Genomic DNA, 56,300 nt, shown 5'->3' on the forward strand with positions numbered 1-56,300 from the left:
CCCCGCGTCCGGCTCCGGGCCCGGGGGGGGGGGGGGGGGGGGGGGCGGGGGGGCGCCCCCCCCCCGCCCCCCCCGCGCCCCCCCCCCCCCCCCCCCCCCCCCCCCCCCCCCGGGGGGGGGGGCCCCACGACCACGCCCCCTCGGCCCGCCCCGGTCAGGAGCCGTGCGGTGCCACCAGGCCCGACTCGTAAGCGAAGACCACGAGTTGGGCCCGGTCGCGGGCCCCGAGCTTGGTCATCGCCCGGTTGACATGGGTCTTCGCGGTCAGCGGGCTGATGACCATGCGGTCGGCGATCTCGTCGTTGGACAGGCCCTGGGCCACCAGGACGACGGCCTCGCGCTCCCGGCCCGTCAGGTCCCGCAGAACCGCGTCCGTACCCGCGGGGACGGGCCGGCTGACGTACCGGTCGATGAGCCTGCGCGTGATCGACGGCGCGAGGAGCGCCTCCCCGCGGGCCGCGACGCGCACGGCGTGCAGGAAGTCCTCCGGCATGACGTCCTTGACGAGGAACCCGGCGGCGCCGGCCCGCAACGAGTGGAACACGTACTCGTCGAAGCTGTAGTTCGTCAGGATGACCACGTGCACCCCGGCCAGCTCGGGGTCCGCGGCGATGCGCCGGGTCGCCTCGATGCCGTCCACCGTCGGCATCTGGATGTCGACGAGCGCGACGTCGGGCAGGTGCTTCCTGGCCAGCTCCACGCCCTCACCGCCGTCGGCGGCCTCGGCCACCACCTCGATGTCGTCCTCGAGGTCCAGGAGCGCGCGGAACCCGCTGCGGATGAGGGGCTGGTCGTCGACCAGCAGCACACGGATCACGACGACCGGTCCACGGGGAGCTCGGCCCGGACGGCGAAGCCGCCCCCGTCACGCGGTGCGGCCCGCAACCGGCCCCCCAGGGCGGTGACGCGCTCCCGCATCCCCAGCAACCCGAGGCCCGGCATCGGGGCGGCACCGGACGCGGCCCTGCCGTCGTCGTCCACGGCTATCACGAGGACGTCCGGACCGCAGTCGATCCGGACCGACGCCGTGGTGGCGTCCGCGTGGCGGGCGACGTTCGTCAGCGACTCCTGCACGATCCGGTACACCGTCCGGTCCACCGCGGCCGACACGTCGAGGGGCGCTCCCTCGACCGTCAGCGTCGCGTCCAGACCGAACGTACGGGCCCGCCGCACCAGCTCCGGGACGTCGTCGAGCCCGCGCGGCGGACTCGTGTCGTCGTCGCGCAGCGCCTCCAGCGTGGCCCGCAGCTCCCGGCTCGCCTCGCGGCCGGCCTCCTGGATCGCGAGGAGCGACGCCGGCACCTCCTCGCCCCGCTTCCGGGCCACGTGCACGGCCACCTCCGCCTGGACCTTCACGACCGAGATCTGATGGGTGAGCGAGTCGTGCAGCTCCCGCGCGATCCGCAGCCGCTCCTCGTCCGCACGGCGCCGCGCGGTCTCCTCCCGGGTCCGCTCGGCCTCGTCCGCCCGCTGCTCCGCCTGCCGCAGCGCCTCTCCCGCGGCTCCCGCCGCGACGAGCCAGGCGATCTCCAGGGCGCCGCGTGCCTGCGCGAACGCCTCGCCCGTGCCGTGCGATCCCGACGCGAGGGCCGCGAGCGGCAGCAGCGCGAGCACGACCACGCTCACCACCACCGCGACCGTACGGTGCCCGGCCCGCACCGCCGCGTACACGGCGAACAGGTACGCCACGGCCGCCACGTCGAAGCCCGCCGCCTGGTACCCGACGGCGCACGCGCCCGTGACCCCCAGCACGGCGACCGGAACCCGCTTGCGCGCGGCCAGCGCGAGCCCGCCGACCGCGAGCAGCGCGTACCCCAGGACGGCCCGCCCGTCCGAGGCGGAACCCTGCTGGGAGAACCCCGTGACGACGAGCGTCGCCGCCAGGCCCACCGCGACGACCCCGTCCCCGAACCGCGCCCGCAGCCGGGCCGCACCTGCACTCATGCGGGCACCCTAACCGGCCGCCGCCGCGGGCGAGTCCGCCTCGGAGACGAGCCGCCGACTACCACGTACGCAGTAGTTCCCGCCCGCCTGCCGCATCCGCGGTAGCCGCGTGCCGCGCCGGCGGCAGCGCGAAGTGTCCGCGTCCGGCGGACGACCGGGGACACCCCCGGCGGACATGCTCAGGGGACGACGAGCCGTCCGCGAAGGCGACGACGGCCCGTCCCGCGACCGCGACCGGAGCCCCGTCCCGCGACCGCGGCCGACGCCCGGTCCCCTCAACGCGACCGAGGCCCGGCCCGCGACCGAGACCGATACCCGTGCCGCGACCGCGACCGACGAACCGCCCCGAGAAAGAGGAGCTCTTCCATGTCCGCTCGACTCTCCGCCCGCCGCCTGCTCGCCGCCGTCACCACCGTGTGGCTCGCCGGCGTCGCGCTCGCCGCCCCCGCGGCCGCCCGGGCCTCGACCCAGCCGCTCGCCGCCGCCGTCTACGACTTCGGCCCCGGGCGCGCCGGAGCCTCCGCGGGCGCACTGCTGGGCCTGGCCGGCGCGGTGATCGGCTGGCTGGCCGTGTCCCGTCCCGCCGGCCGCCTCGGTGTCGCCCGCGGACCCCTCGGGGCCAGGACGGCCGTGGCGGCCGGGCTGGTCGCCCTGACCCTCGGCGTCCTGGTCGCGACCACGGCCGACGCGGGTATCGGCACCGGCAACGGGCGCGGCGGGGCCTACGTGGCCATCCTCGTGGGACTGGCGAGCACGATCCTCGGCGCACGGGCGGTGTCCCGGGTGCGGCGTACCTCCTGACGGCCCCGCCGGGCCGGCGGACCGTCCACCGGAGGTGCGTGCCGCGGGCGTGTATCGCGGGCGTATCGGAAACCGCATACGCCACCGCAACGGCCCGTCGGCTCCCCTGGGAGCATGAACCACAACCCACCCCCGTCGCCGCCACCCCGTCGCAGGCGCCGGACCGTGCTCCTCGGCGCGGCGGTCCTCGCCCTGGCGGGCGCCCTGTTCGCCGTGCGCGGGCCGCTGATGATGTCCGCCCCGCGCTGCATGGCCGGGCGGTGGCACGGGTGCTACGACACGTTCAACGGCGTGGTGCTCATGACACTGGTCACGCTGCCGCTGGCCGTACTCGTGGCATGGGCGCTCGCGCGCCGTCGGCGTGCCGAAGGGGCCGGGTCGGCGTGGCGGCTGTCGCTCGCCGAGGTGGGCACGGTCCACGGGACGGTGCCGTTCCTGTGGCTGACGATGATGCCGGGCGGCGCGGCGGGCACCGCGCCCGCCCGGGTGTCCCTGGTGCCGCTGAGGGACCTGGCCACGATGGGCCCGCTGGGGATCGCCGGCAACCTGCTGGTCTTCGCGGCGCTGGGGTTCTTCGCCCCGATGAGGTGCGCGGCGCTGGCGTCCCTGCCGAGGGTCCTGGCACTCGGGGCGGGCTGCTCGGCCCTGGTCGAGACCGCGCAGTACGTGCTGCGGCTCGACCGCGTGTCCTCCGTGGACGACGTCCTGGTCAACGCCGCCGGCGCCGTACTGGCCGCGCTGGCGTCGCGCCGCTGGTGGCGCACCACGCGGGACGCCCCGCGACCGGACCCGCGCCGCCCCGTGCCCGAACCGGCGCGCTGAGGCGTGCGCCCGCGGTCGACACGTCCTCGCGCACGCCACCGCATACGGTGGCGATATGCGGTGCTGCTTAGGCTTCGGACATGCGCGTACTGATCGTGGAGGACGAGCCGTACCTGGCCGAGGCCGTCCGTGACGGCCTGCGGCTGGAGGCGATCGCCGCCGACATCGCCGGCGACGGGGACTCCGCCCTGGAGCTGCTGAGCGTCAACTCGTACGACCTCGCGGTCCTCGACCGCGACATCCCCGGCCCCTCCGGCGACGAGGTCGCCCGGCGCATCGTCGCCTCCGGCAGCGGCATCCCGATCCTCATGCTCACCGCCGCCGACCGCATCGACGACAAGGCGTCCGGGTTCGAGCTCGGTGCCGACGACTACCTCACCAAGCCGTTCGACCTGCGCGAGCTCGTCCTGCGACTCAGGGCGCTCGACCGCAGGCGCGCGTACGCCCGGCCCCCGGTCCGCGAGATCGCCGGCCTGCGGCTCGACCCCTTCCGCCGCGAGGTCTTCCGCGACGGACGCTACGTCGCCCTCACCCGCAAGCAGTTCGCCGTCCTGGAGGTCCTCGTCGCCGCCGAGGGCGGGGTCGTCAGCGCCGAGGAACTCCTCGAACGCGCCTGGGACGAGAACGCCGACCCCCTCACCAACGCCGTCCGCATCACCGTCTCCGCCCTGCGCAAACGGCTCGGCGAACCCCGGATCATCGCCACCGTCCCCGGCGTCGGCTACCGGATCGACACCGGCCCCGGCACCACCACCCCCGACGGCGACACCCCGGACCCCGGTACGGCCGCCGGCAGCACGCGTGCGTAGACGCCCGGGGCCCAGCGCCCGCCTCCGACTCGCCCTCAGCTACGCCGGGTTCCTCGCCGTCGCCGGCGCGCTCCTGCTGGCCGTGGTGTGGGTCTTCATCCTGCGCTACGTGCCCGACAACTCCCAGGGGCTCCTCGGGGTCTCCCCCAACCGCTACCTCCTCGTGCGCACCTTCGCGCCCGCCGCCGCGGCGGCGATGGCGTTCCTGCTCGTGTTCGGCCTCGTCGGGGGCTGGATCCTCGCCGGGCGGATGCTGGCACCCCTCACGCGGATCACGGACGCGGCACGGCTGGCCGGGGAGGGATCGCTGTCCCACCGGATCCGCATGGAAGGCCGCCAGGACGAGTTCCGCGAACTCGCCGACGCGTTCGACACCATGCTCGGACGGCTCGAATCGCACGTCGCCGAGCAGCGGAGGTTCGCCGCGAACGCCTCGCACGAACTGCGCACCCCGCTGGCGATCTCGCGGACCCTCCTGGACGTCGCGCAGAAGGACCCCACGCGCGACCGGGGCGAACTCGTCGCCCGCCTGCAGGCCGCCAACACGCGGGCGATCGACCTCACCGAGGCCCTCCTCCTGCTCAGCCGCAGCGACCGCGGGACCTTCACCCGCGAGAGCGTCGACCTGTCCCTCGTCGCCGAGGAGGCCGCCGAGACGCTGCTCCCGCTCGCCGAGCGGCGCGGCGTCACGCTCGACGTCACCGGCGGGACGGCACGGACCAGCGGCTCCGCGGAACTCCTGCTGCGGATGGCGACGAACCTCGTGCAGAACGCCGTCGTCCACAACCTCCCCACCGGCGGCACCGTGTCGGTCCGCACCGAGGTGCACGGCGGCACCGGTGTGCTCCGGGTCGAGAACACGGGACGCCGGCTCCCGCCGGAACTGGTGCCGACCCTCACCGAACCCTTCCAGCGCGGAACGGAACGCGCCCGCACCGACGAACACCCCGGCGTCGGCCTCGGCCTGGCCCTCGTCCACAGCATCGTCCGCGCCCACGACGGAACCCTCGACCTCGCACCCCGCCCCGACGGCGGTCTCGTCGTCACGGTCCGCCTCCCCGCCGCTCCCTGAGGCCGAGGCGCGGTCAGGGAGCGAACGACAGCATGCGGGGCTCGTGCCGGGCGTCGTCGCCGGGTCAGGTCAGCGACCCCGGGGGTACGGGTGGTGCCCTGATGGATGCCAGAGCGGATCGTGTGCCATCGTGCCGAGGGTTGTCGGACATGGGTGCTGAGGTCTGGGGTGGCTGCACGTGGATTGGCTCGATGGGACGGACTACGGTCACTACGCGCTGTGTCCGGCGCCGTATCTGGCGTCGTGGAACGGTACCGAGGCGGATGCGGTGTCCTCGGAGCACGTCGGGAAAGTTGTCCTGCCGGGCCATGGGGACGTCCTCACGCTGGGAGGGCAGGGACTTCCGGTGGCCTATCTGGACAGGGTGACGACCTTCGTCCGGTGGGTCGCCTGCGATGACGACGCCGGGCTGGAAGACGCCGTGGAACGGGCCGTGCACACCCACGAGTGGCACGACGCGTTCGAGATCACCCTGGGCGGCCCCTACGTCCTTCTGGATTCCGGAGCGCTCGGTGCCGAAGTCGGTGAGGACGAAGCGATCCGGGTGGACGTTCCCCCTGGGCGCTACCGAGTGCAGTCCCTGCTCATCCGTCCCTCCACGGGCGAGTTCTTCCTGGAGAGGCTGACGGCGGTCTGAGGCCCGGTCGCCCGGCCTTGTCGCTGGCCCTGTCGCCGACCCGGTCGGCCGGCGACGTCCGGGCCGACGCCGTTCACCCCGTCGGCATCCTCACTGTCGGGCGGTGTCCGCCGTCGGGGCGAAGGGCCCGCTCAGGGCGGCCCACTGCAGCAGCAGGATGGTCTTGCCGTCGGCGATGCGGCCGTCGTGGCACATGGTGAGGGCTTCGGGGAAGGGCAGTTCGAGTACCTCGATGTCCTCGCCCTCCTCCTCGATACCGCCGCCGTCGCCGGTGAGGTCGGCCGGCGTGTAGGGGGCCGCGTAGAAGTGCAGGCGCTCGGTGACCGAGCCGGGACTCATGTAGGCGTCGAGGACGTGGGTGAGCGGGCCCAGCGTGACGCCGAGCTCCTCGGCGCTCTCGCGCCGGATGGCGGAGAGCGGGTCGTCACCGTCGAGCAGCCCGGCCGCGGCCTCGACGAGCATGCCGTCCGGATGGCCGTTCACGTAGGCCGGGTAGCGGAACTGGCGGGTGAGCAGCACGCGCCCGCGCTCCGCGTCGTACGGCAGGACGACCGCGCCGTTGCCGCGGTCGTACGTCTCGCGCTGCTGGGTGACCCAGCGTCCGTCGCGGCGCCGGTAGTCGAAGGTGGTGCGCCGCAGGACGTGCCACCCCCGGGAGGTGAGCTCCACGTCGCGGACCACGACGTCGGGGTTGCCGTCCAGGTCGCGTCCGGCGCGGTCGAGGCCGGTGCGGCCGCGGTGGTCGGGGGAGTCGATGCCGGGGCGGGCGTTCACGCGGCCTCCTGCGGGGTGCGACGGGGGATCTCGGCCACGTCGTGGTAGACGGGCAGGCCGCGACCGAGGGCCGTCGCGACGTCCTGATCGGCTCCGGTGGACTCGCCGGGCAGCCGCAACACGGCGTCGCAGTGGGCGAGCAGGCGCTGCGCGGTCGGGTAGAGCACCTGGTCGGCGAGCGCGTCGGTGGGCCCGGCGCCGGCCGAGCGCAGGACGGGCAGGGCGATCCATTCCCCGATCACGGGGACGTGGCCGGCGGCGAACACCGGCCACGCCGCCGCTTCGAGGCGGGCGAGGTTCGCGGCCATGGCCCGCGGGTCGCCTTCGGTTCCGGAGCGGTAGGGCCCGGCGACGAGGATGAGCATCGGCTTGTCGGTCATGGCGCGCTACGATACATGCAGAAACGTGCAAGAACAGGAGAGAACGCGAATGCTGGCTGCCGAACGGCGCGACCACCTGCTCACTCTGCTCGCCCGCGAGGGCAAGATCGTCGCCAAGGACGTCGCCGCCGAACTGGGCATCTCCGAGGACAGCGTGCGGCGCGACCTGCGCGACCTCGCCGCCGAGGGCCTCTGCCAGCGGGTCTACGGCGGCGCGCTGCCCGTCTCGCCCGCGGTGGTCGACTACGCGGCCCGGCAGGCTGTCGCCCCGGACGGGAAGCAGCGGGTCGCCGCCGTCGCGGCCGGGCTCGTGCCCCCCGGCGGGGCGGTGATCCTCGACGGCGGAACCACCGCCCTCGCCGTCGCCCGCGCGCTCCCGAGCGACCTCGACTGCACGGTCGTCACCCACAGCCCGACGATCGCCGCCGCCCTCCTCGACCATCCGCGGGCGGACCTCTTCCTGCTCGGCGGCCGCGTCTTCAAGCACTCGGCGGTCACCTGCGGCGCCGCGGCCGTCGAAGCGGCGCAGAACGTCTCCGCCGACCTCTGCCTCCTCGGCGTCACCGGGGTGCACCCCGAAGCGGGGCTGACCACAGGGGACGGGGAGGAGGCGGCGATGAAGCGCGCCCTGTCCGCGCGGGCGGCGGAGACGTACATCCTCGCCTCCTCCGAGAAGATCGGCACGGCGTCGCGCTTCCGCGTCCTGCCCTGGGAGCGGGTCAGCGGGCTGGTCACCGATGCCGACCCCGGTGACCCGGTCATCGTGCGGCTGAAGGAGCTCGGCGTGGAGATCCTGGCGGCCGGCGCCTGAGGTCCTCGCGCGGTGCCGCGTGACGGCGGAGTCCGAGAAGCGTCTGGAGGCGGGAATCGCGTCAACCGAGGTTGACGCGGCACCCGCTGTCAACGTAAGTTGACGCCATGACCGATGCGACCGATCTCGCCGCGCGAGCGGGCGACCGCGACCCCCGGGTCGGGCTGCGAGCCGTCTCCGCGCTGCGGCGACTGCTCGAACAGCTGGAAGCCGTCCAGGTGCGCAGCGCGCGGAACCAGGGCTGGTCGTGGCAGGAAATCGCGGCCGAACTGGGAGTCAGCCGACAGGCCGTCCACAAGAAGTACGGGAGGCAGTGATGTTCGAACGGTTCACCCGAGCCGCACGTGCCGTCGTGAAGGGAGCGGTCGAGCGCGCGGAGCGCGACGGCGCCGACGTCGTCACCAAGGAACACCTGCTCCTCGCCCTCCTCGACCGGGACGACACCCGAGCCGCCGCCGTGCTCCGGACGCTCTGCCCGCCGGACCGCCGCCCCTCCCTCGTCGCCGCACTCGCCGACGCCCGGCGCCGGGCAGGGCTCTCCCGCGCCGACACGAAGGCCCTCGCGGACCTCGGCATCGACGTCGGAGCGATCGTGGCGCGGGTCGAGGAGACCCACGGCACCGGCGCCCTCGCGGCCGACCGCAAGGACTCCCGCCGGTGGTCGGGCCGCAGGCCCTTCTCCCGGGAGGCCAAGACCGTCCTGGAGAAGTCCCTCCGCGTGGCCGTGTTCCGCAAGGACCGCGAGATCGGCGACGAACACATCCTGCTGGCCCTCACCCTCACCGGCGGCGTCGTCGCCGAGGCGCTGGCCGACCACGGAGTGACGTACACCGCCGTCGACGGCGCGGTCTCCGGCCCGAAGGTCCCCTGACCACGGAGCCGCCCTCCGGGGCCGCGTACCCACCGCGACCGAATCCGCTCGATCCGGCCACCCCCGAGAAGAGATCATCAGGCATGGAATTCCTCTGCTACCACCGCGACCGGCCCGATTCGCTCCCCCTGCGCGACGCACTCCTCGCCGACCACTGGGCCTACATGGACGGCTTCGAGAAGGAACTGATCGCCCGGGGCCCGACCTTCTCCGACGACGGCACCCTCGTCACCGGCAGCATCCACATCGTCGACCTGCCCGATTCCGCCGCAGCCCGCGCGTTCGCCTTCGACGAGCCCAACTACCAGGCCGGCGTCTACCGGGACGTGCTGATACGCCGGTGGCGCAACCTGCTGGGGCGCACCATGTGGGACTTCCCCGGCGGCCGGACCGGCGGCAACCGCTACCTGGTCATCGGCCTCGGCGAGGGTGAGCCCGCCGACCTCGCCCTCCCCTCCGACCTGGACGACCTGATCGCGTACGGTCCGCTGCTGGCCGACGACGGAACCACCTGGCTCGGCACCGCCGCACTGGTCCGAGCCCCGGACCCGGCCACGGCACGCACCCTCCTGACCCAGGACCGGTACGCCGCGATCGAGGTCCACAACTGGCAGTTCGGCGGACGGGCCTGACGGCCGGACACGCACGAGAAGGCCCCCGGCGCAGCACTCCGGGGGCCTTCACCATCTGTGGGCGCCGTGTCCACGAGCGGCGGCGGCCGTGGACCGCCGCCGCCGCTCGTGGGGCCGCCGAACCCTCCGTCACTCGGGCCGGTTGAAACGGCGGACGGCCCACAGCAGGGCGAGGACGCCGCCCACCAGGAGGAGCGAGGCCTCCAGGAGCAGCGGCGGCGGGTGGCCGGCCCACGTGAGACCGGCGGTGGCCGTCTGGTCGGGCACCCGCAGGGTGATGCAGCGGCGCAGGAGGTCGACCGCGTAGGCGAGGGGGTTGGCGGCAGCGAGGGTCTGGGCCCAGTCGGGGAGGGCGGTGAGCGGGAAGAAGCCGCCCGAGAGGAAGAGCAGCGGCATCATCACCAGGCCGAGGAGCGTGTGGAACGTCTCCGCCCGGTCCAGGCTGACGGCCAGGGCGAGGGCCAGGGCCGTGATGGTGAAGGAGGCCAGGATCATGCAGGCGAGGAGCAGCCCGAGGAGCAGCGGATCGTACGGCAGGCCGGCCACCCCTGCCAGGGTGAGGAGCAAGGCCCCCTGGACCGCGGCGACCAGCGTGCCGCCCGCGCAGTTCCCGAGGAGCAGCGTCGACCGGTGCACCGGGGCCATCAGGAGCTCGCGCAGGTAGCCGCTCTGCCGGTCGGTGATCAGGCGCACGCCGACCATGATGGCCGGTGTCTGCACCGTCATCATCAGCATGCCGGGAAACAGGAACGTCTGGTAGCCGACGCCCAGTTGGGACCGGGGGATGAGGGCGGCGAGCCCACCCCCGAGGATGACGAGGTACAGCGCGGGCTGGAGCAGCATCAGCGCCGTGTGGGTGCGCTGTCCGGCCAGGCGCAGCAGATCGCGGTGGACCAGGGCGTGGACCGCGCGCAGCTCGTGCCGCAGCCGCGCGGGCCGACCGTCGCCCGGAGCGTCGGGGCTCCCCGTGGCGACGGCACCCCCCGCCGGACCGGCGGCACCGGCCGTGTCGGAGGCGCTTCGACTGTACGTGGTCATCGGGCACCGCCGGATTCCGCCGAACCGTCCGGCACCGCGGGAGGCAGGGGCGCCCGGCCGGGCTGCGTCACGTCCAGGCTGCGGCCGGTGTGGTGGAAGAACACGTCGTCGAGGGTCGGCGCGGTGGCGGACGCGGAGCGCACGGCGATGCCGTGCGAGGTGAGCGCCGCGCACAGGCGGGGGATCCAGGCACTGCCGTCAGGCACCCGTAGGCAGATGCCGCCGCCCGGGTCCCTGGTGACATCGCGATCGGGTGGCGCGAGCGTCCGCACGACGTCGTGGGCCTTCGTGTCGTCGCCGGTGCGCAGGACGACCCGGTCGTCCCCGATCGCGGTCTTCAGCGCGAGGGGCGTGCCCTGGGCCACCAGGCCGCCGCGGTCGATGATGGCGATGCGGTCGCAGTTCTCCGCCTCCTCCAGGTAGTGGGTGGTGACGAAGAGCGTGCTGCCGTGCCGCTCGCGGAGCGTGCGCAGGTGCTGCCAGACCTGGGCCCGGGCATGCGGGTCCAGACCCGTGGTCGGTTCGTCCAGGAACAGCACACCGGGGGCGTGCAGCAACTGGCGGGCGATCTCCAGACGGCGGCGCATGCCCCCGGACAGGGTGCGCACGAGAGCACGGTGCCGGTCGCCCAGTCCGGCCGTCTCCAGCACCTCGGCGACGCGGCGGCGCGCGTGACGGCGGGAGATCCCGTACAGCCGCGCGTGGATGAACAGGTTCTGCTCGGCCGTCAGGTCCCCGTCCACGGCACTGTGCTGGAACAGCATCCCGACCCGCCGTCGTACCTGATGGGGCTCGGTCAGCACATCGGCACCGGCCACCGTGGCGCCGCCGGAGGTGGGGCGGGCCAAGGCGCACAGCAGGGCGATCGTGGTGGACTTCCCTGCGCCGTTGGGCCCGAGGAACGCGAAGGTCTCCCCCCGCGCCACGTCCAGGTCCAGGTCGCGCACGGCATGGGTGACGGTGCCCTCCGGCCCCGGGTAGCTCTTGCCCAGACCACGCGTGCTGATGGCGTACGCGGGTCCCGGCGGGTGCCGCGCGGTGCGCGCACCGGAGGGGGCGGCCGTCAGGAGGGCCGCTGGGGAGGGCTCGGCGTCGCCGGCGGGTGGCTGCATGGGGTCCGGTCCTCGTCTCATGGTCCACGTCCACGGGGTTCGCCGACCGCGGCCACCGGACGCACGCGCGCGTCGCAACGCGCGTCCGGGGTGCCGCGGTCGGCACGCCTGAGGTCAGGCGGGGTGTGTGCGGTGGAGGCGCGGCCGCCGGGCGGCCGCGCTGTCGAGCGGGTGGGTGTCCGGCCGGCGGTCGTCCCGGGTCCGGCCGCCGGCCGGATGGTGCTGCACGTCCTACGCGCAGCTGATTCCGATGCAGACCGTGTTGAGGAGCGTCAGGAGGCCGACGCACTCACAGGTGGCGGCGAACGGGGCTCCGTCGACGCCGACCGGGTCGGTCTCCGGCAGGGCGTGGAGCTGGGCGAGGAGTTCGATGTCCTGGTGGTTCTCCATGGCGTTTCTCCTTCTTCTGCGAGGTGGCGACAGAACGTGCTGCCGCGCACACCGGCACATGGACGATCCAGTGCCGGGGGTCGAGGGGACGCGTCCGCGGGGTGAGGAGCGGAATTCCGGTGCGGACGTGTCGTTCCAGCGGGCAGGGACGTGCCGTACCCGTGGAGGTTCGGTGCGGGAGGCACCGGGGGAGGGCCCTTGCGGGCTCAGGAGGGCGGCTGGACCGTCCAGTGCCGGGAGGTCCCGGGATGGCGGAGCCGCAGGAGGAAGGCGAGGATTCCGGCGGAGCCGTCGCTCCAGCTGGTCGACACGTCCCCGTACTCGTTGGGGAAGACCACCTGGCCGTGACGGTCGGTCTTCTCGCAGACGACGAGACGGGCCAGGTCCCCGGCCATCGAGCGGTAGACGGGATCACCGGTCGCGTCGGCCATGTCGAGGAGGAAGTCGCCATTGCCCGCGAGACCGTGGCACTGGGTGAGAGGGGCGCGCGAGGCGCGTTCGACGACGGCACGGGTACTGCGGCGGGCGAGGTCACCGAACCGGTCGTCCCCGGTCGCCTGCCACAGCCGGACGAGGAAGCCGCCGATGCCCGCCGCACCGTGGCACCAGTACGGGGCCGTCGGCACGTCCCCGGCCTGAGCCGGCCACTGCGCCGCCTCACCGGACAGCACGGCACTGGTCACCAGGTCCTCGCCCACCCGCATGACCAGGTCCCTGTGCGCGGGTCGCAGCGAGAGGGCCGCCGCGCCGAGGAGGAAGCAGCCGATACCGGCCGTCCCGTGGGCGAAGCCGAGATACCGCTTGCCTTCCCCGGCGGATTCGGACCCCGAGGAGTCTCCTCCCGGCGGGCCACCCCCCGAAGGGGAGCCCTGCGGCGAACCGGACTCCGGCGCGCCGGCCTGCCCGGGAACCGCCCAGCCCACGCCGTCCGGCCCGTGCCGCACGGCCGCGGCCAACCGATCGGCCGCCTCGACGGCTCGCTCCGCCCACCGCGCGTCCCCCGTGCGCTGCCACAGATGGAGCGCGGCCAGCCCGCTCCCCGCGGAGCCATGGGTGATGTCGTGATGGGGCGTCGCCTGCTGCGGCGCCAGCGCCAGGGCCAAGGCCCGCTCCGTCAACGCGCGGTCGTCGATCGCACGGCCCGCGTCGTACAGCGCCCAGGCCGTACCGCGACCGCCGAAGTGCAGTCCCGGCCGAGTCGAGCGGGTGTCGACGCGCTCCGCGATCCAGCGGCCCGCCGTGGAGATCACCTCGGGCAGCCGCGCGTCGCCCGTGACCTCGAAGTACCGCGTCAGGACGGCCAGCACGCCGGCCGCGCCCTGCTGGACGGTGCAGGGGTCGCTCTCCCCGGCCATCGTCGACACGGGCCACAGCCGCCGGTCGTCGGCCGGAGTCATCGAGCCGATCAGGTGCTCCACGATCCCGGCCACGACGTCAGGCCCCACTGCCTCGGAGCCCGCGGGATCCTGCGCCGCGGCGGTCTGTGCCGCCGCGTCCCGAGCCACTTCATCGCGTGCCCCGTTCTTCGGCGCGGGGCGGGTGAAGGCGCGTGGAGTCCGCCGTCCGTGCGTCGCCGTCCGCAGGGCCTCGCGCGCTCGGGCGGGCTCCCACCGCTCGGTGGGATCGTCCTTCATCAGCCCGAGGATCGCCTCCGCCACGCCGTCCGGCAGATCCAGCGGCCCGGCACAGGCCGCGAGCCATGCGGCGAGCCGCTGCTCGGCGGCCTCGCCGACGGGCTCCTCCGGCAGGAGGTTCGGCACCTTCCCGGCCAGGACGAAGCACACCGTGGCACCGAGGCTGTAGTAGTCGGCCGTGGCGGACACGGGCGCGTCGGCGAGGCGCTCGGGGGCGCTGAAACCGGGGGTCCCGACACGGGTCGGCAGGGCGGAGTCATCGGAGTGGACGGCGAGTTCGAGGTCGATGAGGCGGAGTTCGCCGTCGGGACGGACCATGACGTTCGCCGGCGTGAAGTCCCTCAGCACGCAGCCGCGGGCGTGCGCCGCCTCGACCAGGTCCACCAGCCGCGCGGCCTGGACGAGCGCGTCGGCGCGGTAGCGTTCGAATCCGGCGTCGCGGAAGTGCTCGGCCACCCAGGTGCGGAGCGTCACGCCCGGGATCTCGTCCTGGGCGAGGAACAGGTGCCCGGCGTGCTCGAACACCGCCAGCGGCTCCGGAGCCAGTCCCCAGCCCTTCAGCTTCTCCAGCATGCGGGCCTCGGCCCGCAGCCAGTCCCGCACGTCCGACCCGGAGGAGTCGGCCTCCACGTGGGGCCGGGCCTCCTTGATGACCACGCGGGAGCCCGTACGGACATCGCTGCCCCGGTACACACCGCCCTTGTTCGTGTGCCGGATGGCCTCCTCCACCGCGAACCTGCCGCCGAGCACCACCTTGCCCTTGCCCGCCTCGCGGGTACGGGACGGAGCGGGCGTCGAGGCGGGGAACGGAGAGACGGCCCAGGGAGGCGGCGCGTACTGACCCGTCCTCTTGTCCTCCACGGGATTGCCGTCCGGGTCCTCGATGAACCACACCAGCAGGCCGTCGTCCGACAGCCGCCGCCGGCCGACGAACGACCCGTAGCGGTAATGCACGAGGCTGTGCACGGCGTACGGCTGGTCCGACAGGATCCGCGGCCCGGCCATCCCCGCCGTCACCTCGTGCAGCTGCTGGGCGAGAGCGGCCGCCTCGGCATCGGAACACGGGTAGACGGTGATGAACTTCCCCGAGCTTCCCCGGGGCGTGCCACGGGAGTTGAGCGCACTGACCTGCTCCAGGGACCGGGCGAACTTGAACCCCGAACCGCCTCGCAGCAGCACCCCCAGGGCCTTGTCGAGCACCGCCGGCGCGGACGCGGTCGTCGCCGACACATGTAACTTCCAGCCCTGCTGGCGTCGCGTCCCGGACCCGGTGGCCGCCACCCGGCACCACATCTCGTCCGCCTCGGCGGTCCAGCGCTCACCCGTCCCCGTGGCCTGCAGCGCCCGGCGCAGAAGGCCTTCCAGTTCGACATCCCTGATGTGGCTCGTCATCGTGTGTCCCTCTCAACGGCGAGTACCGCTGGCGAGTAGGTGCCCAGGGGCATAACCACATCAACACACCTCCTGTCATATTCACCGGATTCAGCGAGCGCAGGGAGTGCATCACCCCTCCCATGGCGCGCCCGGCGCACCACGCGCCGCGCCCGGCGCAAACCGGGGCGCCCGCGCACACACGCACAGCTCACCTGGTCAGCAGGGAAGACGTCCCCGTTCGGGTGCGCCTACGCCCCGGTTCCGACGGCGACGGCGACGGCGAAGGCGCCGCTGGAGTACGGCGCCAGGTTCCGGCGGGGCGCGGGCAGCGCGTCGAAGCCGGTGAGGACCGTACGTGCCAGCCGGTTGGAGGCCAGTACATCGCTGCGTCGGCCGAGGACGAACGCGGGCACGTGGTCGAGCGTCTGCAGCATCAGGTGCAGCCCGGGTCGTACCCGCTGGGGCCCCGCCGGCGCACGGCGGCCCGGCGCGGGCCGGGCGAACAGGTCGGTCAGTTGCTCACGCTCGGAGGGGTCGAGACGCAGCGCGTCGGCGAGGGCCTGGACGACCTCGGGGGAGGGGTTCTGCGCCCGGCCCTGTTCGAGGCGGGCGTACTACTCGGTGCTGACCCAGGCCAGCCTCGCGACCTCGTCACGACGCAGCCCGGGCACCCGGCGCACCCGGCCGTCCTCGGGCAGCCCCGCCTGCCCGGGTGTCACCCGGGCGCGGCGGGTACGCAGGAAATCGGCGAGCTCGCGACCACGGTCATCCATGTTCCCCAGTGTGCCGTGCGCGCGGCGGCGGACCGGGGTGCGGCCGAATTCGGCGGCGCCGACCTGCTGTTCAACAACGCGGGCGTCGTGCTGCCCGCACCCGTCGAGGAGCTGGCCGCCGACCAGTGGCAGCACCAGATCGACCTGAACATCACCGGCCTGATGAACGCCATCGGCGCCTTCACTCCGAAACTGGTCGAGGCGACCGGCGAGCGAGGCGTCGCGGACCTCGTCGACACCTCGTCGATCGCTGCCCGGAACATCTTCCCGAACTTCGCCGTCCACTCCGCGACCAAGGCGTACGTCACCCACCTCTCCCGCCACCTGCGGGCCGAGCTGGGTTCCAAGAACGTCCGCGTGTCGGCGATCGAACCGGGCATCGTCACCACCGAGCTCCAGAGCCACGCCACCGACGAAGGCGCCCTCGCGTGGCTGGAGGGGTCCAAGGAGTCCATGGAGTGGCTCACTCCCGCCGACATCGCGCGCACCGTCGCCTTCACCGCGAGCCTCCCGCCGCGCGTGAACCTCCAGCAGGTCACCGTCATGCCCACCGGGCAGCCGAGCTGACGCACCCTTCCTCACGTGGGAAAAGGGAGCGGGTCCGAGGGCGTAGCCTGCCCCCGGACCCTGTCGATGCCGCTCACAATCACACGCCGGCACAGTTGAGGACCCGGGTCATTCGTCATTGCGTCGCGTCCTGCCATTGGACCACCGCCGATCGAGCTCGGCGGACCAGATTCGAACTGGCATTTCGACGCACCTGGGCCCGGGCCCGGTCGATCCGGCGATGAGCGGCGCATGCTGAGTCTGGAGCAATAGTCTGAGATTGACCGCGGTCTGCCTCTGCCTGGTTGGGCCATCCCGGCACGAAGTGCCGGGAGGAGGACTCGAACCTCCACTGGAACCGCGGATGTCACGACAAGGCTCAGCTTCAGCTTTGCGCTCCTCGCGCACCCCGGCCGTGTTCTGTGGCCGGGGAGTTCATGGTGTCCCCGCTACCCGAAGAGGTAGCCGAAGACGGCGTCGCCGACCCGCTGGTCGGTGACCTCGGCACTGTTCGCCTCCTCACGGGCGAACTTCACCGCCTGCTGCAGCTTCTCCACCCGCGCCAGCAGCTCGTTGACCCGGCGGGCCGGCAGCGCACCCGAGAACTTCACCGTCGTCCAGTACCCGACCGGAACGTCCTCGTAGTAGACCTCGACCTGCGCCGGATGCTTGTCCGTCGCCTCCGCCTTCACGTGGTTCCGCGGCACCTTCTTCGTGCGCACCGTGCGCACGACCTCCGTCTTCCACGCGTCGGTCGACGGATCCTGCGTCCACGATTCGGAGGCATCCAGCACCGGAAGCTTGCGGACGAACGTGCTCACGTCCGTCAACTGCTTCTCCAGGAACAGCAGATAGGCGACGGGCACCTGCCCCACGAGCACACGCCCGTCCACCACGACGTCCGCGCGCGCCTCACAGTTCGCCCAGTCCTTGGTGGCCGTCACATCGAACAGGCGCGTCAACGCCCGTGCGGTGTCCCGCAGTACGTCCTCGGCCTTCACCTGCACCAGCGTCGACTCGGGCGGCAGCTGCTCGCCCTCCTCGCCCTTCGGCTGGTACGTGCGCGAGATGCCGGCGAGCAACGCGGGCTTCTGCAGGCCGTGATGAGCTGCCGTCAGGTCCTGGTGCGCCCGAGACTTGACGCCCTTCTCCACTGCGATGATCTGATTGAGTTTCGTTGCCACGCAGCCGACCCTAGACCGGGGCACCGCAGTCGATCGACCTATTTTCCACCTGCCGGATCATCCTCCGCGGAAGCCCGCCCCCGCCGCGCCTGCCGCCGTCGCCACGCACCTCACCGTCCACCGCACCACCACCGTCACGGCCGACGGCGCCACCGATGGCACCACCACCGTCACGGCCGACGGCGCCACCGATGGCACCACCACCAACAGCACCACCACCAACAGCACCACCACCAACAGCGCCGCCGACGGACGCCTCGGCCCGCCTGGGGAAGGGCCTCGGCCGCCTCGCCCGACCTGCGATGTCAGTGGCGGCTGGAAAGCTGGAGGAATGAACGGCGATGAGCAACTGCTGCGCGGCCGGGTGTACGGCCACGACCACGACGACCCCGACCCGGGCCCGGTCCCCGGGCAGAGCTACGCCGTCCTCATGGGCGGGCCTCTGGACGGCCTGCTCCTCGACGTCACGGGCTGGCGGCCCGAGGAGGTCGAGGACGGCGCGGCACTGGCCACCGAGCTGGGGCAGTGGCCCGGCGGACGCTCGCTGTACGACCCACGCCCCGGCGAACCCCGTACTCCCGGACCCGGCATCGTGTGCCGCTTCCACCATTCGGGCGACACGCCCTGACGTGCGGTGCGCACCGCACGTCAGGCAGGCTCCGGGGGCGACGTGCCCGGAGGTCAGCGGGCGCCGAAGACCTGCGTCCAGTAAGGGCCGCCCGAGCTGTGAATCCCGACGCCGATCTCCTTGAAGTCGCAGTTCAGGATGTTCGCCCGGTGGCCCGAGCTGTTCATCCAGGCGTCCATCACCTGCTCCGGGGTCTGCTGCCCCATCGCGATGTTCTCGCCGTACGTCGACCACGGGTAGCCGGCGGCCGTCACACGGTCCCCGGGGCCCTTTCCGTCGGGGTTCGTGTGGTCGAAGAAGTCCCGCGCGGCCATGTCGTCGGAGTGCCCCTGGGCGGCCTTCGTCAGCGTCGCGTTGGCGGTCAGCGGCCCGCAGCCGGCCTTGGCCCGCTCGGCATTGACCAGCGCGATCACCTGGTCCGCCGCCGAGGACTGGCCGGTGTCCTGTCCCCCACCACCCCCGCTGCCGGTGTCCGTCCCGCCCGTGGGCTTGGCGCTCTTCGACGGCGCGGGCTTCGTCGCGGCCGGGGTCGTGGGGCGCCGCGTCGCCGGCGCGGTGGTCGGACGGGCGCTCTTGCTGGGCGTGGCCTTCTTGGGGGCGCCCGGGGTCGCGGTGGCGGACGCCGACGCGGAGGCCGAAGGCGACGCGGAGGTCGTGGACGGCGAGGCCGTCAGCGTGCCCGGTTCGTTCGCCAGGGGAAGGTCGAGGTCCGGGGCAGCCGCCCGGTTCGCCTCCAGCCGGTCCTCCCCGTCACTCCCCGACTGCAGCGAGAAGGCCCCCGCGGTCACCGCGGCGACGGCGATCCCTGCCGCGACGGCGGCCCGCCGACGCGTACGGTCGTCGGCCTGCTTGCGCCGCCTCCGAGCCGCACGGGTTCCACGCGCTCCGGCCGCCACGCCCCCGGCGCCCCGCTCCGCGTGAGCGAAGGAATCGACGTCCTGGGGAACCAGTACGAAGGCCTCGGTGACATCAAGGGCATCAGGGGTGCCAACGGAATAAGCGGCATAGCCTGCACTACTCGCATTGACGGTATCGCCGATATTTGCGGCATCGGCGGCACCGTGGGTGGTCGGCACCCCGATCGGACCCGCTGACAGGCCGTGGGCGGGCGCACCCGTGAAGCCTCCGGTGGCGCAAGGACCGCACTGCAGGGTGTGCCGGGCCAGCTGGTCACGCCAGAGCGCGCCCGGCCGCCCGTCCCAGGCGGCCGCCTCCCGGTCCAGGACGGGGCAGCGGGGTTCCCGCGTCAGCGCCGCGGTCACGGACCGGGCCGCGTCCACACGCCCGCGTACGGCGTCCATCCGCATCTCGGTGTCATACGGGGACCAGCTGAGCGCGGCAGCCGTCTCGAACCTGCTCAGGCACCCCTCCTGCTCCAACGACCACAGCGCCGCCATCAGCGCGTCCTCGACGTCCAGCCACGGAAGCGCCTCCGCGAAACCGCCCCCCGACGCGGCGGCGACACCCGGATGCACCTGCACGGCGGCCGCGTGGGCGAGCGTGCTCTCCACCGCGACCGCCACGATCCACGGACGCAAGCCCTCAGCGGACACCACACCTCCCAGCCCGTACTCGACGCGCCCCAGCGTCTCCCGCACCACGCCCCGCACGGCCCCCTCCGCGCCGGCCCTGCCCTCCAGCGCGCGAGCCGCCAGCGCCTGGACGAGCGGCTGGTAAGCGGCGGCGAGCTGCTCCCGCACCCAGGGCGCGCCCCACTGCGCCCCCCGTATCAGGTCCGCATCCGTCAGCTGCTCAAAACCCGTGGTCCGCTGCACGCTGTCCGTCCTTCACTTGCCTGGTGGAGTTCCTTGCACAGGGGAGAGCCTCGGTCAGGCACGCCGATAACGGAAAGGTGAAAACCGGAGTCGTGACGTGAGTCACAAGGGCCCCTGGTGGCTCTGATCAGGACAAATGCGACGTGGGGCAGGGGCCGTGCGCCGTGCGCTCGGGCCGCGCCGTCGAACCGGTGCTGCCTAGTGGGAACCCTCCAAGCGCGGTACGGCATCGTTGTGCCGGTCAAGATCACTACGCTCATCCGTACGACCGCAGACTGGCAGGGCGCGGTGGCCCGAGCGGGCGCCGCGTTCTCGCCGTTGCGACGACACAGGGGACACCTCACCGTGAACGAACGCGTCATCGAGCCCAAGAGCAGGGGTTTCCTGTTCCTCGACTCCCACCCCGGCGGCTGCCGGAAGCTGGTGGACGACATGTGGCAGGCCGTGCCCGCACCGGTCGAGGCCGGCGGGGAGGGGCCCGTGGCGCTGGTCATCGGCTCGTCCGCCGGATACGGCCTGGCGGCGACGATCGCGGGTCTCGCCCGCGTCGGCATCCGGGGCATCGGTGTGTGCTTCGAGAAGGCGCCCGCGCGGCGGACCGGCACGGCCGGGTGGTACCGGACCGCCGCGACCGCTCGGCTCGCGGAGGAGCACGGGCGGGACATCGTCTTCCTCAACGGGGACGCGTTCGGCGACGCGATGAAGGAGGAGGTCGCGGACCTGCTCGTCGAGCGGTTCGGGGGACGGCTCGACTACCTGATCTACTCGGTGGCCGCACCGCGCCGTACCGACCCGGACACCGGTGACGTGTACGCCTCGGTCCTCAAGCCGGTCGGCTCGCCGTACACCACCAAGACGCTCGTCTTCGACCAGGACGGCGCCCCGGAGGTCAAGGAGGTCACCACCGAGCCGGCCGAGGGCGACGACACCGAGCAGACCGTGGCGGTCATGGGCGGCGCCGACTGGGAGCGCTGGATCACCTTCCTGGCGGACCGCTCCCTGCTCGCCGACGGCTTCACCACCGCGGCCCTGTCGTACATCGGCTCGCCGCTCACCGCGGCGATCTACCGCCAGGGCACCATCGGCGCCGCGAAGTCCCACCTGGAGGCCACCGCGCGCACCCTGGACGAGCGGCTCGGCAAGACCGTGGGCGGCCGGGCCGTCACGTCGGTCAACGCCGCCGCCGTCACCCAGTCCTCCACCGCCATCCCCGGCATCGCCCTGTACGTCGGCCTGCTGCGCGGCGTCCTCGGCGACGCGATGATCGCCCCGATCGGCCAGCTGGTACAGCTGTGGGACCAGCTGACCGGCGCCCGCCCCCTCGACCTCGACGACGAGGGCCGCGTCCGGCTCGACACCTGGGAACTCGACCCCACCGTGCAGGACGCCGTCGCCGCACGCTGGTCCACCGCCACCAGCGGCACCATCACCGAACTCGCCGACCTCGAATGGTTCAGCGACGAAGTCCGCCGCCTCTACGGCTTCTCCGTCCCCGGCATCGACTACACCGCCGCCGTGGAAACCGACGTCCCTTGGCCCGCCCGGACGGTCTGACCGCGCCGCGGGCCGGAATCCCGCGGGCCGGAATCCCGCGGGCCGGAATCCCGCGGGCCGGAATCCCGCGGGCCGGAATCCCGCGGGCCGGGAGCCGCCGGCCGCCGGTTCCGTACGGGATCCGGTCCGGCCGTGGGGCGGCCGAGCCGCCCCACGGCCGCGGTCAGACCGTCTGCGGGACGGCCTGCTTCGCGGCGGCGACGAACGCGCGAATCCGCTGGTGGTCCTTGACGCCCCGAGAGGACTCGACACCACTGGAGACGTCGACGCCCCACGGGCGCGCCCGGCCGATGGCCTCGCCGACGTTCTCCGGCGCGAGCCCGCCGGCGAGCAGCCACTTGCCCTCGGGGCGACCCGACTCGAGCAGCGACAGGTCCCACGGCTTGCCGGAACCCGCGTCGGGCGAGTCGAGGAGGAGCACTTCCTCGCCGTAGGAGCCGACACGAGTGTCGGGCCGGTCGTTCAGCGACGTGGCCCGCCACAACCGCGGGAAGACGTCGACCGCTGCGGCGAAGTCCTCCTCGCCGTACGCCGTGCCGTGCAACTGGAGGGCACCGAAGCCCAGCTCACCGGCGATACGGGCCGCCTCGGCGGCTGGCGTGTCGTTGACCACGAGGACGGACAGCACCTCCGGCGGCACGTGAGCGGCGAGCCGCACCGCCCGATCCCGTTCGAGCCCCCGCACGCTGGTCCGGCTGATCACCAGACCGACGGCGTCCGCGCCCGCCTCGACCGCCACATCGATGTCGTCGGTGGTCCCGAGCCCGCACACCTTGACGAACACTTGCACTCTCCTCTGCTCAACCCGGCGCTGCACCCCGACCCTACTCACCGCCGGCCCCCGCTGAACGCCCGATGACGCGGAGGGAATCACCTGGCGACCCCTGCATGCCGTATGCGATATCCGTATGCGGGTTGCTAGGTTTGCCTCATGATGGGTACGGAGGAGCTCCTCAGGCTCACGGTGTCCGCGCTGATGTCGCGGACGGGGGAGCGGCAGCAGGATCTTGCCGCGGCGCTCGGGCAGTCCCAAGCGCAGGTGTCGCGCAAGCAGCGCGGACAGCAGCACTGGTCGTTGGAGGACATCGACCTGCTCGCCGCCCACTACCGCCTACAGGTCCTCGACCTCCTGGCCGGACCCACACACGCGGTAGGCGTTCTGCACGGCGCGGTGTCCGGCCTGCGCCCGTCCGGCGAACCGGCCGCCATGACGGCGCCGGTGCCGTCACCCCTCGCGCCCGCGGAACCGGAACCGGAGCTTGAGCAGGAGCAGGAGCAGGAGCAGGAGCAGGAGCCGGAGCCTCAACCTCAGCTTCAGCCCCGACCCGAGCCGCACCCCCAGCCCCAGCCTCCACGTCACCCCCAGCCGTGCGTGCTCTGCGGCCAGCCCGCCCTTGACGACATCGACGGCTATCCCCAACACCTCGACCCCGCCGAGTGCGCGGCCGCCATCGCCGCCGCGAGCGCGCCCCAGCCCGCCCCCATCCCCACCCAAACCACCGACCCCGCTCCCGAACCCGTCCCCACCCCTGCCCCCACCCCCGATCGCGCCCCCACCCCCACATCCCGCCCGACCACCCCCGGATACGCCTCCGCCACCCTGGTGGATCAGATCGCCGACCGGGTCCAGGAAGTCCTCGACGAGCACGCCGGTGACGTCGACGCCGCGCAGGCCGCGCTGATCAAGTCCGCGATCCCGGACGTGATGGCTCTGCTGAAGGTTTCGAGGGTCGGCGGTCGCTACGAGCATTCCGAATTCCCGCCGACGCAGGAAATCCTCCGGAAGAAGTCCCAGAAGGGTGCGGACGAGATCTGGGAGGGGCGCCCGAAATGGCGCAATACCGAGCTCCTGACCGCGGCGAAGCGGGGTGAGCGGATCGAGGTGACGGCGCTCGACATGAATGCCGCGTATCTGTCGGCGCTCAAGGCGTGGTTGCCGATCGGTCAGCTCCGGGAGGACACCAGTGGGGTCCACGACCCGAAGAAGGCCGGCGTGCACCTCGTCACCCCGGCCCCGTGGGACCATGCGGACCTGCCGAACCCGCTGGGGAACCGTGTTGAGCCGGGTGAGTTGTGGGTGAGCGAGTCCACGCTCCGGCTGCTGCTCGACTGCGCCCGGCAGGGCCTGGCCGACGCCCCCGTGATGCACCGCTCGCTCGTCTCGGGGGCTTCGGAAGGGCTGCTGGAAAAGCTGCGGCGTGCCCTGGCGGAAACGCGGAAGACGGCTCTCGCCGAGGGCGACGAACTGACCGTGGCCTATGTGAAGGCCATGTACTCCAAATTCGTGTCCACCATCGGCGAGTCCAGCGCGAACCGTGAAATCCGCCGACCGGACTGGATGCACATCATCCGGGCGAAGGCGTTCGCCAATCTCTGGATGAAGGCCAACAAGGCCCGCAAGGCCGGACTCCAGGTCGTGGAGATCTCGGGAACGGACGAACTCCACGTCGTGGGCGACTGGCGTGCGGTGTTCCCGGAGGGCCGGGATCTGAACGAGGTCAAGGAGAAGTCGACTTACGTGCTCGGAGGCAAGCGCTGATGACCGGATCTCCCGACCTGTGGTCCCGCTGGGGCGAGTGGCAGAAGGCGGATGCCCGCGGACTGAAGGGCGGCGAGGCCCTGATCCTGGAGCTCAACAGAGTCGTCCACGCCTCCGGCATCGTCTCGCCCGTCACCTCGAAGCGCGGCCTCGCCGCCCGACTGCGCTACCTCGACAGCCCGGCCGGCCGCTCCGCACTGTCCGAGCAGGGCGTCACGTCCCGCACCCTGCGGTCCTGGACCCGCGGCAAGGCCGTCCCGTCGACGGCCAGCCGGGAGCGGATCGACGCCGCCTACTGGGAGCGGCGCCGCGAGAACCTGATCAAATCCGGCTGGCTGACACGCCATCTGGACAACGACGGCCGGGGCAGCCGCATGGAGATCTACCCCGTCGACCAGAGCCGCGTCGAAGCCAGGTACCAGCGCCCCAACATCAGCCAGCGGTCCATCACGGTCCGGTACATCTGGAGCGACCTCGTCGACGCCTGGGCCACCCGCAACCAGAGCCTGATCGACGAGATCTGGGACGACGTCATCTCCGACCTCGACTCCGACTACGCCGCCTACGCCTACGTCTCCGCCATCGGCATCAGCGCCTGACCTCCGAGGCGCCTGACCTCCGAGGCGACTGACTCAGCAGATGTCGCGGTACCCCACATCCGGAATGTAGGAGGCCCATTCGTCGCGGGTCAGGGCGCCGAAGCGCGTGCACAGGTCGTCGGCCAGGCGCTCGGGGTCGAGGGACTGGGTACGCGGGCGCGTGCTGCTCCCCTGGACGTGCAGGGACCGGCCGTCCGCCGAGAAGGCGAGGCTTCGCACGTGGTCCCCGCTCGTGGGAAGAGGCGAGCCGATCGCGGTGCGCGTCGGGACGTCCCACAGTCGGACGCCGCCCGCGCGGGTCCCGGCGGCGAGGGTGCGGCCGTCCGGGGAGAACGCGAGCGCGGTGACCGCGACCGGGCTGCCGTCGGGCCCTTCCGGTTCCCCGGCGACCAGGACGCCCCGCGGGGACTTCATGGCGCCGTCGTACAGCAGGATCCGGCCCGACCCGTCGGCGACGGCGAGCACGTCGCCGACGCCGCTGTACGCCATGGCCTCCCCGATGTCCCGCTCCGTGTGGTCGCGCAGCAGCCGGCCCGTGCCCAGGTCGAGGACCGTCCCGTCGTTGAGGGCCAGCAGAGGCAGGAGGGGGCGGAGCGCCATGCGCGTCGCGACGCCGCCCTCCCGGAACGGCGTGATCCTCCTGGAACGCGTGAGGTCCCAGGCTTCCGGCGAGAGGACGCCGTACACCACGGGAACTCCCCGCGCGTTCGCCACCGCGGGCGCGCCGGGCGGCTCCTGGCCCCGACGCAGCGGTACGTCGGCCGCCGGTCGGCGGGCGTCCACGTCCCAGACGGCGACGCGGGGATTCGCCGTGCCCCTCGCCGTGCCGTCGTCGTCGACGGGGAGCGGAACAGGCGTGAAGGCGAAGAACCGGCCGCCCGGACTGAACGCCGCAACGGAACCGGGCGTCCGGCCGGGAACGTGACCCACCCTCGGAGTCGTACCGAGCAGGCGGCCGGACCCCGCGTCCCGCAGTTCGTAGGAGACCTCGCCGCCCCTGCTCCGGGGCACCGCCCGCACCCGCCCGGTGGGGCTGAGCAGGGACGGTGGGTGCTTGACGCCGTCCCGAGGCGCACCGAGGACGTCACGCGCGTTCACGGTGCGCACGGTGCGCCCTCCCGCACCCAGGTAGCGGATGGCTCCGGCGGCGGCGTCGACCCGCACGCTGTACGGCTTGTCCTGAGGGGGCAGGGGCAGATGCAGCGGCATCGTGCCGTCCCACCCGTCGTACCGCGCCGGACGGTCCGACGCGCCGGGGGAGTTGCGCCACAGCACGAGCCGGTCGTTCGTGACGCCCACGACGAACCGGGAGTCGGCGCTGAAGGACACCTCGGTGAGGCCCCGCTGCGCCAGCTCGTCCATCGTGTCGCCGGTGACGGTGTCGATGCGCTCCACCCCCTGCTCGCGCAGGGCCGTCAACGTCCTGCCGTCCGGACTGAAGCGCAGGGACCCGGCCGGCAGGTGGGACGGATGGCCTCGCGAGGAACGTCGAGCGCCCTGAGGGGAACCCGCCTGCCACTGGGGACACGCCAGATCTCGACCCTGACACCCGTTCCGCAGCGGGCCACCAGGCTGCCGTCACGACTCAGGGCGACCGCGCCGTCACCGATCTGCGCGCCCCCCAGCGTCAGCAGCGGCCGCTTGCCGGACTGGTCCCACACCTCCGCGTGGCCCTCCATCGCCAGGACGACCCGGCGACCCTCCTCGGACAGGGAGATGCCCCGGACGAGGTGCGCCACGCGCACGGGAAGCGTCCGACGCGTCCCGGCCGCCCGTCGTGGCTTGCGTCGCATCATTTCCCCACTGCATCGCGGTCGTATCCAGCGTAGTCACGGGCGCGTGTGGGATCTCCTCCTTTACCACTGGCGCAACAAGGCCTGGCGCGTGATGGGTTCACTTCGTGAAGCCTGAACTCTGCAACCCTGAACCCACCGCAGAGGAGAGCTTTCTCCTGGCTGCCGTCCTCACCCTGTGCGCGCTGGTTGTCCGACGGGTCGATTGACTCGCCGAGGGGTGAATCGTTCCGCTTGACGTGGGGCGTGGTGATCTTTCCGATGTCGAGTGGGCACAGCTGGAACCGCACCTGCCGACGAACGTCGAGCGAGGCGGACGTCGGCACTGCCACCGGCACGTGATCGACTCAGTCGTCGGCCGCGACGAGGAGAGTGACCCGTCCAGCTGAGCGGTCGATGAGCACGAACTCGTGGAAGTGCTCGTGCACACGCCCCCAGTCATGAATGGCCTCATCCCCCAGCCCGCTCAGGCAGTAGATGTGGTCGGCCGCCGCCAAGCGGTCGAACACCTCCTGCTGCAGATCCGCCTCCAGCTCGGCGGGCAAGTCCCCGAACTGGTTCACCCACCCCGACAGGACGTACGCGCTCCTCTCCCGGCTGATGGCTTCGTAGACGTCGGGGGTGACCAGCCTCAGCCAATACGGGCCGTGCCTGGACCCCTCCGACAGGACTCCACCGCCCGCGTAGTCGTCCCGGAACTGTTCATGCCCGATGAGCGCCGAGAGCAGTTCCTGAGCTTGGCCGGACTCAGCTGGGAACCGCAGATGCTTGAGGTCGACCCACCTGTAGCCGTGTGACCTCGGGGCCCGGAACTTGTAGTTCCGGAAATTGACGAAGGTACTGGCCTCATAGGTGAGCAGGTTCTCCATGGCGCCACAGCTTAGGAGTCTCCTGTGGGCCCATCGGACAGGATCTAGGCGAGAGGCAGCGGTTCGAGGGTGAGTTCCCAGTGGTGGCGGCTCTTGTCGATGGCGAGGAAGAGAGGGCCGTCGGGGATGTGGACCTTTTCCTTGACGCGGCGGCCGTTCCAGGCGTGGACGAGCTGTTCGGTGGGGCGGCGGAGGTCGTCGGGGGTGTCGCCCTGGTACTGGTTCAGTTGGAACCAGCCGCTGTGGGGGTCCTTGGCGCGGACCTCCAGGTCGGCGGCGGTGCCCGTGTGGACGAAGATCTCGCGGCCGCTGCCCTGGATGGTTCCGGGGCCGATGGGGAGGGCGGTGGTCAGGGGGAGGACGGTGAGTTCCCAGGTCCCGGAATGACGCACCCTCAGCTTGAGGGGGCCGCCCTTGCGCGGAGGATTGAGCAGGGCACGGCCGTAGTGGTCGGGCAGGTCGTTGCAGAAGACGTCCGTGGAGCGGCCGACGATCTGGACGGCGAGGAAGTTGTACTGCCGCCCGACCCGGGCTTCGAGGATCACCGGTGCCGAGTCCTGGGGGAACGGCAGGGCCACCGTGACCGTCTTCTCTCCCTTGCCGCTGAAGACGAGCGGCTCGAAGTGGAAGAGGCCTGCGCCCCAGGAGGGCGCGGTGCCCGGGGCGGCGGCCGGGGCGGTGATGGGCGAAGTCTGCTGTTCGGGCACTGCTACGGGCACGGCTCCGGGCACCGCATGGGGTACGGGGACGCCCGCCCCGGGCAGAACAGGGCTCGCCACGGCCGGCGCAGGTAGGGGCACAGATCCGGGTACGGCCCCGGGCACAGGCTTCGCCGTCGGGGGCGCGGTCGCCCCTCCTGGCACCGCCCCCGACTTGCCGACCCCGTGCAGCGCCGCAGGTCCCGACGCCGGCGGTGTCACCGCAGCAGTGGCCGGGAGCGGCGGTGTCGCCATCGGCGCTTCTGCCACCACGACCCCGAAGTCCGTCGCGAGCCCCGCCAGGCCGGAGTCGTAGCCCTGGCCGACCGCGCGGAACTTCCAAGCGCCGTCGCGTCGGTAGAACTCCCCGAGGACGAAGGCGGTCTCGCTGGTGGCGTCCGTGATGTCGTAGTGGGTGAGGATGGTGCCGTCGGTGGCGGTGACCTGGGCGTACAGGCCGGGCACCTGTCCGAAGGTGCCGTCGTCGCAGGAGCCGGCGACGAGGACGCGCTGGACGGCCGGTTCGATGCGGGGGAGGTCCAGTTCCAGCCACTCGGCGAGCTGGCCGGAGCCTTCGCCGGTGCCGACGTGGCGGACGGTGCCGGACGGGTGGGCGGGCTGGCCGTGGAAGACGATGTCGGCGTCGCCGCGCACCGTGCCGGTCGCGTCGAGCAGTACGGCGGAGGCTTCGACGGCCGGCACGCCGGGTGCCTGCTGCCGGCCCACGGCGATCCGGAGCGGGGCCGTCGGGACGGGGGCGTTGGCGCCTTTGGCGAGGTGCGTCATGGGGGTCATGGTGGCAGTGGAGGCGGTGTGAAGAAAAGATCTTCGCGACCGAGGTGAGTGTTTCGGTGGTAATCGCACCACAGGATCACACCTCACCCCACCTCACCCCACCTCACCCCACCTCACCCCACCTCACCTCACCTCCCCCGTTGGGGCAGTGCAATCGAGTGGCCCCCGTCGGCCCTGAGGGGCCGGGGGAGTCGCTCCCGTCGCCCCCGTCGACCCGCCGTCTCCCTGTCCCCGCGCCGTGAACCATCGGTCAATGTTCAGGAGTTGAGCGCATGAGGGGTTGACTGGGGTCTCCCGCCTCCATAACTTCACACCTTGATGTAAGCCTTGCCGCCGTGCGGTGCGGGCGGCGGTCCGGGTTCGTCGGTCCGCGGTGCCGACGCGGGGCGGTCCACAGCGAAGGGGCTGTCAGGTGCATTACAGTTCTTGGTTGTCCGAGCGGGGCGGCGGGGCGCGGCGCCGACGACTCGCCGCACTGGTGAGCGGCGCGCTGCTCGCGAGCGGTCTGGTCATGACCGGTCCCGGCGTCGCGCAGGCGGCGGGCGAGCGGGTCGACGTGTGGCTGACCAGCACGTCCGACGCGGGAGGCCGTACGGTGACGCGGGGGCTCGCCCCGCAGCCGGCGACCGCCTTCGGGCCCGCCGGTGGCAGCGCGGGCCACACGGTCAGCGTCGACGAGGGCACCACGTACCAGCAGTTCGAGGGCGGTGGAGCGTCCCTCACGGACACCACCGCGCACCTCCTGCGGGGTGGAGCGGTGAGCGCCGCCACCCGAGACGACGTGATGCGCAAGCTGTTCTCGCCGACGGAGGGCATCGGACTGTCCTTCGTCCGCAACCCGATCGGCGCCTCCGACCTCTCCAGGCCGGGGAACGTCTCGCTCGACGACACCTGTTGCGACCTCTCCGACTTCGGAGCGAACGGGTACGACACGAACGTGCGGCTGCTCACCACCCAGGCGAAGCAGCTCAACCCGGCCATGCGGGTGAAGGGCGTGCCGTGGAGCGCCCCCGGGTGGATGAAGGACAACGGCCGGATGGACCAGATGGGCTGGCTGAAGTGGGAGTACTACCCGCTGTACGCCCAGTACCTGGTCAAGTACATCCAGAGCTACCAGGCGGCCGGGGTCAAGGTGGACTACCTCTCCGTCCAGAACGAGCCGAACTGCTGTCAGGCGGGCAATCCCACGGCCATGAACTATCCGGGCATGAGCTGGAACCCCGCCGGGCTGGTCGAGTTCACGAAGAACCACGTCTACCCGGCCTTCCGGGCCGCGGGCATCACGACCAAGGTCCTCGTGCACGACTGGAACTACGGCGACTACGCGAACTTCGGCGCGGCGATCCTCGCCGACGCCGGCGTGCGCAACGATCCTTTGTTCGGAGGGATCGCCTGGCACGGCTACGCCGGTGACCCGGCCGTCGGCAGCCAGGTCCACACCCAGTACCCGTCCGTGCGTCAGTTCAGCACCGAGCACTCCGGCGGTACGTGGATCACGAACCAGCACAACGAGGACCTGAAGGACATCGTCAGCTACGCCCGCAACTGGAGCAGCAGCCTGGTGAAGTGGAGCCTGGCACTGGACCAGAACATGGGTCCGCACAACGGCGGCTGCGGCACCTGCACCGGACTGGTCACCGTCCAGAACGGCGGCGCGCGCGCCGGAGAGGTCGACTACACGATCGAGTACTACACGACCGGACACCTCACGAAGTTCGTCCGGCCCGGCGCGTACCGCATCGCGTCGACCGACGACGCCGGCCTCCCGAACGTGGCCTGGCGCAACCCCGACGGCTCGAAGGCCCTCATCGCCCACAACGGCGGCGCCTCGGCCCAGTCCCTGCGCGTCGACTGGGGCGGCCAGTCCTTCACATACACCCTGCCCGCCCGTACCACCGCCACCTTCACCTGGTCGGGCGCGACCGGCGGCACCGCGCCCACCGGCCCGATGACCGGCCTGGCCGGCAAGTGCCTCGACGTCGCCGGCGCGGCCAGTGCGGACGGCACCCCGGTCCAGCTCTACACCTGCAACGGAACCGCGGCCCAGCGCTGGACCCTCGCCGCCGACGGCACCGTCCGGGCCTTCGGGAAGTGCCTCGACGTCACCGCCGCCGGAACCGCCGACGGTACGAAGGTGCAGCTCTACACCTGCAACGGGACCGGCGCACAACGCTGGACGTACGACCCCGGGACACACGACGTCGTCAACACGGCGGCTAACAAGTGTCTGGACGTCACGGGCAACTCCTCGGCCGACGGCACCCGCGCCCAGATCTGGACCTGCACGGGCGGCGCCAACCAGAAGTGGACCCACCAGCCGTCCTGAACCAGCCGCCCCCTCCCACCGAGCCAGCCACGCCTCCCACCGAGCCAGCCACCCCTCCCGCACCGCACCTCCGAGGAGCCCGCATGCCGCACCCGCGCCACCGAAGAAGGGCGAGCGCCGCCGCGCTCGCCGCCACCGCAGTCCTCGCCGGACTGCTCGCCGGAGCCGTGCCCAGCGCCGCCGCGCCCGCCGCCGACGGAGACCCGGCGCCCCGGGCCGTCGACCGCTTCGAAGGCGAGGTCCCCTTCGAGGGACCGCCCGCCGAAGGCCTCTTCACCTGGGGCAGCGACACCGACGACCACCCCGCCCTCACCCTCACCGAGCGCGCCGACGCCCCCGAGGGCGCGAAGGTCCTCGAAGGCAGCTACGACATCAGCGGCTGGGGCGGATTCACCCACGACTTCGCCTTCGACCGGCCCGCCCAGGACTGGACCGCCCACAAGGGCATCCGCTTCTGGTGGTACGGCCAGAACACCGCCCCGCTGCCCCCGGGCTCCGGAAAGCGGATCAACTTCGAGATCAAGGACGGGGGAGCGAACGGCGAGGCGTCCGAGCTGTGGACGACGTCCTTCACCGACGACTGGGAAGGCTGGCACCTCGTCGAGATCCCCTTCTCCGCGTTCCAGTACCGCGCCGACTACCAGCCGGTCGGCGGCATCGACCAGGTCCTCGGCCTCGACCGCATGTGGGGGTACGCGCTCACGCTGCCGACCGGCGCGCCCGGCCGCTTCGCCCTCGACGGCGTCGAGCTGTACGGCAAGGCCGAGCCCGCCCTGAACACCCGGGTCGTCACTGGCGCCGTGGTCCACCCCGTCGCCGAGGGAGGCACCGCCCGGATCGACATCTCCGTGGCGACCACCGGCTCCACGCCGACCGGCGAGCCCGTCACTGTCTCCTACGCGAGCGACGACAGCGGCCCCGCCGAACCGGGCAAGGACTACACGCCGATCTCCGGGACCGTGGAGTTCCCCGCCGGGACGCCGTCCGGCACCATCCGCTCGATCACCCTGACGACCTTGAAGGACAAGGCCGGCGAAGAGGCCGAGACGATCCCGGTCAAGCTGACCGTCGACGGCGCGAAGGCACCCGCCGAGACACCGGCCGTCGTCGTCAACGCCCACGGACTGCCCTACCTCGACAAGCGCCTGCCGGTGAAGAAGCGCGTCGCGGACCTCCTCTCCCGGATGACGCTCCAGGAGAAGGCCGGCCAGATGACCCAGGCCGAACGCAACGCGCTCCGCTCGCCCGGCGACATCGCCGGCTACGGCCTGGGCTCCCTGCTCTCCGGCGGCGGCTCCGTCCCCACCCCCAACACGCCCGAGGCATGGGCCCGCATGGTCGACGCGTACCAGCTGCGCGCCCAGGCCACCCGGCTGCAGATCCCGCTGATCTACGGCGTGGACGCCGTCCACGGCCACAACAACGTCGTCGGATCGACGATCATGCCGCACAACATCGGCATCGGCGCCGGACGCGACCCCGGCCTCGCCGCCCGCACCGCAGCCGTCACCGCGAAGGAGGTCCGGGCCACCGGCGTCCCCTGGGACTTCGCGCCCTGCCTGTGCGTGACCCGCGACGAACGCTGGGGCCGCTCCTACGAGGCCTTCGGCGAGGACCCGGCACTCGTCACCGCCATGGAGACCGTGATCGACGGGATGCAGGGCGCACCCGACGGACGGGACCTCGACCGCAACGACAAGGTCCTGGCCACCGCCAAGCACTACGTGGGTGACGGCGGCACCGCCTTCGGCTCGTCGACCACCGGCTCGTACACGATCGACCAGGGCGTCACCCGCGTCACCCGCGAGGAACTGGAAGCCGTCCACCTCGCCCCGTTCACCGAGGCCGTGAAGCGAGGCGTGGGCACGGTCATGCCCTCGTACTCCTCGCTCGACATCCTCGGCGACGAGCAGGGTCCGGTGAAGATGCACGCCAACGCCGAGATGATCAACGACGTCCTCAAGGACCGCATGGGCTTCGAGGGCTTCGTCATCAGCGACTGGCAGGCGATCGACCAGATCCCCGGCGACTACCCGAGCGACGTCCGCACCTCCGTCAACGCCGGCCTCGACATGATCATGGTGCCGACCAACTACCAGGACTTCACCCGCACCCTCGTCGCCGAGACCGAAGCCGGCCGCGTCCCCACCGCCCGCGTCGACGACGCCGTCGCCCGCATCCTCACCCAGAAGTTCCGCCTCGGCCTCTTCGAGAAGCCCTACGCGGACCCCACCCACCTCGCGTCCGTCGGATCCCCCGAGCACCGCGCGGTCGCACGCGAAGCCGCCGCCGCCTCCCAGGTACTCCTCAAGAACGACGGCGGCGTACTGCCCCTCAAGCCCACCCAGAACGTGTACGTCGCCGGCTCCAACGCCGACGACCTCGGCAACCAGGCCGGCGGCTGGACCGTCACCTGGCAGGGCGCCTCCGGCCGCACGACCACCGGCACCACCGTCCTCGAAGCCATGCGGAAGTCCGCCGACCCCGGCACCACCCTCACCTACTCCAAGGACGCCACCGCCCCCACCACGGGACACGACGTCGGCGTCGTCGTGGTCGGCGAGAAGCCCTACGCCGAAGGCATCGGCGACGTCGGCAACGGCCACGACCTCGAACTCGGCACGGACGACAAGGCGGCCGTCGACCGGGTCTGCGCCGCCATGCCCTGCGCCGTACTCGTCGTCTCCGGCCGCCCCCAGCTCATCGGCGACCGCCTCCCCGCGATCGACGCCCTCGTGGCGTCCTGGCTGCCCGGCACGGAAGGCGACGGCGTGGCCGACGTCCTCTACGGACGCCGCCCCTTCACCGGCCAACTCCCCGTCACCTGGCCCAAGTCGGAGAACCAACTCCCTCTGAACGTCGGCGACACCCCCTACGACCCCCAGTTCCCCTACGGCTGGGGCCTCACCACCCTCCGCAGCACCCCCCAAGGCGGAGAACCGGCCCTCCGCGCCCTAGGCCTCGCCGCCCGAGCCCTCCAGACCGCCGGACACGGCGACTCCGCCGCCGCCCGCCGACTCGTCGGCCGGGCCCGCCTGATCGTCCAGAACCGCATCGGCCAGAACCTCTCGGAACCCGTGTCCAAGCCCTTCGCCGAAGCAGACCACCTGCTGCTCAGCGGTGACCCGACCGGCGCCATCACCAAGCTCACCACGGCCTTCCGCGCGGCGAGCTGACACACCCCGGCTCCACCGAACCCGGCCCCGCCGCCCGCGAGAGGGCGGCGGGGCCGGGCACGTACCCCCGGCGGCCGCTAAGACCGCTCGGCCACCGACGCCCCTCCCTCTCCTCCCACCCGCAGCAGCAACGTGTCCGACTGCCCCTCCCGCCCGACCTTGGCGAACCCTCGCGAGCGGTAGAGCCGCACAGCCCGGCTACCGTCCTCGACACTCAGACTCAGCCGCTCGACACCCAGCCGCGACGCCATGTCCACCACCGCATCCAACAGAGCGCTCCCCACACCACGCCCCCGATGCCCCGGCAGGACCCCCAAGGTCAGCTCCGGCACCCGCGGATCCACGTACCCGTAACCCGGATCCTCCGGAGGAAACCGCCTTGCCCACACAGCGCCCACCGCCGTGCCCGCCCCGTCCTCGGCCACCACACCGAAGTCCCCGGGGCGAGGCCATCCGGTGATGTAGTGCGCGAGCTGCGGGGTCCCCAGCACCTCGTCCCTGCTGAATCGCGGCCCGTCCCAGTTGAACGCCTCCATCAGCATCGCGGTCAGGAACTCGGCGTCCTGAGCCGTCGCCGGACGCAGCCGAACTCCGGCATCGGGAAGGCCCGGCCCGGTCGTGGTGCGCGTGTGCATGCGGCTTCTCCATCCAAGACGATCGAGCGATTCGACCCCTTGAGCGGCAGCCCCGCAGAGCCCGGCGCCGGGAGCCCTGAGCGCAGGTATCGGAGCGCTGGGACGGGAACTCCGTGCTCGGGAAGGGCCACGAATCCCTGCGGGTGAGCCTACGACTCGGAGGATCCCAGGGGAGGGGTACAGCCGGCCACAAGGGCGGGCAGCCGGAAGCACGCGAAAGACGTACGTACCCCCGCGAGATCCCTACGCGGGGGCCTGGGGGAGACTCCGGGGCCCCATGCACCGGGCGCCCGTCTCCTCCACCCGCCGCCGCAGCTCCCGGTCGGCCGTGATGACGAGGCAAGGACGCCCGCTCGCGCCCCGGGCCACCTCGACGATCATGTCGTCGCCACTGCCGGGAGCCTCCTCCACCCGGACACCGGGCACGGAGGCGACACCTCGCGCCCCGCCCTCGACGACCAGCACGACTTCGTACGGCCCCGGGAACGGCCCCCCGGTCGGACCTCCCGTCACGGCCAGCCGGTCACGCAGACGCTCGGCCGCCCCGCGCCGGTCCCGCCACCAGCCGTCCGGCACCGAACCCACGACATTGGCCCCGTCGACCACCAGCAGGGGACGCACGGGCCGGTCTTCAGATCTCATGACCTCAGGATGTCAGCCGGACCGCACGAAGGTCCGTCGGCCACCCGGCCCCCCATGCGTTACGCCCTATCGCCCGTCGGCGCCGCCCTCACCGCCGCCCTCGCGACCGTCCACCTCGTAGATCCGCTCGTGAAGCCGCTCCCCGGCCCAGTCCAGCCCGACCCCCAGGTCGAACCAGTACCGATCCTTCCGCGCTTCGGGCGTCGCGAGGTTCACCGCCGCCCAGGAGAACACCCCCAGGAGGACGGAACGCCCGTGCCGCGCCGTCCACACGGACAACGCGAACGGCGCGGCAAACGCCGCACGGGTGACCACCAAGACCTCCTCGGCATCCGCACGCGGACGCCCACCCGTGAGGAACCGGGGCGTTTCGAGGATCTTGATCCACTGCACCACAGCGTCTGCCGCCTGCGCCCGCAAGGACTCCTCGATGCCCTTCCGGACGGCCGCCGCAGGATCACCGCCGACCCAGCCAAGCCAATGATCAGGATCGGTGAGCTTCCCGAAGTCGTCCTGCGGCACCCCGTGACGGGGATTCTTCTCGTACTCACCCGTCAACTGCCCGCTACCATCCACCACCCACGCGCCCCGGATCGCCTCGGGCGGTACGTAGCCATCCGGGTCGTCGACATACGTCGGGTCGATCTCGGCAACGCTGCCACCGGGATTCTCCGCCGCAGCAGCCATCAGCCCCGGATCATTCGGTATGCGCTTACGCCGACTTCGCGAGCCGAAAAGCCCCACGATCCCACCCCCACAAATGCGTGCCTGGTCGATCGCGATTGTGCCGCACACGAGTGAGGCGACCGGACGAGGGGCTGGCGGGCATGGTCTTCACCACCCGGCTCTCCGAAACGGATCCGCCAGGCAACAGCTACATGCCGCGGTCCGGCCCGGTCCAGGGCTCCGGTCATTCGTCGGCGGACATCGGGAGCCGGCACAGCTGTACCGGTCCGGGGTAGAAGGTGGCGGTGCCGGGCCCGGCCATGTCTTCGCCGATGAGACAGCGATAGAGCCATTCGGCGAAGCCCACGTCGTACCGCACCCAGCCTCCTCCGCCGTCTCCCACCAGCAGCCAAGGAGCCGTACCGTCCGCGGCCACGAGGAACAGCGTCTCACCTCGGTCGGTGCTTGCGATCGGCCACGGCCCATTGCGGACGCCGAAGCCCGACTCCGGAACTCCGAACAACAGACGCGGGTCCTCGTCCGGGTCGAGCTCGTCCCAGGGCACCTCGGCCCAGGCGCCGGCCGTCTCCCGGATCCAGGAGCCCAGGTTCCAGCGGTCGGTGGCGGGGTGGTGCAAGTACAGGTGGCCGTTGATCTTGATAGGCGCGTACGCGTCGACGAGCGTCCGGTAGTCGGCCGGCAGCCGGATGCCGAGTTCTGCGTGAAGGCGATCCCAGGCGGCGGGGTCCGCGTAGCGATTCTGGGCCGCGCCGAGCATCGCCATGGTTGCGGTCAGGTAGTCGGTCGTAGCGCCCCTCGCCGGCGTGTGGTCCTTGCGACAGGATCATCCCAGCTCGGCAAAGCCCTCGATCATGCGGGCAGCGGGCAGCGGGCAGCGGGCAGCGGGCAGCGGCGACAGTGGCATTGGCAGCGGCAGGCGACGGCAGCTCGGATCCCGGGCAGAACGACACCCGGAATGATCTGACCCGACGCCCGAACCGCATGATCAGAGCCGGTGGAAGATAAATGTGTCGACAGCACCCCTCGGCGCCCGGCAAAGTGGCCGCCCGTGACGAGCAGTGAGCTGTGGACCCGTGAGACCGCCGACCGCTACGACGCCGAGGAGGCCGAGTTGTCCTCGGCCGCCGCTCTCGGGCCGACCCTCGCCTTCCTCGCAGAGCTCGCGGGAGACGGCCGGGCACTGGAGTTCGCCATCGGGACCGGGCGAGTGGGCGTCCCGCTCCGGGAGCGCGGCGTGCCGGTGGTGGGCATCGAACTGTCCGAGCACATGGCAGCCGTCCTTCGACGCAAGATCGACGAGGACGCGCTTCCGGTGACCATCGGGGACATGGCCACGACCGCCGTCCCCGGCGAGTTCACGCTGGTCTACCTCGTCTACAACACCATCACGAACCTGCTCACCCAGGACGAGCAGGTCGAGTGCTTCCGCAACGCCGCACGTCATCTGCAGCCCGGCGGCCGTTTCGTCATCGAGCTGGGCGTGCCGCCGCTGCGGTTCCTGCCACCCGGCCAGGTCGCGGTGCCGTTCGACGTGTCCGAGCAGCACCTCGGCTTCGACACCTTCGACCTCGTCGAGCAGATTCTCGTCTCGCACCACTTCACCCGCGACGGCGACGACGGCCGCTACCGCCGCGACCACTCCCGGCACCGCTATGCCTGGCCGGCAGAGCTCGACCTGATGGCACGGATCGCTGGACTCGAACTGGAACGTCGCGTCGCGGACTGGGACGGGGCGCCGTTCACCCAGGACTCCACAAAGCACATCTCCGTGTGGCGCAAGCCGACCTGAGGTCGAGCGACCAGGGCGCGTATCGAGTCGTGATCAATTTGCGGGATGCGCCTTCGTGGCACGGTCCGGTCCGATGGGCGGTCTTACGTGACGCGAGTGCAACTGACCCATCCGGATGGGGAGTTCATCGAGCCGCCTCCCGGACGTTCCAGAGGCGGGCAGACCAGCAAGGTCCACCTCGCCGTCGACCGCAAGTGCCGCCCGTATCCGGCCGGACGCGGTCGCCGGGGACAAGGCGTACTCGTCCCGCGGAAACCGCGCCCACCTGCGCCAACGTCGTATCGAGGCGGTCGTCCCGGAGAAGAAGGACCGGGCCGCCAACCGGAAGGAGAAGGACTCCGGAGGCGGCCGACCCGTCAGCCGCGACGCCGATCTCCACAAGGAGCGGAACACCGTCGAACGCCCGATCAACAAGCTCAAAGCATGGCGGGGCAGCGCCACCCGATGCGGCAAGACCCCCGACGGCTACCTCGCCGGTCTCCACCTGCGCGCCTCGGTGATCCGGACGCCAAGAGCGGGCAGGAGTTGAGTCAACGGTCAGCCAGCCGTGGACGCGGGGCCTCACCCGTAGATTCCGCGTCGGTGTCGTCGGTGCCGACCGGGCCGCGGGGAAGCATCCGGTCCAGCCACTTCGGCAGCCACCAGTTGGTCCGGCCGAGGAGTGTCATGGTCGCCGGTACCAGCACCATGCGTACGACCGTGGCGTCGATGAAGATCGCGGTGGCCAGGCCGAGCCCGAACATTTTGGCGGAGGGGTCGTCGGCGACGGCGAAGGACAGGAAGACCGCCACCATGATGAGGGCGGCCGAGGTGATGATCCGGGCGGTGCGCGAGATGCCCTCGACGATCGCCGTGCCGTTGTCGCCGGTGCGCAGGTACTCCTCGCGTACGCGGGAGAGGAGGAACACCTCGTAGTCCATCGACAGGCCGAACAGGATGGCGAAGAGGAACATCGGGATGAACGACACGATCGGAACCGTCGATTCCAGCCCGATGAGTGCGCCTCCCCAGCCCCACTGGAAGACCGCGACCATGATGCCGTAGGCCGCGCCGATGCTCAGCAGATTCAGCAGTACCGCCTTGAGCGGTACGAGTACCGAGCGGAAGACCAGCATCAGCAGCAGGAACGACATCGCCAGCACGGCGGCGACGAACGCCGGCAGGCGTTGGCTGGTGCGTCGGCCCACATCGGACAGGCTCGCGGCGGCGCCGCCGACATGGGCCCTGGCCGGGCCGTGCCCGACCGCCGTGGGCAGCACGTCGGTGCGCAGCCGGGCGATGGTGTCGGCCGTGGCCTTGTCCTGAGGGCTGGTGGTCGGGAACACCACGAGGGTCGCGATGCCGGTGGCCCGATCGATGTGCGTCGGCGCGACGGATGCGATGCCCGGATCCGCCGCGACCGTTGTGACGATTCGGTCCAGCACCCCCGGATCACCGGTGGGGTCCGCGGCGATGACGAGGGGACCGTTGGTGCCCGGGCCGAACCCCTCGGCGACGAGGTCGTAGGCCCGGCGCTCGGTACGGCTGTGGGGCAGTGAGCCGTCGTCGGGCAGGCCGACGCGCAGGCCGAGCACGGGCAGCGTCGCGGTCAGCAGCAGCCCCGCCGCGCCGACCGCGTACGGCACCGGGTGCCGGCTGACGTGCCCGATCCAGCGACGCCACCCGGCGGCGTGGGCGGCGCCTGCCGCCGGGTCCCGCCTCCGGGCGAGTCGGCCCGGCTTCCTGGTCTGCAGAACCCGGCCGATCCGGCCGGCCCGGGCCAGGCGCGGGCCCGCCGCGCCGAGGAAGGCCGGCAGCAGCGTCACCGACGCGAGCACCATCGTCAGGACGACGATCGAGACGGCGACCCCGCCCACCGTCATGAACGGCACGTTCGCGACCGCCAGGCCGAGGATCGACACGACGACGGTGCCGCCGGCGAAGACCACCGGCCGCCCCGCCGTTGCCACCGCTCGTCCGGCCGCCGCCTGTGGATCGAGCCCGCGCGCGAGGTACTCCCGGTGCCTGGCGAGCACGAACAGCGCGTAGTCGATGCCCACTCCGAGCCCGACCATGCTGCCCAGGACCGGTGCGAAGGCGGGGACGTCCGTGACCCCCGCCAGTACCGTCATCGTGGCGACCCCGACGGTCAGTCCGAAGACCGCCATGCCGATCGGCAGCGCGGCGGCGACGAGCGAACCGAACGCCAGGAACAGGATCGCGGCCGCGGCGAGGAGGCCGATCAGCTCGCTCACGCCGCCGTCGGGGTCGGAGAAGGCGTAGAAGAGGTTCCCGCCCATCTCGATGCGCAGGGGCAGTTCGGCGCGCAGCCGGTCGCCGAGATCGACGAGGGCGTCGAGGTCCTCGGCCGACAGCCGGCTCTGGTCGGGGTACTGCACCCGGACGACCGCGATCCGCCCGTCGGCCGAGACGAGGCCGCCGCGCACGGCGGTGTCCCCGCCCGCGTCGAGTGCCCCCGCCGGGTCGCTCGTGCCGAGCACGTGCGGCAGCCGCTTCACCTCGGTCTGCAGCCGCGTGAGAGCGGTGCGCGCGCCGTCGTCGTCGAAGAACGTCGCAGTACCGTCGAGGGGGGTGACGACCACTTGGGCGGTCATCCCCTCCTGGCCGGTGCCGGCCCGCTCGATCAGTTCCGCGGCCCGCTGGGAGTCCAGTCCCGGAGCGGTCATCGAGTCCGCGGTCCGCCCGCCGAAGGCGACGGCGGCGAGGACGGCGAGCGTGGCGGCGACCAGCCATGCCGCGATCACCCGCCAGGGATGGCGGGCGGCGCTTGCGCCCAGGCGCAACAGGGCTTTCGAGAGCATCGGGTCCTCCAACCACCTCGTCGGCCGTCCTTGTACGGCCGCCGATGACGAGGCTCGTCGCCACGGCGCTCCGCGGCATCGGCCCGCGGGCCGCGGATCCGTCGGCCCCGGGGCTGAGTGACGACCCGTCCTTTCGGCCGATGCGCGGCACGCCGCGGCCCCTAGGCTGAGAACCGTGCTCCGAGACGACCTGCGAACCCTGTGGACCGAACCCCGGCCGCCCGACGCGCCCGCCCGGGTGCGGCGGGACTGGGCACTGCTCGCCGCGGGCCTTGCCGGTGTGGCGCTGGAGGCCACCCTGCGCGAGAACGTCGTGTGGCGGCCGGTGGCGGTGGTGCTCGCCGTGTGGCTGTGCCTGCTGCCCCTGTGGCGACGGACCCGCCCGCTGGCGATGGTGACGCTGGCGTTCGGCTCGGTGGCCCTGCTTCCGGTGGCCTCGCTCGTCGCCGCACCGCGCGAGCCCGTCGGCCTGTACACCGGCACGGTCGTGCTCGTGCTGGTGTACGCGCTGCCCCGGTGGGGATCGGGACGCGAGATCGTGCTGGGGGGCGCGGTGATCCTCGCGGTCGGCGCACTGTGTGTCGTCATGGACGACACCCCGGTCGTCGAGAAGATCGTGGGCATCGTCTTCCTGATGCTGCCCGGCGTGGTCGGGGCCGCCGTGCGGTTCCGGGTGACCGCTCGCGAGCGGCAGTTGGATCAGGTGCGTTCCCGCGAGCGCGAGCAGCTCGCCCGGGAACTGCACGACACGGTGGCCCACCACGTGTCGGCCATGGTGATCATCGCCCAGGCGGGCCGGGTGCTCGCGGGCGCCGACCCGTCCGCCGCCGTCGAGGCGCTGGAAGGGGTCGAGGAGGAAGGGGCGCGCACGCTGGAGGAAATGCGCGCCATGGTCGCCGTGCTGCGCGACCGCGGGGTCGGCGCCGAGCTGGCGCCCCCTGCCGGAGTCGCGGATCTGGAGCGCCTGGTGCGCACCCCGGGTGGTCGCCTCAGGGTCGACCTGGGGCTCGACGGCGAACTGGACGCGCTGCCCCCGGCCGTGGACGCGGCCGTCTACCGGATCGTGCAGGAGTCGGTGACCAACGCGCTGCGCCATGCGGTCGACGCGACCGAGCTCGTCGTGCGGGTCGCCGCGGAACGGCACACGGTACGGGTGAGCGTGCGCGACAACGGCCGGCGCACCGGCCGGGGTCGCGACGGATACGGACTTACCGGGCTGCGCGAGCGCGCGACCCTGCTCGGCGGCACACTACGAGCCGGCCCGGGTACCGACCGGGGCTGGCATGTCGAAGCCGAACTGCCGAGAGCGAGGAGCAAGAGCGGTGTCCATTCGCGTCCTCGTCGCTGACGACCAGACGATCATCCGTACCGGATTGCGGATCATTCTGAACGCCCAGCCCGGCATCGAGGTGGTCGGCGAGGCCGCCGACGGGCGGGAAGCGGTACGTCTGGCCCGCGAACTGCGCCCCGACGTCTGCCTGTTCGACATCCGCATGCCCGTACTCGACGGGCTCGAGGCCACCCGGCTGGTCGCCGGCCCGGGCGTCGCCGACCCGCTGGCCGTGGTCGTCATCACCACGTTCGACCTCGACGAGTACGTCTACGGCTCACTGCGTGCCGGCGCCCGCGGATTCCTCCTCAAGGACACGGGACCGGACCTTCTGGCGCAGGCCGTACGGTCGGCGTCCGACGGTGAGGCGCTCATCGCGCCCAGCGTCACCGTCCGTCTGCTCCAGGCATTCGCGGACCTGCCCGCCGGCCGGCCCGTGGCCCAGCCGGTCTCCCCCGTCACCGCCCGCGAGGAGCAGGTGCTCCTCGCCGTCGCTCGCGGGCTGACCAACACCGAGATCGCCGATGCACTGCACATCAGCCTCAGCACGGTGAAGACGCATCTGGCCAGCCTGATGGCCAAACTCGGCGCCCGCAACCGGGTCGAGATCGCGATGTGGGCCTACGAAACGCGCCGTATCCTCCCCGGAACCTGAGCCGGGTGCCGGGCCATGTCCCATGAGTCCCCGCCCGGACGACTCCCAGGCGGTGAACTCGGCGTACGGAAGGAGCCCCGACGGCGCCGGTTTCCCCATCGATTGCCTTCGGTGCCGGCACGGTGCGACATGTGGGCATGAGCAGAAGGGCGCGGGCCATCGTGTTGCGGAGTTCTAGGAGGCGACGGGGGACAAGCGGCTTGCGGCTTGGTCCCAGGGCCGCGGTTCGACGACGTCGTCTCGGTCGGCTGCTTCCTCGTCGAACCAGCCGGTTCCCGCGAGCCATGTCTCCAGCCACGCCGCGAGGCCGGTGGAGTCGAGGAACCAGCACTCCTCCCACGAATCGCCGCTGTACGCGTTCGGCTCGAAGAGCAGGACCTGGCCGTCCTCGCTTGAGCAGTCAACGCCGGCGTACATCGCGCAGCCCCAGGTCAGGATGGGTACGACACCGTCCGGCCACTCCGGGTACCGCGCCCCGGAGGAGGCTTCGCGGCGCTCCAGGAATTCACCGACGACGCTCGCGCCCGGTCCGAGCAGCGGCAGCAGACAGTAATCCGGCCCGAACCCGCCATCGGCTATCTCGCGGTACAGGCGTACGAGGAGGGGGTGAAGAGTGAAGCCCAGTTGCGCCTCGGCCTGGGCAACCTGCTCTTCGCTGACACAGGTGGGAAGGTCTTCGGCGTCGGATGCGGCTCTTAGGGCGACACGTCGCAGGAGGTCATCGAGGTCGGTCATGACGGTGATCGTCTCAGAGGCCTCTGACATCGCCGCTTGCCAGCGACCCGAGCGACCCGAGCCGGCCAGCCCGTGAACCGCCTGCGGGTATGGCCGGCGCCTGCGATGCGGCGGGAAGCGAGCGCGTACAGGTCGTCCCGCCTTCAGTCGCGCAACGCACGGGGCTGGACCCAGAAAGCAGCCCGGCCCCGTTCGCACGCCACCCGGTCAGTCAGTCGTCGTGGCGGGAGTCGGTGAGGGCAGGTACTTCGGGGCACGCCAGGCGTCGAGGAGCTGCTCCACCGCCGCGCCCAGGGAGAGCAGTTCGGCGTCCTGGTGGTTGCCGGCCATGAGGAGGAGGCCGACCGGGAGTTCGCCGACGAAGCCGGCGGGGACGGAGAGGGAGGGGTAGCCGGCGACGGCGGCAGGGGTGGAGGAGGGGATCACGTCGTTGTCGCCGCGGGCGCAGTCGGTGGTCCAGGCGGGCGGGTTGGCGGGAGAGGCGATGGCGTCCAGGCGGTGGGTGGCCATGGTCTCGTCGATGGAGCGCTTGGAGAGGTCGTTCAGTTCGGCGCGCATGGCCTGGTAGCCAGGATCCGTGGTCGACGGTGCGGCCAGGGCGAGTTCGAACAGTTCCTGGCCGGCGAAGCAGGTCTGTTCGGCCGGGTGCGTGCGGTTGAACTCGATGAGTGCGGCAAGGTCGCGCGGCCCGTTGCGGGAGGCGAGATAGGCGTCGATGTCGCGGTGGAACTCGCTCAGGAGCGCCGGGAACTCGAGTTCGGCGAGCCTGGCCTGGTACGGCGGCGTCACCTCGACGACCTGGGCGCCGGCGGCACGGAGGCGCGCGGCGGTACGGGTCATCAGGGCGTCCACGTCCGCGCCGAGCGAGGGCAGCCGCCACAGACCGATCCGCTTGCCGCGCAGAGTGGAGGGGCGCGTGACCGCCTCCGTGGGACCGAAGGCGCCGCGGGTGCTCGTGGCGTCCTGACCGCTGATCTCCGCGAGGGTGATCGCGGTGTCGATGACATTGCGCGCCATGGGGCCTGCCGTGTCCTGCTCGGCGGAGATCGGGACGATCCCCGACCGGCTGACCAGTCCGAGACTGGGCTTGTGGCCGACGACCCCGTTCATCCCGGCCGGACACACGGTGGAACCGTCCGTCTCGGTGCCGATCGCGACCTGCGCCAACGACGCCGCGAGCGCCGCAGCCGAACCGGAGGACGATCCGCACGGATTACGGTCCAGCACATACGGGTTACGCGTCTGTCCACCCACCGCCGACCAACCCGACGTCGGCTTCGCGGCACGGAAGTTGGCCCACTCCGACATGTTGGCCTTGCCGAGGATCACCGCCCCCGCCGCACGCAACCTCCCGACCAGCACCGCATCCGCGTCCGGCGGACTCCCGGCCAGCGCCAGCGAACCCGCAGTCGTCGGCATGTCCCGCGTGTTCACATTGTCCTTCAACAGGACCGGAATGCCGTCGAGCGGACCACGAACCTTCCCGAGGCGATGCCTCACATCACTCGCCACCGCCTGACTCATGGCCGTCGGGCTCGTGCGCAGCACCGCGTTGATCCTCGGGTCCACAGCCTTGATCCGCTGGAGGTACGCCATCGTCAGCCCCGACGAGGTCAGCTCCCCGTGCCTCATCCGCGCCTGCAACTCCGGGATCGTCACCGTATCCAGGTCCACTCCACCCACCAGCCCCGCCTCGACACCGTAAGAGGCACCACCGCCCCCGGTCTCAGCGGCCACCGCACGCTGCCCCGGCGCACCCGCCACCAGAAGGGGTGCCACGGCCAGAGCCGCAGTCACTGCCGCGACACTTCGCTTCTTCATGGGGGACACCCCACTGCAGGCACCTGCCGGGCGCAAGACACTTCTGCGCCTCTCCGCACAGGGGCGGAGTCACACCCCGACGGCCCGGGCTTCAGCCAGTGGTCCGCAAGGTGAGTTGAGTCAGGTGCCCAGCGCTGCGCGGTCGCAGAGACCTGCTCAGCTGTCGAACCACACGACGAGGCGCACGTTGTCGTCACCGTGCTGCGCCGCGAGCGTCTCCATGGCTTTCCAGACGGGTTGCCACTCACTTTCGGGAACGGCGTCCCCGCGGCGGAGGGTGACCGACCTGTAGAGGGTGTCCCCGACGAGCCACTCGCTCCCTTCGGGCCACTCCCGGGCTTCGCCCGGTGCGAGACGGACCTCGCCCGGTCCGAGATCGACAGCCTCGGCGAACTCACGGCTCCAGGAGGCCTTGCCCGAGAACCTGAGCCCGTCCGGGGTCCGGCGGTACTGATGAAGCCGACTGTCGGGTTTCTCCGCCCGCTCGTCCCAGTCGATCGCTTTCACCTCGGCCCACGTGATCCATGTGGTGTCGTGAAAGCCGCCCTCGCCGTACCACTCGGTCAGCTGCGCGGACCGTACGCTCACGGAGCCCGAGACGTCGCCGGGCAGGCCCCGGTACGCGGCCAAGGGGCGGAAGTTCGCGTAGTTGCGGACGCCGAAGAGACAGCCGAAGGCGTCGTAGTCACAGCCCTTGTACAGCGAGGCGAGGTCGTGCGCCGGGTACCAGGTCGCCCCCCGGCCGCCCTGTGCCGCTCGGTATTCAAGAAACCCGTTTATGTCCGTAACCATGTCAAATACTGTGCCGACCCCGTCAACTGGTTATCCCCGCGCGCCCTGTATCAAGACTGGCCTTCCGGCCGGCGCGTGGCACGCCGCTCTCGCTCCCGCAATGACTCAACGTCGTTCCGGCACGTGGAGGCGCGGTGAGGTGAGTTGCAGGGCTCGGTTGTCGCGGCCGGCGGCCATGTGGTCGAGCCAACGTTCGTACCAGGAGAGGAAGTCGGGCGCCGAGGAGACGTTCGGGCCCCAGAAGCCGTCGACGTTGCCGATGATCACGCGCCCGGTGAGGGGGCCGGTCACGCCCACGAGGACGAGATCGGTGCAGCCGGGCTCGACGACGTGCAGGAAGAGGTCGCCGGTCCGGGTGTACCGATGGGCTCGCCTGAATGATCGCGTTCTTGTGCCGGGAACTGCCGGTTTCATCGTGAAGAGGGCGCAGTCCTCCAGCGGGAGCAGCCCGTAGTACGGGGACGCACCGCTGCCGCCCAAGTCGATGAGGAAGTCCCGATAGGCCCGGGGGAGCTCTACGTCGTGCTCGACTTCGAAGGCATCCACCCGGGCTTCAGGTAGACGGGGGCCGAGGCGGAAACGGTGCCGCTCCTCGCCGAAGGAGTGGCTTCGGTCGGGCGTGTACGGGATGCGTGCCAGCTTGCGTCGCAGCCGCGGGATGCGGGAGTCCATGCGAACTCTTCTCTTGTGTCGCGCTGACTCTACCTGGCGCTGAGGAAGCCCCTTCGTCCGGCGAGTGCCTGCCGGACGAAGGGGCGGAATCTCGTGTCCTGCTTCCCGACGCCCGGCACGGCTCGTTTCCGTCTTGTGAGCTGTGTCCCGACTCGGGTTGAGTCCTGAAGGACGTCGGCACGTGCACGGGGGAGCGATGGGACGCAGTCGATCAGTGCTGGGTGCGATGGGTGATCCGCCCCGCGCATTCGCTTCCGCCCTCCGCGAGTTGTGCGGGAGTGCCCGCGGAGCGACGTATCGCGTGATGGTCCGCCGAACGGATTCGTCCGCGGCCGAGGACGCGGACGTACGTGAGCCGCGACGCCACGACGGCCCGAGGTCGAGCGCTCCCTGGCCCGACACCACGAGGCTGCCACCGCGGCGTGGTCGGCGAGCGGGGATGGTTCTGTGGGCGTCGGCGCTCCTCGGGGTGGCGACGGCGTGCTCCGTCGCGCCCTCGGATCAGGAGCTGCGGTCGCGGACGACGCTGCCCGCGACGGAGCAGCTCAGATCGGCGGAGGAGCGGAAGATCCGGGAGCTCATCGAGCGGATGGGGGCCGTGGAGGGCCTGGAACTCGTACGGGCGCATGTCACGGACTCGTGCGTCAGGTCCGGCGAAGGGTCGGTCTTCGACAGCGGTCGGCCTCCGTACGTGCTGACGTGCAGCATGCGTGCTGTCGCCTATTTCGGCGTACGGGGAAGCGTGGCCGAGGCGCTGCCGCGCATTCGCGAGGCGGACATCGCGGTCTGGGGGCCTCAGGACGGCAAGGGGCGCGACGTACCGCACGCGGCGGGCACCATCACGTACGCACTCGACTACCTACGCCACGGGGGTCGCACCTCCGACGGAAGCAAGCTGCCTTCGCCCGTGCTCGACGGGCCCGGGATTGACCTCGACTGGGAGCGGCCCGACGACCCGCTCTCGGTGCTCGTCACGGCCGAGTCCCCTACCCCGTGTCCACCCGCCAGTGAGATCTACAGGCGCTGCTGGGTCATGCCCGACTCCCCGATGAGCATGGCCACCGCCCGCTCCCGTAACCGCACCTTCCTCACCGTCACCGTCGGCGGTCCGGAATCCACTGCGTACGACTACTTCACCGTGCGTCGCCAGTGAGGTTGCGCTCGCCGTAGGCGGTGGAACGTCGAGGGCGTGGTGGGCCCACGGGCATCGGTGACGCATCCGTCGTGGCGGGTCAGGTCGCTCCCGGCGACGCATCTGGGCCCGGCCCGGGAGCGCGGGGCGGCACGGCCGGCGCTTCCGGTCGATCAGGGGGAGTCGTCTGGACCCGCCTTCTGGCCGGGTCCACCGAGGACACCACGTGCAAGTAGACGGTCCCGGCGACGCGGGCGAGGACGATGTCCCCGACCGTCACCTTCGTCGGGTCGACCGGAGCCACGACCACCTGCTGCCGGCTACGTATCAGGGGCACCATCGACGAGCCGCTGGGCCGGAACGTCACGGTGGCTCCTCCGGCGACCCTGGTTGCCGCCGCATTCAAAGCACCCATCCGCAGATCGTGGCAGATACTCGTCAATCGCCCCATCGATCTGCTTCATGAGGTCCCCCGCACTCCTGACCACCGCCCTCACGGAGGGTGCGTGCCGGAGCCCCCGCTCCGACACTTGGCGTCGGGGCATCCCGGGTTACTCGTCCAAGCGGGTCCAGAACTGACGCGGCGCGAAACCCTCGCGGCGCAGCCAGTGCTCGGTGTAGACGATCCGCTCGGCCTCGATCACGACGAGCGGCCCCGAAGGCGGCTCGTCGAGCGCGCACGACCGTTCGACGTGATCGGACTGCCAGCGGAACGCCGGCCAGTAGTGCTCGAAATCCGGGTCGTCCTCGGACAGCACGCGGGCCTTCCCGAAGAGCTGGGCACCTCGGCTGCTGGCCTGTCCGACCAGCGGGGCGAAGACCCCCACCGACACCCGGGGGTCCGCGGCGAGGTTCCTCATCTTCGGCGAACCAGCTGCCGTGGAGAACATCACCGCGAAGTCGAGAGGGAAGTAACGCACCGGAGTCGCGAGCGGCCCCTCCGGTCCCGCCGTCGCGATCACGCACATGTTCTGCGACGACAGCAGATGGAGTATTCGCTCTTCCAGCCGCTCACGATCGAGACGCTGCTTCGGTGACGGGCCGGCCAGCCACGGATTGGTCACAGGCATGATCAACTATCCCACGCCCTGCCGCTGCCGCCCTGCCCCTGCCGCGCTGCCCCGGCGCTCGCCGGGGCTTGGACGTCGAGACCATCGGCAGCGCTCAGAGATGGGTTTCGACGAGTTCCCGGATTTCGGACGTGCTCGCGGGCCCCGTGCCACTGGCCACCGGCGTGCCTTCCTTCAGCAACACATAGGACGGCGCCCCGGTGATCTCGTAGCGCCGGGTCGTGTCGGGACAGCGCGTGATGTCGACGCGGACCGCCGTCAGCCGGTCCGCGTACTCGTCGGCGATGCCACCCACGACGAGGTCCATCGTCCGGCTGGGCTCGATGGCCTTGGGCCATGTGCCGGTGAAGTACGCGAGAACCGGGGTGCTGCTCATCCTCAGGATGAAATCGAACTCTGCGTCCTCACGGGGTTGGTGGACCCGCTTCGCCATGGATGCTCCTGACCTCGTCGTTCGTCGTTCGTGCTCATCATCTCGTGCTCCAGTCCTCCGCTGATGCGATCGTCCTCATCGTGTGGTCTCCGACCTGAGGGAGGTGGGAGAAAGGCCAGCGGGCGCCCGCGCGAAGGCGTGCGAGTGTGCGGCGGCCGCGCTCGACGAGCTCCGGGTCGCCGGCGCGGGTTCCGAAGGCGATGCCCGAGACCGCGTCCAGCGCCGTGCTCGCAGCCAGATGGGTCTCCTCGGCAGCGGTGAGCGGGCGACCGTAGCCGGCGAAGAAGGCCTCGGCGAGGTCGGGCCGGCCGTCGAAGCGGTCGATGAGGCGCGTCAGGTCCCGTACTCGCGTGTGGGGTTCACTGCGCTCGACGTCGATGAAGCGCACGGTGCCGTCAGCGGCGAGCAAGAGGTTGCGGTACTGGAAGTCGCCATGGGTCACCACGTGTTCGAGCGGTGCCAGTTCCTGAGCCGCCGCGACGGCCCGGCGCACGCATTCCTCGTCTCCCGGTTCTCCCTCGTCTCCCGGTTCGAGCAGGGGTCGGGCTGCTGCAAGGTGGCGTTCCATGCGGTCGTACGGGTCGGTCGGTGGCGCTTCAGAAGGTCGGGGCTCGGGTGGAAGCGGACTCGCGTGGATGCGGGCCGCGAGTACGCCGATCGACCGCAGGACCTCGGCCTCCTCGGCGGCGGAGAGGACGGCACCGTGAAGGGACCGGCCCTCGACGGGTGTCACCACGACAGCCAGGAGCTCGGGGTCGGCGGCCACGAGACGGGGCCCGGCGTCGCCCAGGTCCGGCACCCATCCGCGTAGTGCGTCCGTCTCCCTGCGGTGGAACTTGGGGTTCTGGTGGATCTTGACGAACCACAGGCCACCGCCGGTGCCTGCGGCCCGCCATACACGGCTGTTCTCCCGGGCCCAGGAGACATCCGTCCACGCGGCGATACGGCCGACGGCACGCTCGGCGAAGGCGCGCACCGCCCGCGGGGGAGTGGGTTCCTGCTGCGGGGAGGACACCGGCTCCGAGCACGGCGTCGGCGCCAAGCCGGGCACTTGCTCCTGCCTCTGCCCTTGCCCCTGCCCCTGCCCCTGCCGGGCCAGGTACGGGCCAGGAGCCCGTTCCGGGCTCGCCCTGGGCTTCGGCTCCGCCCTGCGTTTCGCAGGCCCGGCGGCCGGGACAAGGTGAAGGCGGTCGAGGCCCGGGTCATGGCCGGGGGAAGGGCTGTAGGCGATCCCGTCGTCGGGGTCCTGGAAGTGCAAGGCGACCGGCGCGCCCGCCCGGTAGGCGTCGAGCCCGGCGCGGCAGTAGGCGACCATCGGATCCGGCAGGGCGTCGAGCGGGAACCACCCCATCGCGTCGCACTTGTCCGGTTCGGCGACCCGTGGCGAGCCCTGCCAGCGACGCACCTCGAAGAAGAAGCCGACACGTTCTCGCCCACCGGGCGGCCGGTGGTGCACCGTGACGGCGGCGCGTACGTCGGCCGGGTCCACGACGAGACCGGTTTCCTCCCGCGTCTCGCGCACGACGGCGGTGACGACGGTCTCCCGCTCCACGTGGCCCGACGGCGCGTGCCAGAGACCGGCCGCGTACACGTCCCCGGCCCGCCGGGACAGCAACACTTCCGGGCCCTGACGTCCCTCCCGGACGGCGATCAGGTGCACGTCCACCGGTACGGTGTGGCGCTCGCCGCTCACTCGCTGCCTCCCGGGCGCCGGGGCGGAAGCACGGTGAACGCCGTGTTCTCGAATCCTGGCGTTCGCCGATGAGGAAATCCCACGGCAGGGGTCCGCCCGGTACGCGGCGACCGCGGCGTCAGGCAGTTCGGTGTACTGCTCCGCCGCGGTGAGGTGGTCGCGGTCGTTGTCGCCGTCGTGGTCGTCACGGCGTCACCCCCGCCGGTCCGCGGCGAGCCAGCGTGTGGACGAGGCGTCCGAGGTGCCGGTACGGGTCGCGGGTCGACGCGGCCCATTCGGTCTCCAGCGCCTGCGTGTACGTGTCGGCGTCGGGGGTCCAGTCGTCGTCGTGGTGGTCGGTGAAGACCCGGATGCCCTGCCAGTTCAGCGGTGTCAGGCCGTGCTCGGCGGCGAGCCGGTCGAGTCCGCCGGCCGTGTCTCCTCGTGTGGCCAGGCCGAGGTTGCCGATGCTCGTGTCCGCGCCGTGCTCGATGAGGTGGAGCGCCGCCGGGTAGTCGCCGCGGAGGGCCTCGCGGAAGCCGATGGCGGACCTGTTCTTCGTGAGAACGCTGAGCAGGCCACCCGATCTGACGAGCGCGGCCAGCCGGGTGAACGAGCCCGGTGTGTCGGCCAGGTACATCAGTACGCCGTGGCAGCAGACCGCGTCGAAGGGCTCACCAGCGATTGGCAGTTCGTCGATGCCGACTTGGAGGAGCCGTACCCGCTGAGCGAGTTCGGGGCGGGCGGTGAGGCGGCGGGCCGTCCTGGCGAGCATGTCGGTGGACGGGTCGGCCGCGGTGACGTGGTGTCCTGCTGCGGCGAGCCTGAGGGTCATCTCGCCGTCGCCGCAGCCGGCGTCCAGGATCCGTACGGGATCGGGGGGAAGTTCGGCGAGGAGGCGGCGGGCGACGAGATCGTGGCGGAGGCGGCCCCGCGCCGCGCGGGAGTGGGCGGTGTATGCGGGGCCGACGGTGGCGAAGTCGGTCAACGTGCCCACCCCAGCTCGGTGTAGGGGCGGCCGGCCAGGATGCCTTCGATCGCGGCGCGCGTGTAGGGGACGATCGGCTTGGGCAGGTCCTTGGCGTTCCACCAGCCCCAGCCGACGCATTTGTCCGGCTCGCGGATCTCCGGTACGCCCTCCCAGTGGCTGGCGCGGAAGAAGAGCTGAAGCCTCGGTACCCTCCCCGGTACCACCAGGTGGACCGTGTGGACGAGTGCGAGGTCGGCCGGGTCGATCACCAGCCCGGCTTCCTCGTATGCCTCTCGTACCAGGCACGCCGTCGCGGATTCGGCCTCGCAGTGGCCCGCCAGGGTGTGCAGGAGCCCGCCCGCGAACCTGGAATCGGGGTGGCGGCGGCCGAGGAGGACCTGCCCGTCGCGCTCCAGATAGAGGTGGACGCCGAGGATGTGAGGCACGGTGCCGGGCGGAGCCGTTGTCGGTGCGACCGCACCCGGCCACGAGACAGGGGCGGGGACGGGGGCGGGATGTTCGGCCACGTGTCGCTCCAGAAGGCTCCTCGTGGACGGCGGCATGGTCATGAAGGGGAACTTCTCGGGGTGGACCCAGGCGAGCATCACACCTTCGGTCAGGGGCAGCGTCGAAGGGTCGCCGCTCCAGCGGCCGGTGAAGATCTGGATGGGCACGCGGATGCCGGCGGTACCCGTGGCGACCTCGACCGCGTACGGCCGGAGGTCCTCGATCTCCAGCCCGGCCTCCTCCATGAGCTCGCGGCGCATCGTGTCCAGCAGGTCGAGGTCCTGCGGCTCGCTGCCGCCTCCGAGCAGGGACCACGCCCCCGGCGCCCAGATGTCGGGCTTGTTCGCATCCCGGAGGTGCAGCAGGTACCGGCCGTCGCCGTCGTGGATCAGCGCGCTGGCGTTCAGCGGCCGGAGGGTGCCGTCCAGCCCGGAGGCGACGAGTTTGGCCCGCAGGGTGGGGGAGGAGACCTTGTCGAAGGGGAGCCAGACCGAGCCGTCGACCTCCTCGGCCTGGAGCGTGAGTCGCGGTACGTCGTCGGTGGCGAGCTGGAAGACGAAGCGGAAGTCGTAGTGCTGGTGCGCCGGCTCGCCTCTGGCGGGGTCGGCGTCGATGGTGTGGACGTCGATGTCGATCGGCCCCTCCCGGAACTCCCGCGTGAGGGCGAGGGAGGAGGCCGGGATCCCGGTCTCCTCCTTGAGCTCCCGCAGGCACGCGGCCAGCAGGGTTACGTCGCCGGCGTCGACGTGGCCGCCCGGCGCGAGAAGCAACCCGGTCCCTCTGTGCAGGACGTGCAGGACACGCGCGTCGGCGTCGATCACGACGGCGCTGCAGGTGATGTGTCCGGGGAGGGTGGTGCGGCTGGTCGGATCGCCGCCGATGGCACTCACGCGGCCGGAGCTCGCAGCGGCACCCACGGTGGTGCCCACGGCTGTGTCCAGGGCGGCGAGCAGCGCGGCCAGGCCGTCTCGCTCGTCGGGGTTCCGGTCGAGGTAGGGGGTGAGCAGGTCACGGATGTGGGCGGGGGAAGGCGGCATGTCAGAACCTCACGAAGTTCGATGTGCGAGGGGCGGTCGTCGGGGCCATGGGGTGGAGAGGCGGTTGGAGGGCGTACCTACGGGCTGGCGGAAGGGCCGCGGTCGGGAGGCCGAGGAGCGGCGAGGGCGGCGGGACTGGCCGAGGCGGTCACGCACCCTCTCCTCGGCCTCGTCCAGCCGCTCGCGCAGCACCGCGGCTGCCTGGTGACGGGCTCGTGCGTACGCCGCCAGGGACGGCGTGACGGGCCCGAGACCGGCGGCGACGGTGTTGAGCGGGTATACGGACAGCGCGAGGGCGGCGGCGGTCAACCGCACCACGCTCACCAGTTCCCGCACTCCCACGACGGGGTGGCGGTGGTGGTAGGCGGCGGCGAGGCGGCTCAGGCCGTCGGGCCAGTCCGGTCGGGTGAGTACCGTGCGGGGGTCGAGCGCCAGGCGGCCCAGTTCCCACACCGGGGAACGTCGTACGGGCGGGGCGAAGTCGATGAGGGCGGCGACCTCGTCGCCCTTCAGCAGCACGTTCGGGCCCGACAGGTCGCCGTGCACCAGCTGCGACACCATCGCCTGAGGGACCTTCTCCAGGAGCCGCTCCACCTCCGGTAGTCGCGCGAGTTTCTCGTGGGCCGTGGCGACGGCCCAGCGATCGAACGCGGTGACCGGCGGAGCCGCCTCGTACCAGGACAGGAGTTCTTCCAGCCGGGTCCTGCTCCGGGCGACGTCGACGGACCTGTCCCTCGGGCCGAGCAGAGGAGGGCCGAACCCGTGCCGACCCATCCCTTGACGGGCGACCCCGTGCGTACCGACCCCGCTCCGGGCGAACCCATGTCGGGCGAACCCGCGGTGCAGGCGCCCGACCGCCTCGCCGACCGCTTCCCACCGGCGACCGGTCAGACGGCCGTCCGCCGTGACCGTACGGGGGATGAACCGGGTCACGGACATCGACAGCCACGGGTGTCTGGCGACGAGACGGTTGTCGTTCGCCGTGTACAGGGCGGGGGCGACCGGAACACCGCGCAGGCGCGCGTGCTCGCTGAGGGCGGCGGCGTCCTCGGCCTTCGCCAGGTCGGTGCCGGGCGAATAGGTCTTCACGAACCAGTGACCGCCCGACTCGGCCCGGGCGATGTAGTTCCGCGTGTCGGTGCCGGCCGGGCCCGCCACGACAGACGTCGGCAGAACGGCGAAGTCCGCGGCGAGGAGGAGCGTGACCAAGGAGATCCGTGACTTGGGGGAGACGGGCGTCATGGCAGCACATCCCCTTCGCCGAGGAGGCCGCCGGCCTCGACCGACGGGCCGGTCGCCGGGGCGGCCTGTGCGGGCACCGAGGGGGCCGTGAACTGGCGCGCCTGCAGCTCGTACGCTTCCCGGAACGCTCCCGGGACCGCGGTGGGATCCATGAGCTGGGCGAACGTGCCGTGCTCGATGACCCGGCCCTCGTCGAGTACGTAGATCAGGTCGGCGTGGCGCACGCTGTGGAGGCGGTGGGTGATCAGGACGGTGGTCTGGCCGGTGCCGGCGAGCCGGTGGATCTGGTCGAAGACGCGCTGCTCGGCGGCCGGGTCGAGGGCGCTGGTCGGCTCGTCGACGATGAGCACCTGCCCCTCGCGGGCCTTCCCGCGGGCCAGGCCGATCCGCTGCCACTGGCCGCCGGAGAGCTCTTGTCCGCCCCGGTAGCCGCGGGCCAGGAGGGTGCCCAGTCCGCGAGGGAGTCCGTCGATGACCTCGTCGGCGCCCGCGTACGCGGCGGCGGCCGTGATGGTCGCGTCGTCCATGGCGACGCTGCTGCGGCCGATGCCGATGTTGACCCGGGCGGTGAACGGCCAGCGCTGGAAGTCCTGGGCGACCAACGCGACCCGGCTGAAGATCCGGGCCCGGCACGCGTCAGCGGCGCTGACGTCCCCCCACATGACCCGACCCTCGGCCGGCAGGTGCAGGCCGCACAGGAGCTTCGAGACAGTGGATTTGCCCGATCCGTTCCTGCCCACCAGGGCGACGGTCCGGCCGCGGGGGATGACCAGGTCCACCTCGCGCAGGGACGGCTCCTCGGCACCGTGGTAGGTGAAGCCGACCTTCTCGAAACGGATCGCGTCGAAGTCCTCCGGCACGTCCGCGCCGGTCTCCGGGATGGCCCGCCGCTCCGCCTCGGCGCACAACCGCTCCAGGTCGGCGACGAACAGCGACTCCTCCTGGATGTCGGTCACCCGCAGCACCAGGTCCGTGATGCTTGCCGACCCGGCCCGGATCGCGAGCACCGCCGTGCCGCCGACCGCGAGCGCCATCTGCCCGTTCCACAGCAGCAGACCCAGCACCCCGTACGCGGCCACCGTGGCCACTCCACGAGCCCCGTCCGCCAGCAGACCCGTACGGGCCGCCACCCACGCGAGCCGGGTCTGCTCCCGCTCGCTCGTCTCCGCCATCCCCCGGAAGTGCTCCAGCAGGAACGGGCCCACGTCATGGACCCGGACCTCTCCGGCCGCCCGCTGATCGATGAGCAGTTGGCTGAGCAGTTGCGCGGCGCGCGCGTGCTGGACGAACCGGTGCCAACTCGTGTACCGCGCCCGCGCCAC

53 protein-coding genes and 3 pseudogenes (1 of these 56 cut by a window edge) are annotated in these 56,300 nt (G+C 71.8%); 21 read left to right on the plus strand and 35 right to left on the minus strand.

Annotation, left to right across the window (positions count from 1 at the left end):
• Nucleotides 1–154: 154 nt before the first annotated feature.
• Both ACIQFX_RS08945 and ACIQFX_RS08950 read right to left on the minus strand, forming a co-directional pair.
• Complete coding sequence (locus ACIQFX_RS08945) at nt 155–817, minus strand: response regulator (RefSeq protein ID WP_402460283.1); 663 nt, start codon at nt 815–817, stop codon at nt 155–157.
• Nucleotides 814–1,944 carry a sensor histidine kinase gene (locus ACIQFX_RS08950; protein WP_402460285.1) on the minus strand — a complete coding sequence of 377 codons (1,131 nt, stop codon included), beginning with the start codon at nt 1,942–1,944 and terminating at the stop codon, nt 814–816. Before ACIQFX_RS08950 ends, ACIQFX_RS08945 begins: the two co-directional genes overlap by 4 nt.
• A gap of 366 nt (nt 1,945–2,310) precedes the next feature.
• Here ACIQFX_RS08950 and ACIQFX_RS08955 point away from each other — a divergent pair, with 366 nt between their 5' ends.
• From ACIQFX_RS08955 to ACIQFX_RS08975, 5 genes are all read left to right on the plus strand, one after another.
• Nucleotides 2,311–2,745, plus strand: coding sequence for a DUF6223 family protein (locus ACIQFX_RS08955; RefSeq protein ID WP_402460288.1), 435 nt, complete (start codon nt 2,311–2,313; stop codon nt 2,743–2,745).
• A 114-nt stretch (nt 2,746–2,859) separates the two neighbouring features.
• Nucleotides 2,860–3,567, plus strand: a complete 708-nt coding sequence (locus tag ACIQFX_RS08960) for a VanZ family protein (protein ID WP_402460290.1) — start codon at nt 2,860–2,862, stop codon at nt 3,565–3,567.
• A gap of 80 nt (nt 3,568–3,647) precedes the next feature.
• On the plus strand, nt 3,648–4,376 hold the full coding sequence (locus ACIQFX_RS08965) for a response regulator transcription factor (protein ID WP_402460292.1): 729 nt from the start codon (nt 3,648–3,650) through the stop codon (nt 4,374–4,376).
• The gene (locus ACIQFX_RS08970) at nt 4,369–5,448 is read left to right on the plus strand and encodes a sensor histidine kinase (protein ID WP_402460294.1); all 1,080 of its coding nucleotides are present in this window, start codon (nt 4,369–4,371) and stop codon (nt 5,446–5,448) included. The genes ACIQFX_RS08965 and ACIQFX_RS08970 overlap by 8 nt, the downstream gene beginning before the upstream one ends.
• Nucleotides 5,449–5,626: 178 nt before the next feature.
• The gene (locus tag ACIQFX_RS08975; RefSeq protein ID WP_402460295.1) at nt 5,627–6,085 is read left to right on the plus strand and encodes an Imm21 family immunity protein; all 459 of its coding nucleotides are present in this window, start codon (nt 5,627–5,629) and stop codon (nt 6,083–6,085) included.
• Nucleotides 6,086–6,175: 90 nt separating this feature from the next.
• Here ACIQFX_RS08975 and ACIQFX_RS08980 read toward each other — a convergent pair whose 3' ends face one another.
• Nucleotides 6,176–6,859, minus strand: coding sequence for an NUDIX domain-containing protein (locus ACIQFX_RS08980; RefSeq protein WP_402460296.1), 684 nt, complete (start codon nt 6,857–6,859; stop codon nt 6,176–6,178).
• The gene (locus tag ACIQFX_RS08985) at nt 6,856–7,239 is read right to left on the minus strand and encodes a DUF4406 domain-containing protein (RefSeq protein WP_402460298.1); all 384 of its coding nucleotides are present in this window, start codon (nt 7,237–7,239) and stop codon (nt 6,856–6,858) included. Before ACIQFX_RS08985 ends, ACIQFX_RS08980 begins: the two co-directional genes overlap by 4 nt.
• A 49-nt stretch (nt 7,240–7,288) precedes the next feature.
• Between ACIQFX_RS08985 and ACIQFX_RS08990 the strand changes: the two genes are divergently transcribed.
• The 4 genes from ACIQFX_RS08990 (at nt 7,289) to ACIQFX_RS09005 (ending at nt 9,553) form a co-directional block, all read left to right on the plus strand.
• A complete protein-coding gene (locus ACIQFX_RS08990) occupies nt 7,289–8,050 on the plus strand; it encodes a DeoR/GlpR family DNA-binding transcription regulator (protein WP_402460300.1) in 762 nt (253 codons plus the stop codon).
• A 107-nt stretch (nt 8,051–8,157) separates the two neighbouring features.
• Nucleotides 8,158–8,367, plus strand: a complete 210-nt coding sequence (locus tag ACIQFX_RS08995) for a helix-turn-helix domain-containing protein (protein WP_026058749.1) — start codon at nt 8,158–8,160, stop codon at nt 8,365–8,367.
• Nucleotides 8,367–8,921, plus strand: coding sequence for a Clp protease N-terminal domain-containing protein (locus ACIQFX_RS09000; protein WP_402460302.1), 555 nt, complete (start codon nt 8,367–8,369; stop codon nt 8,919–8,921). Before ACIQFX_RS08995 ends, ACIQFX_RS09000 begins: the two co-directional genes overlap by 1 nt.
• An 83-nt stretch (nt 8,922–9,004) precedes the next feature.
• Nucleotides 9,005–9,553: a YciI family protein gene (locus tag ACIQFX_RS09005; protein WP_402460304.1), complete on the plus strand. Its 549-nt coding sequence runs from the start codon at nt 9,005–9,007 to the stop codon at nt 9,551–9,553.
• 129 nt (nt 9,554–9,682) lie between these two features.
• On the opposite strand, the gene ACIQFX_RS09010 is transcribed toward ACIQFX_RS09005, so the two are convergent.
• The 7 genes and pseudogenes from ACIQFX_RS09010 to ACIQFX_RS09040 all read right to left on the minus strand — a co-directional run bounded on the left by ACIQFX_RS09010 (nt 9,683) and on the right by ACIQFX_RS09040 (nt 15,874).
• Nucleotides 9,683–10,591: an ABC transporter permease gene (locus tag ACIQFX_RS09010; protein ID WP_402460307.1), complete on the minus strand. Its 909-nt coding sequence runs from the start codon at nt 10,589–10,591 to the stop codon at nt 9,683–9,685.
• Entirely contained in the window at nt 10,588–11,703 is a 1,116-nt protein-coding gene (locus tag ACIQFX_RS09015) for an ATP-binding cassette domain-containing protein (RefSeq protein ID WP_402460309.1), read from the minus strand. The genes ACIQFX_RS09010 and ACIQFX_RS09015 overlap by 4 nt, the downstream gene beginning before the upstream one ends.
• Nucleotides 11,704–11,934: 231 nt before the next feature.
• Nucleotides 11,935–12,093 carry a VenA family class IV lanthipeptide gene (locus ACIQFX_RS09020; RefSeq protein WP_402460311.1) on the minus strand — a complete coding sequence of 53 codons (159 nt, stop codon included), beginning with the start codon at nt 12,091–12,093 and terminating at the stop codon, nt 11,935–11,937.
• A gap of 206 nt (nt 12,094–12,299) precedes the next feature.
• On the minus strand, nt 12,300–15,119 hold the full coding sequence (lanL, locus tag ACIQFX_RS09025) for a class IV lanthionine synthetase LanL (protein ID WP_402460312.1): 2,820 nt from the start codon (nt 15,117–15,119) through the stop codon (nt 12,300–12,302).
• Between the two features lie 230 nt (nt 15,120–15,349).
• Nucleotides 15,350–15,646, minus strand: a complete 297-nt coding sequence (locus tag ACIQFX_RS09030) for a hypothetical protein (RefSeq protein WP_402460700.1) — start codon at nt 15,644–15,646, stop codon at nt 15,350–15,352.
• A pseudogene (locus ACIQFX_RS09035) lies at nt 15,626–15,703 on the minus strand (hypothetical protein); the annotation flags it as partial. The pseudogene ACIQFX_RS09035 and the gene ACIQFX_RS09030, both read right to left, overlap by 21 nt.
• Before the next feature lie 12 nt (nt 15,704–15,715).
• Entirely contained in the window at nt 15,716–15,874 is a 159-nt protein-coding gene (locus ACIQFX_RS09040) for a hypothetical protein (protein ID WP_402460314.1), read from the minus strand.
• A 15-nt stretch (nt 15,875–15,889) separates the two neighbouring features.
• On the opposite strand from ACIQFX_RS09040, the gene ACIQFX_RS09045 reads away from it, so the two are divergent.
• Entirely contained in the window at nt 15,890–16,441 is a 552-nt protein-coding gene (locus ACIQFX_RS09045; RefSeq protein ID WP_402460315.1) for an SDR family oxidoreductase, read from the plus strand.
• A 305-nt stretch (nt 16,442–16,746) separates the two neighbouring features.
• Here ACIQFX_RS09045 and ACIQFX_RS09050 read toward each other — a convergent pair.
• Together ACIQFX_RS09050 and ACIQFX_RS09055 are read right to left on the minus strand one after the other, a co-directional pair.
• Nucleotides 16,747–16,834 (minus strand): annotated as a pseudogene (locus ACIQFX_RS09050).
• 35 nt (nt 16,835–16,869) lie between these two features.
• Nucleotides 16,870–17,604, minus strand: a complete 735-nt coding sequence (locus tag ACIQFX_RS09055; protein ID WP_402460316.1) for a hypothetical protein — start codon at nt 17,602–17,604, stop codon at nt 16,870–16,872.
• Between the two features lie 331 nt (nt 17,605–17,935).
• On the opposite strand from ACIQFX_RS09055, the gene ACIQFX_RS09060 reads away from it, so the two are divergent.
• Nucleotides 17,936–18,232: a hypothetical protein gene (locus ACIQFX_RS09060; RefSeq protein ID WP_402460702.1), complete on the plus strand. Its 297-nt coding sequence runs from the start codon at nt 17,936–17,938 to the stop codon at nt 18,230–18,232.
• Nucleotides 18,233–18,285: 53 nt separating this feature from the next.
• On the opposite strand, the gene ACIQFX_RS09065 is transcribed toward ACIQFX_RS09060, so the two are convergent.
• Complete coding sequence (locus tag ACIQFX_RS09065) at nt 18,286–20,007, minus strand: CAP domain-containing protein (RefSeq protein WP_402460318.1); 1,722 nt, start codon at nt 20,005–20,007, stop codon at nt 18,286–18,288.
• 345 nt (nt 20,008–20,352) lie between these two features.
• On the opposite strand from ACIQFX_RS09065, the gene fabV reads away from it, so the two are divergent.
• Nucleotides 20,353–21,561, plus strand: coding sequence for an enoyl-[acyl-carrier-protein] reductase FabV (gene fabV, locus ACIQFX_RS09070; protein WP_402460319.1), 1,209 nt, complete (start codon nt 20,353–20,355; stop codon nt 21,559–21,561).
• Between the two features lie 163 nt (nt 21,562–21,724).
• Here the strand turns inward: fabV and ACIQFX_RS09075 are convergent, their stop codons facing one another.
• A complete protein-coding gene (locus tag ACIQFX_RS09075; RefSeq protein WP_402460321.1) occupies nt 21,725–22,345 on the minus strand; it encodes a phosphoribosylanthranilate isomerase in 621 nt (206 codons plus the stop codon).
• A gap of 147 nt (nt 22,346–22,492) precedes the next feature.
• Between ACIQFX_RS09075 and ACIQFX_RS09080 the strand changes: the two genes are divergently transcribed.
• Together ACIQFX_RS09080 and ACIQFX_RS09085 are read left to right on the plus strand one after the other, a co-directional pair.
• Nucleotides 22,493–24,100 carry an acyltransferase gene (locus ACIQFX_RS09080; protein WP_402460322.1) on the plus strand — a complete coding sequence of 536 codons (1,608 nt, stop codon included), beginning with the start codon at nt 22,493–22,495 and terminating at the stop codon, nt 24,098–24,100.
• Nucleotides 24,100–24,699, plus strand: coding sequence for a hypothetical protein (locus tag ACIQFX_RS09085; protein WP_402460324.1), 600 nt, complete (start codon nt 24,100–24,102; stop codon nt 24,697–24,699). The genes ACIQFX_RS09080 and ACIQFX_RS09085 overlap by 1 nt, the downstream gene beginning before the upstream one ends.
• A gap of 33 nt (nt 24,700–24,732) precedes the next feature.
• Here ACIQFX_RS09085 and ACIQFX_RS09090 read toward each other — a convergent pair whose 3' ends face one another.
• The 3 genes from ACIQFX_RS09090 to ACIQFX_RS09100 form a co-directional block, all read right to left on the minus strand.
• Nucleotides 24,733–26,118, minus strand: coding sequence for a WD40 repeat domain-containing protein (locus ACIQFX_RS09090; RefSeq protein ID WP_402460325.1), 1,386 nt, complete (start codon nt 26,116–26,118; stop codon nt 24,733–24,735).
• Nucleotides 26,119–26,839: 721 nt separating this feature from the next.
• Nucleotides 26,840–27,361, minus strand: coding sequence for a hypothetical protein (locus ACIQFX_RS09095; RefSeq protein WP_402460326.1), 522 nt, complete (start codon nt 27,359–27,361; stop codon nt 26,840–26,842).
• 44 nt (nt 27,362–27,405) lie between these two features.
• Nucleotides 27,406–28,854: a TerD family protein gene (locus tag ACIQFX_RS09100; protein WP_402460328.1), complete on the minus strand. Its 1,449-nt coding sequence runs from the start codon at nt 28,852–28,854 to the stop codon at nt 27,406–27,408.
• Between the two features lie 430 nt (nt 28,855–29,284).
• On the opposite strand from ACIQFX_RS09100, the gene ACIQFX_RS09105 reads away from it, so the two are divergent.
• Nucleotides 29,285–31,180, plus strand: coding sequence for a ricin-type beta-trefoil lectin domain protein (locus ACIQFX_RS09105; protein ID WP_402460330.1), 1,896 nt, complete (start codon nt 29,285–29,287; stop codon nt 31,178–31,180).
• A gap of 83 nt (nt 31,181–31,263) precedes the next feature.
• Complete coding sequence (locus ACIQFX_RS09110; RefSeq protein ID WP_402460332.1) at nt 31,264–34,356, plus strand: glycoside hydrolase family 3 protein; 3,093 nt, start codon at nt 31,264–31,266, stop codon at nt 34,354–34,356.
• A gap of 77 nt (nt 34,357–34,433) precedes the next feature.
• On the opposite strand, the gene ACIQFX_RS09115 is transcribed toward ACIQFX_RS09110, so the two are convergent.
• From ACIQFX_RS09115 to ACIQFX_RS09130, 4 genes are all read right to left on the minus strand, one after another.
• Nucleotides 34,434–34,991 (minus strand): GNAT family N-acetyltransferase, encoded by a 558-nt coding sequence (locus tag ACIQFX_RS09115; RefSeq protein WP_402460334.1) that lies wholly within the window; start codon nt 34,989–34,991, stop codon nt 34,434–34,436.
• A gap of 243 nt (nt 34,992–35,234) precedes the next feature.
• Nucleotides 35,235–35,633 carry an NTP pyrophosphohydrolase gene (locus tag ACIQFX_RS09120; RefSeq protein ID WP_402460336.1) on the minus strand — a complete coding sequence of 133 codons (399 nt, stop codon included), beginning with the start codon at nt 35,631–35,633 and terminating at the stop codon, nt 35,235–35,237.
• A 66-nt stretch (nt 35,634–35,699) separates the two neighbouring features.
• Nucleotides 35,700–36,320 (minus strand): hypothetical protein, encoded by a 621-nt coding sequence (locus ACIQFX_RS09125; RefSeq protein ID WP_402460338.1) that lies wholly within the window; start codon nt 36,318–36,320, stop codon nt 35,700–35,702.
• Between the two features lie 223 nt (nt 36,321–36,543).
• Entirely contained in the window at nt 36,544–37,083 is a 540-nt protein-coding gene (locus tag ACIQFX_RS09130; RefSeq protein WP_402460339.1) for an SMI1/KNR4 family protein, read from the minus strand.
• Between the two features lie 285 nt (nt 37,084–37,368).
• Here ACIQFX_RS09130 and ACIQFX_RS09135 point away from each other — a divergent pair, with 285 nt between their 5' ends.
• Both ACIQFX_RS09135 and ACIQFX_RS09140 read left to right on the plus strand, forming a co-directional pair.
• Nucleotides 37,369–38,109, plus strand: coding sequence for a class I SAM-dependent DNA methyltransferase (locus ACIQFX_RS09135; RefSeq protein WP_402460341.1), 741 nt, complete (start codon nt 37,369–37,371; stop codon nt 38,107–38,109).
• A 141-nt stretch (nt 38,110–38,250) separates the two neighbouring features.
• Nucleotides 38,251–38,638, plus strand: a pseudogene (locus ACIQFX_RS09140) (transposase); the annotation flags it as partial.
• Between the two features lies 1 nt (nt 38,639).
• Here the strand turns inward: ACIQFX_RS09140 and ACIQFX_RS09145 are convergent.
• Nucleotides 38,640–40,910 (minus strand): MMPL family transporter, encoded by a 2,271-nt coding sequence (locus tag ACIQFX_RS09145; protein WP_402460343.1) that lies wholly within the window; start codon nt 40,908–40,910, stop codon nt 38,640–38,642.
• A 175-nt stretch (nt 40,911–41,085) separates the two neighbouring features.
• Between ACIQFX_RS09145 and ACIQFX_RS09150 the strand changes: the two genes are divergently transcribed.
• Nucleotides 41,086–42,258, plus strand: a complete 1,173-nt coding sequence (locus tag ACIQFX_RS09150) for a sensor histidine kinase (RefSeq protein WP_402460344.1) — start codon at nt 41,086–41,088, stop codon at nt 42,256–42,258.
• A complete protein-coding gene (locus tag ACIQFX_RS09155) occupies nt 42,233–42,895 on the plus strand; it encodes a response regulator transcription factor (protein WP_267088103.1) in 663 nt (220 codons plus the stop codon). The genes ACIQFX_RS09150 and ACIQFX_RS09155 overlap by 26 nt, the downstream gene beginning before the upstream one ends.
• Nucleotides 42,896–43,069: 174 nt before the next feature.
• On the opposite strand, the gene ACIQFX_RS09160 is transcribed toward ACIQFX_RS09155, so the two are convergent.
• From ACIQFX_RS09160 to ACIQFX_RS09175, 4 genes are all read right to left on the minus strand, one after another.
• Nucleotides 43,070–43,630, minus strand: a complete 561-nt coding sequence (locus ACIQFX_RS09160; RefSeq protein ID WP_402460346.1) for an SMI1/KNR4 family protein — start codon at nt 43,628–43,630, stop codon at nt 43,070–43,072.
• Between the two features lie 207 nt (nt 43,631–43,837).
• Nucleotides 43,838–45,451 carry an amidase gene (locus tag ACIQFX_RS09165; protein WP_402460348.1) on the minus strand — a complete coding sequence of 538 codons (1,614 nt, stop codon included), beginning with the start codon at nt 45,449–45,451 and terminating at the stop codon, nt 43,838–43,840.
• 156 nt (nt 45,452–45,607) lie between these two features.
• Nucleotides 45,608–46,243 (minus strand): hypothetical protein, encoded by a 636-nt coding sequence (locus ACIQFX_RS09170; RefSeq protein WP_402460350.1) that lies wholly within the window; start codon nt 46,241–46,243, stop codon nt 45,608–45,610.
• A gap of 105 nt (nt 46,244–46,348) precedes the next feature.
• Nucleotides 46,349–46,915 (minus strand): SMI1/KNR4 family protein, encoded by a 567-nt coding sequence (locus tag ACIQFX_RS09175; protein ID WP_402460351.1) that lies wholly within the window; start codon nt 46,913–46,915, stop codon nt 46,349–46,351.
• A gap of 439 nt (nt 46,916–47,354) precedes the next feature.
• Between ACIQFX_RS09175 and ACIQFX_RS09180 the strand changes: the two genes are divergently transcribed.
• Nucleotides 47,355–48,068 (plus strand): hypothetical protein, encoded by a 714-nt coding sequence (locus tag ACIQFX_RS09180; RefSeq protein WP_402460353.1) that lies wholly within the window; start codon nt 47,355–47,357, stop codon nt 48,066–48,068.
• Nucleotides 48,069–48,147: 79 nt separating this feature from the next.
• Here the strand turns inward: ACIQFX_RS09180 and ACIQFX_RS09185 are convergent, their stop codons facing one another.
• From ACIQFX_RS09185 to ACIQFX_RS09220, 8 genes are all read right to left on the minus strand, one after another.
• Entirely contained in the window at nt 48,148–48,498 is a 351-nt protein-coding gene (locus ACIQFX_RS09185) for a S24 family peptidase (RefSeq protein ID WP_402460355.1), read from the minus strand.
• Between the two features lie 100 nt (nt 48,499–48,598).
• A complete protein-coding gene (locus tag ACIQFX_RS09190) occupies nt 48,599–49,117 on the minus strand; it encodes a pyridoxamine 5'-phosphate oxidase family protein (protein WP_402460703.1) in 519 nt (172 codons plus the stop codon).
• Between the two features lie 94 nt (nt 49,118–49,211).
• Complete coding sequence (locus tag ACIQFX_RS09195; protein ID WP_402460357.1) at nt 49,212–49,550, minus strand: thioredoxin family protein; 339 nt, start codon at nt 49,548–49,550, stop codon at nt 49,212–49,214.
• A gap of 37 nt (nt 49,551–49,587) precedes the next feature.
• Nucleotides 49,588–51,243, minus strand: a complete 1,656-nt coding sequence (locus ACIQFX_RS09200) for an NUDIX domain-containing protein (RefSeq protein WP_402460359.1) — start codon at nt 51,241–51,243, stop codon at nt 49,588–49,590.
• Between the two features lie 184 nt (nt 51,244–51,427).
• Nucleotides 51,428–52,219, minus strand: coding sequence for a class I SAM-dependent methyltransferase (locus ACIQFX_RS09205; RefSeq protein ID WP_402460360.1), 792 nt, complete (start codon nt 52,217–52,219; stop codon nt 51,428–51,430).
• Nucleotides 52,207–53,736, minus strand: a complete 1,530-nt coding sequence (locus ACIQFX_RS09210; protein WP_402460362.1) for an NUDIX domain-containing protein — start codon at nt 53,734–53,736, stop codon at nt 52,207–52,209. The genes ACIQFX_RS09205 and ACIQFX_RS09210 overlap by 13 nt, the downstream gene beginning before the upstream one ends.
• Before the next feature lie 9 nt (nt 53,737–53,745).
• Nucleotides 53,746–54,978, minus strand: coding sequence for a phosphotransferase (locus ACIQFX_RS09215; RefSeq protein WP_402460363.1), 1,233 nt, complete (start codon nt 54,976–54,978; stop codon nt 53,746–53,748).
• A protein-coding gene (locus tag ACIQFX_RS09220; RefSeq protein WP_402460365.1) for an ATP-binding cassette domain-containing protein crosses the window boundary here: on the minus strand, nt 54,975–56,300 show its 3' portion. It continues 702 nt past the right edge of the window; the window shows 1,326 of its 2,028 coding nt (coding positions 703–2,028); its start codon lies beyond the right edge, outside the window; its stop codon occupies nt 54,975–54,977. The genes ACIQFX_RS09215 and ACIQFX_RS09220 overlap by 4 nt, the downstream gene beginning before the upstream one ends.

Source organism: Streptomyces sp. NPDC093089, from assembly GCF_044754405.1.
Lineage (GTDB): Bacteria > Actinomycetota > Actinomycetes > Streptomycetales > Streptomycetaceae > Streptomyces.

Coding starts and splice junctions, on each gene's coding strand:
- ACIQFX_RS09060 (WP_402460702.1), top strand. CDS start 17,936: ATGAACGGCGATGAGCAACTGCTGCGCGGCCGGGTGTACGGCCACGAC.
- ACIQFX_RS09040 (WP_402460314.1), bottom strand. CDS start 15,874: ATGGATGACCGTGGTCGCGAGCTCGCCGATTTCCTGCGTACCCGCCGC.
- ACIQFX_RS08990 (WP_402460300.1), top strand. CDS start 7,289: ATGCTGGCTGCCGAACGGCGCGACCACCTGCTCACTCTGCTCGCCCGC.
- ACIQFX_RS08950 (WP_402460285.1), bottom strand. CDS start 1,944: ATGAGTGCAGGTGCGGCCCGGCTGCGGGCGCGGTTCGGGGACGGGGTC.
- ACIQFX_RS09175 (WP_402460351.1), bottom strand. CDS start 46,915: ATGGACTCCCGCATCCCGCGGCTGCGACGCAAGCTGGCACGCATCCCG.
- lanL (WP_402460312.1), bottom strand. CDS start 15,119: ATGACGAGCCACATCAGGGATGTCGAACTGGAAGGCCTTCTGCGCCGG.
- ACIQFX_RS09020 (WP_402460311.1), bottom strand. CDS start 12,093: ATGGAGAACCACCAGGACATCGAACTCCTCGCCCAGCTCCACGCCCTG.
- ACIQFX_RS09005 (WP_402460304.1), top strand. CDS start 9,005: ATGGAATTCCTCTGCTACCACCGCGACCGGCCCGATTCGCTCCCCCTG.
- ACIQFX_RS09215 (WP_402460363.1), bottom strand. CDS start 54,978: ATGACGCCCGTCTCCCCCAAGTCACGGATCTCCTTGGTCACGCTCCTC.
- ACIQFX_RS09165 (WP_402460348.1), bottom strand. CDS start 45,451: ATGAAGAAGCGAAGTGTCGCGGCAGTGACTGCGGCTCTGGCCGTGGCA.
- ACIQFX_RS08995 (WP_026058749.1), top strand. CDS start 8,158: ATGACCGATGCGACCGATCTCGCCGCGCGAGCGGGCGACCGCGACCCC.
- ACIQFX_RS09115 (WP_402460334.1), bottom strand. CDS start 34,991: ATGCACACGCGCACCACGACCGGGCCGGGCCTTCCCGATGCCGGAGTT.
- ACIQFX_RS08985 (WP_402460298.1), bottom strand. CDS start 7,239: ATGACCGACAAGCCGATGCTCATCCTCGTCGCCGGGCCCTACCGCTCC.
- ACIQFX_RS09120 (WP_402460336.1), bottom strand. CDS start 35,633: ATGAGATCTGAAGACCGGCCCGTGCGTCCCCTGCTGGTGGTCGACGGG.
- ACIQFX_RS09125 (WP_402460338.1), bottom strand. CDS start 36,320: ATGGCTGCTGCGGCGGAGAATCCCGGTGGCAGCGTTGCCGAGATCGAC.
- ACIQFX_RS09010 (WP_402460307.1), bottom strand. CDS start 10,591: ATGACCACGTACAGTCGAAGCGCCTCCGACACGGCCGGTGCCGCCGGT.
- ACIQFX_RS09170 (WP_402460350.1), bottom strand. CDS start 46,243: ATGGTTACGGACATAAACGGGTTTCTTGAATACCGAGCGGCACAGGGC.
- ACIQFX_RS09145 (WP_402460343.1), bottom strand. CDS start 40,910: ATGCTCTCGAAAGCCCTGTTGCGCCTGGGCGCAAGCGCCGCCCGCCAT.
- ACIQFX_RS09095 (WP_402460326.1), bottom strand. CDS start 27,361: ATGGAGAACCTGCTCACCTATGAGGCCAGTACCTTCGTCAATTTCCGG.
- ACIQFX_RS08960 (WP_402460290.1), top strand. CDS start 2,860: ATGAACCACAACCCACCCCCGTCGCCGCCACCCCGTCGCAGGCGCCGG.
- ACIQFX_RS09110 (WP_402460332.1), top strand. CDS start 31,264: ATGCCGCACCCGCGCCACCGAAGAAGGGCGAGCGCCGCCGCGCTCGCC.
- ACIQFX_RS08955 (WP_402460288.1), top strand. CDS start 2,311: ATGTCCGCTCGACTCTCCGCCCGCCGCCTGCTCGCCGCCGTCACCACC.
- ACIQFX_RS09195 (WP_402460357.1), bottom strand. CDS start 49,550: ATGGCGAAGCGGGTCCACCAACCCCGTGAGGACGCAGAGTTCGATTTC.
- ACIQFX_RS09185 (WP_402460355.1), bottom strand. CDS start 48,498: ATGGGGCGATTGACGAGTATCTGCCACGATCTGCGGATGGGTGCTTTG.
- ACIQFX_RS09160 (WP_402460346.1), bottom strand. CDS start 43,630: ATGACCGACCTCGATGACCTCCTGCGACGTGTCGCCCTAAGAGCCGCA.
- ACIQFX_RS09130 (WP_402460339.1), bottom strand. CDS start 37,083: ATGGCGATGCTCGGCGCGGCCCAGAATCGCTACGCGGACCCCGCCGCC.
- ACIQFX_RS09080 (WP_402460322.1), top strand. CDS start 22,493: ATGATGGGTACGGAGGAGCTCCTCAGGCTCACGGTGTCCGCGCTGATG.
- ACIQFX_RS09100 (WP_402460328.1), bottom strand. CDS start 28,854: ATGACCCCCATGACGCACCTCGCCAAAGGCGCCAACGCCCCCGTCCCG.
- ACIQFX_RS09000 (WP_402460302.1), top strand. CDS start 8,367: ATGTTCGAACGGTTCACCCGAGCCGCACGTGCCGTCGTGAAGGGAGCG.
- ACIQFX_RS08965 (WP_402460292.1), top strand. CDS start 3,648: ATGCGCGTACTGATCGTGGAGGACGAGCCGTACCTGGCCGAGGCCGTC.
- ACIQFX_RS09210 (WP_402460362.1), bottom strand. CDS start 53,736: ATGCCGCCTTCCCCCGCCCACATCCGTGACCTGCTCACCCCCTACCTC.
- ACIQFX_RS09190 (WP_402460703.1), bottom strand. CDS start 49,117: ATGCCTGTGACCAATCCGTGGCTGGCCGGCCCGTCACCGAAGCAGCGT.
- ACIQFX_RS09015 (WP_402460309.1), bottom strand. CDS start 11,703: ATGCAGCCACCCGCCGGCGACGCCGAGCCCTCCCCAGCGGCCCTCCTG.
- ACIQFX_RS09180 (WP_402460353.1), top strand. CDS start 47,355: ATGGTTCTGTGGGCGTCGGCGCTCCTCGGGGTGGCGACGGCGTGCTCC.
- ACIQFX_RS09085 (WP_402460324.1), top strand. CDS start 24,100: ATGACCGGATCTCCCGACCTGTGGTCCCGCTGGGGCGAGTGGCAGAAG.